Source organism: Clostridium coskatii (genome assembly GCF_001675205.1).
GTDB lineage: Bacteria > Bacillota > Clostridia > Clostridiales > Clostridiaceae > Clostridium_B > Clostridium_B ljungdahlii.
Genome location: NZ_LROR01000082.1, coordinates 1 through 57671, shown reverse-complemented (window position 1 = coordinate 57671; position 57671 = coordinate 1). Strand labels below are relative to the sequence as shown.

Genomic DNA, 57671 nt, shown 5'->3' with positions numbered 1-57671 from the left:
ATTTATTTTATGCACCTACTGTAGTATCTAAAGTTGCAAGTGCCTTTCCATTTAATACTTTTAATGTTGCTTCTGCAATTACTTGTCCTTTTACAGAGTCACCCGTTTTTGCAAGTATTTCACTGAATGGTGTTCTTAAAAATCCAAGACGTACATAACTAGGATCAAAAATTATTAATTTCTTTTCTGGTATATGTCTATTAAGCATTAAAGAAACTTGGCCATAGTTTGTATTTATTGTATTGGCCACAAGTCCAAACTGGCCTGTTGGTGCATTATATTGGTATTGTGTATTATAAAAATCATCAATTTTTTCTTTTAAATCTGCATTACATAAACAAATATAACCGTTTGAACCTAATCCGTTATCCCATAACTTTTTAGCAACGGATTTAAAAGAATCTACAGTTAAACTTCCAGTTACTTTGTTTCCTACATCAACAAAATTAAATATACCATCTAGGTGTCTTATAAATGGAGTAGCACTTCCATCATTTTTTACACCATTAATTAATTTATCTTCCATGTTAACTTTTAATTCAATCAATCTGTCAGCCATTTCACTAGCATACTGGTCACTAATTCCAGTTACACTACTTGCTTGTGCTGTTCCACTGACGGACACTGCTTTCTTAAATATTTCACAATAATTATTTTTTGGTACTCTACTTGAGGATTGAAATACAGTTGTTTCAGAACCTTCTACCTGTGAAATATCTGCTGTGGTATCTAAAGTTTTCTCCCTCCAATATACTAATGGTGCTGTCTCCTTATCGACTTGATTTCTACCCATTAATAAAGTAGTAAGTGGTGTATCTAAAGGTTGTGCAACCCCCATTTCTGCCATAAGGTCTATATTTTCCATACTTAAAAAATCTTTTGTCTGTATCATTTATACATTCTTCCTTCCTATTTTTAGATTTATTTATAAAAAAAAGTAATAGAATTTTTATCTACTACTAATTAATAACTTGATAATTTTATTTGAATAACTTGGACATTTTTGTTCTTAACATTGCTCCAACGTCTCCATTTTTTTGTGCTTCTGCATATGCTGTTTGTTCTGCTGTATGTTCACTTGGTTTATAACTATTATTAATATCAGATTTCTTTTTTATGTCTAATATCTTATTTATTTTTTTACTTGCAGTATCAACGTCTTTAGAATCTGCAACCAAATCAAACATATCCTCACTAAGTCCATTTTTTAGCATTTCAACCTTGATAGAATTTTCAAGATTACTTTTAGTAAGTGTCTCTAATTGTTTTGTTTGATTATCCATATCCTTCGCCTGAGCATCTGCTTCTTTAATTCTGGTCTCAAACTCAGCCATTTTAGTATCATATTCTTTTAATATTTCCTGCACCTCCTGTAGAGAATAATTTTCTTTATCTAGTTTCATATAAAAACCTCCTATAATTTTTATTATAAATAATTAACCTTTTTTAAAAGACTAACTAAATTATCAAAATTGATTTTCCTTAAGTTTCTGTCTCCATTAACAAAATGACTAATAGTACACTTACTCAAATGTAATGTCCTTGCAATGTGATTATATTTCACACCCCATTTAGTACAGTATCTAACTAATGTCCTCCTAACTACCTCCTGCTCATACATAATTAATCTCTCCTTTTACTCAAATTTTTAACAAAAGTTGCTATAAAAAAAAAGAATAGAAATTAATCTATTCTTGAATATACAAAAAAATAAATGCAACGTATTAACTCATTTTAACTATTTACTACTCATATTAGGAAAATTGCATTTTCCAATTTAAAAGTAGTCTTAGTCCTTGATATAAGCCAGTTCACAGAGTTTTCTATTTCGTGACATTCTTCATTTTTTCACGTTGTTTTTATATATCCCTTAAAGGAATTTTTAATCAATCCTTGTGAACCCTTGATATAAGTTAGTTTATAAGGTCTTTATATCAGTCGAGATTCTATTTATACTCTATATAACAAAATTATACGAATCCTTGTAAACCGTTGATATAACTTAATTTAGGGATTTTTCTATTTCAAACATTCATTTATACCCCTCCATATATCCCAAGATAGGTAACTCTGAAAGTCATTGATACTGCTAGTCTTACAGGTTTTTTTAAAATAAAATAACGACGGTAAAGTGCCACTTTTGCAATTTTTGTTGCTCATATACTATATACAAGGAATTAGCAAACATCCAAAATCCTTGATATTGTTAGGTTTAAGGTATCACAAGTAAATTTTGCCTTGCAATTTTTGTTACACTACCTATATACAAGGAATTAATTATTTTCTGAAATCCTTGATACATCTATATTTGAAGTACATCAAAATTATTTTATGTCCCCAAATTAAAAATTTTACTATTTACTTCCCATATTAGGGAATTTACATTTTTAAATTTTCACATGGTATTAGCCGTTGATATGAGCCATGTTAGAGGGTTTTCTACTTGTCTAGCAAATCAAACATTTTTATATTTTTTAGTTTTGTCCCTATTGTAGCATAATCGTTGACAAGTGTTGCTCCATTGATATTACTGCTTTATAGGTGTTTTATTATATATAGTTTTGCCCCCTCCTATAATCGCACTATTTTTATTTTTGGATATCTACTCTAAGCCTAGATATACCAACGCTTTTACGCTTTTAATAATTTTATATTTCACTAAAAATTCATTAAAAAATACTTATAATAATATTTAATTCTATTTATACTCTATATAACAAAATTATTTGAAAAGTTGTAAACCGTTGATATAAGCCAATTCACAAAGATTTTTATTGGTGGTTATTTTTCATTTCTCTCTTTATATACTCATATTAGGAAAATTGCATTTTTAAATTTGAACATAGTCTTATCCATTGATATAAGTCAATTTACAAGTGTTTCTACTTCGTCCGAATTAAATTATTTAACTCTTTTCCACTACTGATAAATATATACACTAAAAATGTACCTTAGCCATTGATACTAAGCCATTTATTAAAGATTTCTATTTTTCGGATTTTCGTTACATTGGTGGCTCTTTCCTTTAGAGACTCATTAACAAAATTGCCACCTAAGTTAGTTATATCAACGTCTAAGGTTATTTTGTTAAATAATACACAAAATCTAAATCTCTGTAAACCGTTGATATAAGCCAGTTCAGAAAGATTTCTATTTAGTCAACATTTTTCGTTTTTCTTACAATACTCATATACAAGGAATTAGTCAATTATTAGAACCCTTGATATGACTATGTTTGAAGTATTATAAATAAATTTTGCCTTGCAATATTTTTAGTTTTAACTCTTTATATACTCATATTAGAGAACTTACATTTTTTAATTCAAATCATTGTAATCCCTTGATATAAGCCAGTTTATAGAGTTTCCTATTTTTCTTCCTTTTTACGTTCTTCCCTATATTCTTGAACTCTTTTTCTTATATTTTCTTCTTTAATTTCTTTGGAACATTCTTTACAATACTTCGTTTTATTACTTTTAGATTTAATTCTTTCCCTTATTAAATCACCATACATACAAATTTCTTTTATAGAATCATTCATATATTTAATAAATTTGTCTTTTCTCATTTCTAACTGGCTAGATAGATAAATATAATTACAGTCATAAATTCCAAAGTAATATAATTTCATATCTTTAATAAATCCAAATATTTTATTCATATAACTAACAGAAATAGATTTAAAAATTCTTATAACTTCTGAATATACGAATGGACTTTCACAATAATATACTATTTCATATTGGAATATTACGGTATATTCATAATCTGAATTATTTTCACAATTGATTTTTCTATAACAATTCAAATTTATTCCTAAATTATTATTAAATCTAAAGAATATCACCATCATATCTTTATGGTATATTTTATGATCAACAACATATTCAAAAAATTCTTTTTCCAGTTTTTCTTGTAATTGAAACATAACTAATATTTCTATATCAGTATAATATAAAAATTTCTTTTTTCCATTTTCTGATTTTTTTATATGTTTATTAAATTTAACATTTTCTAGTAGTAAAATATCAATATTTTTGTATTTATTAATTTTATTTTTTATAGAATCATTCATCTTAGTACCTACTAATAAAACCTTTATTTTCTTAAAAGTTTTATATTCTTTTGAAATCTTTATTATTTTATATAGATCCTTCTTTTTTATAATCTGTACTTTTTCACGTTTTAATTCAACAAGAAAAATACAACTTTTATTTTTACCTATCAAATCAAATCTCTTTTTTATACCATTACAATATATATCCTCTTCTTCTCCAAGTACATCAAATCCTAAATGTGATTTTCCATTCAATATTAAAAACATCTGCAATTGTTTTTCCTGACGATACTCGAACATACATTTACACCTCAATACTATTATTCCAATATTGGTATAATCTATTAAATGTAAATTTTGTTATACTCTTGACTTTTGGTTCAAGCCTTATATACTTCTGGTTTGCTAAGCACGTTCAGGGTATAGTTTGCCCTAAAATCAGGGCAAAACAAAAAAAATACTTCTGTACGTGCTGAAGTATCCAGTTTATTACTACTATTGTAATGTATTTTTAATATTAAAATTAGTACCCTTCAATACTTGTCCACAGGTTGTGGATAATTAATACATTGCCGTCTTTCAACTACTAATCCACCCCATCTAATATTTTTACTGGTCAGATGTACCCAGTTGAGGGGCATTTTTATAATAGCAGAAATTATTATACGTCCCCATGAATTTTATAGCATCGGCTTCATGTAACCACTGGATATTTTATAGTTATTCCAGTGCATAGACAACTCACATATACCAGAAAAAAGAGTATAAGAAATACACCTTGCAAAACCTTAATTTTTTTGATAAAATCTATGTTAGTGGGATATAGATTTTCAATAATAGTTTTGGTTTTACAAGACATATTGTTGATATTAAATTGTAGTCACCTTTTGGGTGGCTTATTTCTTTTATATACCTTTACATGCTCCATAGAACCATTCTGAGAGAGTCCATTCTGTAGAATGTATATTTACTTGTCTGGATGGATTAAACGTCTTATATATGCCAATTCATGCAATCATTTCCTTTGCATTTTTATATAACCTTTTCTATTCTGCTCCATTTGGTCAAGTGGATTAAATTTATCAAATTCATTCGATAGATCTGTTTGAAACATATTTACATAATTTCTAACCATATCCATGGAACTATGACCTAATATTTTTTGTAATCTAAATATATCTCCATGATTTAAAATCCATTTTTTAGCGAACGTATGTCTCCACCTGTGTACCCCTGTAGTAGCAACCCCACGTTTACGATTGTAGTCAATTAAATTGTGGCTTAACCATTCTGTCTTTAGATATTCACCATAAGCATTTACAAATAAATAATCATCTTCCTGACCTTTCCTGTATTCTAAATATTCAAGTAAAATATTCCTTAATGCAGAAGACATTGGTATTATCTGTTGTCTTCTATTTTTTGTAAATCTATAAGTTATTAAATTATTTTCAAAATCAAGATCTTTAATCTTTAAATTTACAAGTGTTCTTGCACGACAACCTGTTCCAAGTAAGAAATTGCAAATTACCCAATTACGATATTCTAAAAACTTACATTTTTTAAGGTCTGGTTTTTTTAGAAGTATTTTTATTTCTGCATCTGAATAAGTATTTATAATATCTTTATCTACTTTTAATTTACTAATTTTAAAAGTTGGTACATAATCATATCGCATTAAATAGTAGATAAAAACTCTCAAATTCATTAAAGTTGAGTTTATACTTACGTCCTTTTCTTTCCTATTCTCCTGCATATAAATAACAAATCTATCTATAATCTCTTTTGTTATTTCAGAACATAATGTTTTCTTTGGTATAAATTTAAAAAATACTCCTACAATATCTTTATAATGCTTTATTGTACTTGGTCGTAAATTTTTAACTTTACAACTTACAATAAATTTTTTAAATCCTTGCTCTAAAGTTAAATTTTTTTCTTGAATTTCTTGTAATTCAATTTTTTTTCTCATAATTTCACCCCTAATAATGTGTACGTTATATAAAAACACACATAAAAAATCCCCCAACAAATTATAAATATCTGTATATATAATCTGTTGAGGGATTTCCCTCTATTATTTCTTATTAAGTTATAGAGTTTATATCTAAACCGTTGATTTTACTTGACTTTGGTGCGGATAACAGGACTTGAACCTGCATGAAGTTTCCCTCACTAGAACCTGAATCTAGCGCGTCTGCCAGTTCCGCCATATCCGCACAAATTACTTACCTATTATAACATACTTTTTTAATTAAGTTAATACATAACTTTTATTTTGATACCGAAGAATTGGAATATAAATTAAATACTATGTTACCACCTGAAGTATAACCTTGTATGTATATAGGATATTTAAAATCATTTCTAAATTTATAATCTATGTTTCCGTAATCTACCGTAGCATCCATTCCTTCAGGGACATAATGAACAGGCATAGTATGATGAGTCCTTTCCGTAGATGTAAGTCCTGCTTTAGCAACTGCATTATAAAGCGTAGTAGATACCTGGCATATTCCCCCGCCAAGTCCTGACTCCACCTTATCTCCAATAATAACAGGAGCTGCCTCATATCCTTTGGCTGCAGTTCTCTGACCTACAACATCATTGAAGCTAAAAGTATCTCCTGGCATTACTACATGTCCATTTATGCTGCTAGTAGCAAGTGATATGTTATTTGCTCTTTCACCAGAAGATATGCCGCCATAGGCTGTACTAAAACTAGATATTAATGTGTCCACAGGTTTAAGATCATCTTCCTTTATTTTAGCTTTAGTAGTTTTGAGTACCGCTTTTACAGTTAAATCCTGATCTGAATTATTATCTATTTTAGATTCAATATCTTTTTTCAAAGCTTCTTTATCTACTTTAACCCCATCTTTCTGTGGTATTACTGAAAACTTCACTCCTCCCATTTCAAGAGATGCATTCACAGGTTCTGTATCAACTTCACTTGCAATTTTATCTACCATATTATCTATAACTTTGGTATTATAAGAAAATTTCAAATTATAGTTTACATTTTTAGGATTCTTTAATAATTCATATTTTTTAAATATATTGCTGCTTTTTCCATAAGAATAGGCCAACTTTATCGTATCATCCAAGTTGTACGTAAAACTTAAACTCGAATAAGGTAACTCATAACTTTTATTTCCTGCAGTTATAGTGATTTGTTTCTGTTGAAATTTGTTTAAATATTCGCTGCTCATTATACTTTTAGCCTGATCTTTAGTTTTTTCAGAAAGATCCGTATTATTTATAGAAACTCTAGGATAAATTAAGTTATCCCAGTATTTTACATCATTATAATGGTAAACTATAAATCCGCAGCTTATACTCAAAAAAATAGTTAAAGCAGCTAAACCTAGTATTTTTAATGTTCCGCCTGACTTTCTCTTTGACTTCCTAGTCTTTCTTTTTCCACTCATCATTATCACCTCTTCACTTTCACATAGTTATTATACTATAGAGTAATAGCTTTTATATATAAAAATTATTAATTTAATTATTACTAATTTGTAACAAACAAACATAACTTTTATGCTATCATGAAAGTATGTTTGTTTTTCAAATATACTTAAATATGGAGGAGTACATAAATGAAAGCTAAGATATTATGCGTTGGTACAGAGATTTTACTTGGAGATATAGTAAATACAAATGCACAATTTATTTCCAAAGGATTAGCTGATCTTGGTATAGAAGTGTATCACCAATCTGTTGTGGGAGATAATCCTCAGAGACTTTTAGATGAGTTTAGGAAATCTTTTGAAAGAACTGACATCATAATTACAACTGGAGGACTTGGACCTACACAAGATGATCTAACTAAAGAAACTGGTGCTGAATACTTTAACAGGGAAATGATTTTAGATAAAAATTCACTTACCCAATTAGAATCTTATTTTAAGAAGATGGGGAAATCAAATTTGGAAGGCAATAATATAAAGCAAGCTTACTTTCCTGAAGGTGCTTCTATATTTCCTAATCCACATGGTACGGCTCCTGGATGTTGTATGGAGCAAAATGGCAAAATTTTAATAATACTTCCCGGTCCTCCAAAAGAGGCAAAGCCTATGTTTGAAAATTATGTAGTACCATTTTTAAAAAAATACAGTAATGGAGTAATAAAATCTAAAACACTGAGAGTTTGTGGTATAGGCGAAAGTTCTATGGCTGAGAGTGTCTCAGATCTTATAAACAATAGTGTAAATCCCACTGTAGCTCCTTACGCAAAAGAAAATGATACAATACTTAGAATTACTGCAAGGGCAAATACAGAAGAAGAAGCTGTAGAGCTTATAAAACCTATAGAATCTAAAATTAGAGAAAAACTAGGGATAAATATATATGGTGAAGATGATGACACTATGGAAGAGGTTATAGGGAAATTATTGATAAATAAAGAATTAACTATATCTTCTGCAGAATCATGTACTGGTGGACTAATAGCAGCAAGACTTGTAAATTATCCTGGCATATCTGCTGTATTTAAAGAAGGTGCTGTCACTTATACCAACGAGGCCAAAATGAAAAGACTAGGAGTAAAAAAGGATACCCTGGACAAATTTACTGCTGTTAGTTCTGAAACTGCAAAAGAAATGGCAGAAGGTATAGCTAAAACAGCAAATACCGATATAGGCATAGCTACTACAGGAGTTGCAGGTCCTGGCGGCGGTACTTACGAAAAACCTGTAGGTCTAGTATATATAGGACTTTATATAAATGGAGAGACTTATGTTAAGAAGTGCCAATACTCTGGCAGCAGAGATGTAGTAAGACAAAGAGCTACTATGACCGCCCTCGATTTGATAAGAAGACATCTTATAAACTCATAAAGTTTCTAAACGAAAAATCAACTTATGCTCCGAATATTTTTACAACCACAAGTACGTTAAATATTTTGATAAGTCTAACCAGAAAATTTACAAAAATCTAAGACCTTTTGAAAACTCGTACCTCAAACAATTCAAAAGGTCTAAGTTTTTTTGTAAATTTTCCACTAAGACTTATATACAAAATATTTAAATGTACTTGCTTATTGTAAAAATATGCCTACACATAAGCTGATTTTTTAGTTAGAACCACTATAGATTGTAAATCTTGGTTGTATTTATAACTTTAGCATTTAAATCAACCGGTAGCTTGGATAAGTTTAATTGTAGAGTTAACTATCTATATGTATAAATTCTAACTAAAAGTTAAAATATACTTGATGATATGACAACAAAATTGAAATCACACTTAAAAACTTTTCTTATAAGTCTTAGAGTCGTATTTTTTGAAAATCTTAGAAGCTTAGATATGTCTGAGGTACGAGTTTATCTAAGCTTCTTTAGATTTTCAAAATACGAACTATAGACTTATCAAAAGTTTTTATGGTGATGAGATTTGTCAGCATATCCTCTGTATATTCAACTTTTACTTAGAAACTCTATGTAAGTTTTAAACTTCAAGACTTAGTTTCCTCTGGATGATTGAAGTATTCACAATAAGGGGCTAGAGGACAATGTTCACAATCAGGTTTTCTTGACTTACATATGCGCCTTCCGTGCCATATTAAGTAATGATGTGAATCACTCCACATACTTTTGGGTATATTTTTCATAAGTTCCATTTCTACCTTGTGAGGAGTAGTTCCTTTTGCAATTCCAAGTCTATTTGATACTCTAAATACATGAGTATCCACCGCAATTGCTGGAACTCCAAAGGCGTTTGACAAAACAACATCCGCAGTTTTTCTGCCTACTCCTGGAAGTTCTATCAATTGTTCCATAGTATGTGGCACCTCTCCACCGTACTTTTCAACAAGTTCTCTGCTAGTTGAAAGTATATTCTTGCTTTTATTTCTAAAAAAGCCGCAACTTTTTATCTTTTCTCCTAATTCTTCCTCTGTTAGAGATATGATTTTTTCTGGAGTATTATATTGTTTATACAATTCTGATGTAACTTTATTCACTCTTACATCAGTACATTGAGCTGAAAGCATAGTGGACACTAACAATTCATAAGGAGACCCAAAATTCAATGCACATTTTGCTTCTGGATAGGTTTCTTTCAGTACTTTCAATATATTATCTATATTTTGTTTATCCAACTTTCATCACCTTCATTAAGACTTGTATATTCCTCTATATTGTTCAGGCAAGAGCTCTGCTATTTTTTTCATAAATAAATCAGATATTCTGTCTTCATATACATGTTTGTTTTCGCCTTTATCTTGGGGTGGTATATCTATCTGCTTTCCTATGTTTACATTTACCTCTGCATTATGAAAACTTTCTAGAGCCATATCCTTGTCACTTATAGGTAAAAGTTTTTCAGTACCAGAGATACCGATAGGAAGAATTGCAGCCTTAGTTAACTTCTGTATTAAAACTACCCCTTTTCTCCCTTTTGCTAAGCTTGCCGTTCTACTTCTCGTTCCCTCAGGGAATATAAGTATATTATTCCCGTTCTTTACAGTTTTTATAATTTTAGATATGGCATCCTTGTCCGCACTATTTGGGTTTATGTCAATAGTTTTTGTAATACACATGCCAAGCTGCGTTAAAGAATTTTGATTCAATTTTTTACCTGCTACAAAAGTCAGGTTTTCTGATTTAAGTACTCTACTTAATACAAGAGCATCAGAATTGCTTAAATGATTGCAGATAAATATTACAGGTCTTTCCACTTCATTTAAATTTTCAATGCCTTTTACTTTTATATCTGCACATCTATTTAAGTAACCACTTAATATCTTTTTTGAAATATAAGCTAAAAGTCCTTTAGGGAGATGTCCCATTAGCTTGACCACCCATGGAGAAATCATAAATAAATCCACCCTTTCTTTTATATATGGTATACTTTTTTAAATGTACCTCTCTCATATAAATTATAATTTTAAAACCTGTAAAAGTCTATGATAATAATCTTTTACATAGGTAGACCTTATATTTTTATGTTCCAAATTAATACTTTTATTTAATGTAAGCATATTTATAATTGCATTTCTCTGAATAATATTTTTACCTCTCCATCCACAGGATGTGTTTTTGTATTTCTCTGTAAATTCTTTTTTATCCATATCTACAATTTCATTTAAATCAACTCTACTCATAAAATCAAAAGGTTTAAAATCCTGTATATTAGAAAAAGCAACCTTACTATTATACGGACATACTTTTTGGCAAGTGTCGCATCCAAATAATCTTCCTTGAAATTGTAAAAACCATTTATTATCTATATGTTTTTTTTGAGTTATATATGACATACATATATTAGAATTTTTATCTCCAAGCAAAGCGCCTGTAGGACACGATGTTTGGCATAAATTACAGCTGCCACACTTACTATCTAGTGGGATATCAGCTTCTACTTTTATATCAGTTATTATTTCTCCTAAAAAAACATAAGATCCATATTTCTCTGTAATAATCATATTGTTTTTTCCTATAAACCCTATTCCACACTGAAAAGCTATATATCTCTCAGGCAATGAATTGCTATCTACAAAGTACTCAGCTTTTCCCCCTAAACCTTTTATAAAATTACACACTTTTTGTAAATAATAACGTGCTACTACATGGTAATCTTTTCCTCTAGTATATAGAGAAAAGCTTACATTTTCCTCATCTTGCTTTTCAAATAAATAGGGAAAGGCAATGGATACTATTGTCTTTCCCCCATCCATATACACATATGGATTAACTCTATTTTCAATATTCTTTTCTTCGAATTCATTTTCAAGCAAATTTTCTTTTCTATATTTGAAACTATCTTTTAATTCGGTGAATATTCTGCATTTTGTAAATCCTACAGTATTCAATCCAATCTTATTACAGTAACTCAATATATCTTCCTTATAGTTCAAACCTTTCACCTGCTTATTATAGAAATTATATTATCATTTCATTATATATCTTTTTTCTTCTTCCTGCATAGTCTTTTATTTCTATAACAGTATTACTTTCAGCCTTAACTACTTTAGCTGGTATACCTACTACAGTACAATTTGCTGGTATATCTTTCAAAACTACTGAATTTGCACCTACTTTTACATTGTCACCTACAACTATTGGCCCTAAAAGTTTTGCTCCACTTCCTATAAATACGTTATTCCCTACTGTAGGATGCCTTTTTCCTGTATCCTTTCCTGTTCCTCCTAAAGTTACTCCATGGTAAAGCGTTACATTATCTCCAACCTCTGCAGTTTCACCTATAACAACACCCATGCCATGATCTATAAATAATCCCTTTCCTATTTTAGCCCCTGGGTGTATTTCTATTCCAGTTAAACCCCTAGCAATTTGTGATATTAACCTAGCAATAAAGAAACATTTCTTATTATAAAAAAAATGTGCTATTCTATACTGTATCAAAGCATGAATAAAAGGATATAATATAAAAACCTCTAACGGATTCCTAGCCGCTGGATCATTTTTCATAGCATTTTTAATATCATAAGCTAATAGCTTAAATGGGTTTCTCATTGTTTTCTCCTTTCAAATTTATTGCTCAAATTTTGACTTAACATAAAAATAATGCTAAGTAATCCATTCATAATGCACAATCCACAATTAAGATGATTTTTATGTTACCATAGAAAGTTTAAAAATTTAACGTCCATCCTACTTAGTTTTTAGATTCTTCATAACCCTAGCAGATAAAAATCCACCAAAATTGTGAACTGTGAATTTATTGAATTACATACTAATCATATAATCCCATGGATAGATATTTCTCTCCTCCATCTGGTGCTACAGTTACTACTTTTTTACCTTTTCCAAGTTTTTTTGCCACTTGAATTGCTGCAGCTATATTAGCTCCTGAGGATATACCAACTAGTATTCCCTCTTCTTTTCCCATAAGTTTAGCATATTTAAAAGCATCTTCATCTGTTACAGTTATGATCTCATCTACAATTTCTGATTTGTAGATATCAGGTACAAACCCTGCTCCTATACCTTGTATTTTGTGAGCACCAGTTTTACCTCCTGATAGAACTGGTGAACCTGCTGGCTCTACTGCAACTACCTTTACATCTTTATTGTGCTTTTTCAAGTTTTCTCCTACTCCTATTGCTGTTCCACCAGTACCAACACCAGCTACGAAAGCATCTACATCTTTTAAATCCTTTAAAATTTCCTCTGCTGTAGTTTCATAATGTTTTTTAGGATTAGCAGTATTTATAAATTGTTGTGGTATATAGTACCCCTCTTTATCTTTACCAATTTCATAGGATTTCTCTATAGCTCCTTTCATTCCTTTAGCTCCATCTGTCAAAACTAATTCTGCACCATAAGCCTTTATCATATTTCTTCTCTCTACACTCATAGTTTCTGGCATTACAATTGTAACTTTATATCCTTTTAATTTTCCTATCATTGCAAGAGCTATACCCATATTACCGCTAGTTGGCTCCACTATTGTGTCACCCTTTTTTAAAAGTCCTTCTCTTTCAGCTCTTTCAACCATACCAAGGGCAGCTCTGTCTTTAATACTTCCACCAGGATTAAATTTTTCAAGTTTAACATATATATCAGCTGCGTCCTCATTTTTAAAATTATCAAGTTTAAACAAAGGTGTATTACCTATCATATCTATAGCATTAGTAAATATCATTTTAATACCTCCCAAAATTTTATATAAAAATTAATATTTTAAGCATGAAATTTTACTTTGAAATTAAAAAAACTTCATCTCTATATGTTATATAGAGACGAAGTTTATACTCCGTGGTTCCACTCTAATTAGATTTTTAAAAAAATCCAACTCTTAATCGAACACAGCGCTATGTTCTATCACTATAACGGGTGAATCCGATGTAATCTACTATTAATTCGACCACATAACTCCAAAGGGCACTTCACTTAAACTTAATTTAGAAACTTTCACCAACCGTTTCTTCTCTGCAAAATTTAATTTAAGTTACTTTTCTTTTTCAAAGTATTCTTGAGTGTTTTACTATGATTTATATTTATATTATACAACTACCTAAATTTTTGTCAATAATATTTTTAATTTTATATAAATTTTTTTGTCCTATGGTTACCATTGCTAACACCACCATCTTCTATAAAGTTCAGCTAGAGAAAGTCATAACTATAAGAACTCCATCTAAACCTAAGAATCACTTGATACAGCTTTAGAAAATTTATACAAGCAAGTGTGCTAATGCACAAAAAACACAGCTAAAATCTATTTTTTTCTCTTTTAAATAATACTGAATTAAATTCTCCTCCTAAAATAGTTATTGTAGACAAAATAAAAAGCCAAGTTAAGAGGATTATTACAGCTCCTATACTTCCATAAATTTTAGAATAATTTCCAAAATTATTTACATAAAAGGCAAACCCCATAGAAGCTATTACGATACCTATAGTTGAAAAAACAGCACCAGGTAATACCTTTCTCCAAGTAAGCCTTACATTTGGGGTAGAAATATACACCGCTGCAAATATTAATATAGTTCCAAAAAATATAATCACATATCGTAATATATTCCATAAAAATCCAAATCCTTTGGAAAGCCCTAACCTAAAAGCTAAAAAACTTCCAAGCATTTGACCAAATACTAAAAACAATAAAGTACATAATATTATCAACGTTACCCCTAGTGTGCATAGTATAGATATAATATATATCTTAAATATGGATCTAGTTTCTCTTTGATCATATGCTTTATTTAATCCTTTTATAACAGCATGGAATCCTCCTGATAGCGCCCATAATGTAAGAATTAAACTTAAACATAAAAGTTCAATATTTTTGCTATTAGCAGTTTTAATTACCGTATTTTCTATTAATTCCAGTGCATTTTTAGGCAATACATTACTTAAAATTAGCAATATATCATTACTACTTATATCACTATACCCTATAAGGCTTATAAAAAACACCAAAAAAGGGAAAATAGAAAATAATAAACTATATGCAAGTTGTGAAGCCAGTGCTAATACATCATCCTGTATAAATCTAAAAATAAATTCCTTTAATTTACTAACTGCTCTTTCCTTCAAAGAAAATTCTCCTCTTTTAGGCATTTGAAAGAAAATAGACTAGCATACTGACCGGATGGCTATTTCTTTGCAAATGCCTTAAATTTAATCGTCTATACGCCTTCAGAATATTGTATATTATCTGCTATATAGACTATATATTAATATTATGCTATACTCTTATTTGTTATTATAATTTTTCCCTTTTACATGAAAAATTATAAGCAAGTATGCCTAATTCTATTGAACTTATCTAGAGACACAACCATTCTTTACCCCTTCTTGAAAAAAAGCAGAGAACTAAAGTCTATGATTTTGTGGAAATTTCTTTTATAAAGTGCGGTGGAGTAATGGGATAAAATTTAACCTAATAGATATGGCATATTTTTTACATAAATTAAAATCAAAATAGAAAGAAGCGATTAAAAAGTGAAGAAACTTATTAAAAACTTCGTATTATTTTGTGGAATTTATGCAATTGCTCAAGGCTCTCACTGTACAATTGCATTAGCTGCAAATAATATGGACAAGTCTTCTAACGTATCAACTGTTACCGCTTCAACTAGTTTAGATACTAACAAAGATATTTCTAATTCAAAAACTATTGATGGTAACACTAATAGCAGCAATGATAAAAGCACCAGTGAAAACAATACTCCAGAAAAGGCTAATTCAAATGTCAATCAAAGCACAAATTACGATACCATTGTAAAAGTTAGTATTCCTGTAAGCAAAAAGTGGAAGATAAGCTTTAACCAACCAGTAGATGTAAATTCCTTAAGTGGTAAAATAAGACTAGTTGACAATAATAATACTGAAGTTCCACTAACCTTTTCTTCAACAGATTGCGGAATGTCAGTTATCGTATCACCTACGAATGTTTGTAATCCAGACACAGACTATACCTTAACTATAAGTGGAAATATAGTATCCAGATACAACAGAAAGCTTAAAAATCCTACTGTAGTAGAATTTAAAACCGCACCAGTTATATCTTCTATAGATAACATAAGTGTAACTATAAATCAGCAAGATGATTACACCTTACCTACACAGGTAACTGCTAAAATGTCAAATAATACTACTACTTCTGTAAATGTATCTTGGGACAAGTCCGTAGACACGACAAGCATACCAGGTGTATATGCTTATACAGGTACTGTTGATGGATATAGTAAACCAGTAACATTAAATTTAACTATAAAAGCATTTGAACCTGTACCATCTATTATGAATGACTATAGAATTCAATCTCAAATTGGGACAAACCTTTATAATTATCTTATGAATTATGATAATAGACAATCTGTGCTAGACAGAGCTATCGAACTTCACGGCGGAGACACAAGTAATAACTGTGTGTTTTATGCAAGCGAAGCTCTTAGAAGAGCTGGAATGACTGATCTTCCAGAATCTGTAGCAAATACTAATCAACTTACATCTCAGCTTCAAAGCAGAGGATGGCAGACTTCTACAGATTTATCTAAGCTTTTACCAGGAGATATATGCTTTACCATTTCTTATGGGAATGGCCCTACTCATACATATACATTCATGAAGTGGGTAGATCCAAAAAGTTTTGATTATGCGTATATTTGTGATAATCAAGGTTATGACTACAACGGTGATGCCTACCATAAGAGAAATATAGATTTTCAAACTCCAACAAAAGATGCTATATCTTATTTTATGTATTTAGCATAGAGTATTAAAAGGGACTGATACACTAATTAATTAGTGTATCAGTCCTTTGCATTTACCCGATGACTACTGTTTATTTAAAGTATCTATTCAACAATCCCTGGAAAGCAGCTCCGTGTCTTGCTTCATCTTTACACATTTCATGCACTGTATCATGAATTGCATCATAGTTTAATTTTTTAGCTAAAGTAGCTAAATCCTTTTTACCTTTACAAGCACCTGTCTCTGCATCTACTCTCATCTGCAAATTTTTCTTTGTATCAGGTAATACTACTTCTCCCAATAATTCTGCAAATTTAGCTGCATGTTCTGCTTCTTCAAAAGCTATTCTCTTATATGCTTCTGCAACTTCTGGATAACCTTCTCTATCAGCTTGACGACTCATAGCAAGATACATTCCTACTTCAGAACATTCTCCAGTAAAGTTAGCTCTCAATTCTTCTAATACTTTTTCATCTACACCTTTAGCAACACCTACTTTATGTTCATCTGCCCAACTAATTTCGCCTTCTGCCTTTTCAACAAATTTATCTGATGGTGCACCACATACAGGACATTTTTCTGGTGGATTTTCACCTTCATAAACATATCCACAAACAGCACAAACAAATTTTTTCATTTAAAATTCCTCCTTAAAGTTATTTCATATAATTTTTATTTCCCTTGACATAAATTATTATATAATATTAATTATTCTTTTGCAATAGTTTTTATAAAATAATTTTCATTTTATATGAAATAAATACATTATAGGTACGCCCATAATGTATTTATTCTTACTTGATTAGAAGGCTCAATTTTAAAACCTTTAAACAAATTATTCATATATATTTTTATCCTAAATAACTCAAAAAATTTATTGGTTTTATTAATTTTTACTATCTATTTAAAAATTGTTCTAAATTAACCATTTGTTGTTCGTATATTCCAAAACCTACTTTACAATTTTTCTCATTGAAAGCTTCTACATTATAGCGTAATTTTTTACCTTCAATTGATATTAATGTTACTTTTATACTAACTTTCATATTCACAGGTATTGGTTTTATATGTTCAACATCAATTTTAGTTCCAACAGGTCTATAATTTTTAGGTATAACATTGTCTACTATATGTAAAGTTGTATATTCCATATACTTTATCATCGCAGGCGTAGATAACATAACAACACCGTTATTTCCAATAAAATTAGCTGTATCTTCAGGCTTTACTATATACTCACTAATACATGTACTTCCTATTTTAAATAGCTTGCTAAAATCCATTTGATCAACAACTCCTTATGTGAAAATTTTACCATTTACTGCTATCTTTAGATTGCTGCTTATTTTGCTTAAAGTAAATAGCTTTAAGCATCGGACAAAATCTTAAACTTCATCCGATGCTTATTAACAAATTTCTTAATACTTTTCTATTCCTTTAGATGAAATCATTATCAAAATAAATATTTCTAGGATAAACCTACTTTCTTTCAGCTATAGGTACAATAGGACGAACTGTACTTGTAAGTAATATAATAGCACCAAGTATAGATATTCCTGCACCTAAGTAAAGTGCACTTGTATATCCGTGAGCGTCAACCATAATTCCAGTAAGAAGTGGAGCTAATATACCTCCAATTGTAGCAAAAGTTGCATAAAGTCCAGTAATTTTACCTGCATTAGTTGAAGAGAAAATCATTGGCATTGAATAATATCCACCCATAGTAAGACATAATACTCCATTTGATATAGATATTAATGCTACTGCCGAAATAGCGCTAGAAGCCTTAGATCCTAGTATAAGCATAACACCTGCTCCAACCATACCAAGAAGAGGGAATAATTTTCGTCCCATATTATCTCCAAACTTTTTAGCTGCTTTATCAGCTAACCATCCACCAAATGGATATGTAAAAGTTGCAACAATATATGGCATCATTGTATAAATAGCACTTGTACCCATTGCAAATCCTCTACCCTTAACAAAATACGTAGGAAGCCATGTCATAAATAAGTAAAATAAATAGTTAGTACAGAAGAATGAAAGTGCACCTGTCCATACAGATGGAGTAGAAAATATGTCTTTTGAACTTAAAATAGTTCTTTTTCCTGAATTTTCTGATATATTATCGTCTACTCTTATATATTGCAATTCCTCTTTACTTACACTAGGATGATCTTCCGGTTTATCTTTTCCAAACTTCCACCAAATAATTACCCAAATAGGTGCAAGAAAAGCAAATGAGTGAAATACCATCTGCCAACTCCAAGTTTTTATAATCCAGGCAGAGATAGGCATAGCAAGAGCAATTCCCATAGAAACACCCATTATACTTATTCCCCATGCTAGTCCTGATTCTTTCTTTGGTACCCATTTTGCAATAATTGTAGACATGGCCGGTAAAGAAACTCCTTCTCCCATTCCCATAACAATACGAATTACTATCATAAGACCTAAGGTTGCTCCAAATGGAGTTAAGAAAACAAATACTGACCACCATATCGCACCAAACATTACAACTTTGCCTCCACCAAATTTGTCAGCTAACCATCCACCTAAAATTTGAGTACAAGCATAACCAATGAAGAAAGCTGTAGAAACCAATCCAAACTGACTTGCATTCCAATGAAAGTAATTCATCATAGAGGGGCCTGCCATTGACATACATGATCTGTCCATATATAAAATCAAGTAGCATAGAGTCAAAAGTAAAACAATCTCCCACCTCTTCTTACCAACGCTTTTACCGATGCTTTCAACTTCTGAAATCATATTCATTTCTCCCTTCTATTTAATCTATTAATTAGTTTTATTTTTTCCTGTTAAACTATACCATAATTGTGGAATATTTTATCGAAATATGCTAAAATATTAACAAATATGAGTATAAATTTACAGGGAGATACACTATGAACTTAAATCAATTATATTATTTTAAAAAATTATCTGAGATACAGCATTTTACTCAAGCTGCTAAAGAATTATATATAACACAACCTAGTCTAAGTGAAGCCATTTCATCCTTAGAAGAAGAAATTGGTCTAGAATTATTTCATAGACAAGGTCGAAAAATTAAACTTACGAAATACGGAAAAGTTTTTTACCAATACGTGTGCAATTCTTTAAGTGAATTAGAAAAAGGGATTGAATGCCTAAAAGAATCATCTGGTATTGTTGGAGGAATTATTGATATAGGATGTATTCCTACCTTATGCGGAAATTTTTTGCCAAATGCAATAAATAGGTATTTAAATACTGTAAATTCAAAGACTAAATTTAACATTTTCACTGGCATGACTTTAGATGTTATAGCTGGAATCAAGTCAGAAAAATATGATATCGGCTTCTGTTCCATTTTGGAAAATGAACCTAGCATTGAATTTATTCCAATTCTTGATCAAGAACTTGTCCTTGTTGTAAACGATAAACATCCATTGGCAAAAGAAAAAATCATTGATTTGCAAGATATTAGCGACTATCCATTAATCACATATCGACAAAGCTTGCCTATTGGTAAAACTATAATGGAACTTTTAAAACCTTATGGTCTTCATGTAAGTTATGATTTTGACGATGAAATAACTATTGGTGGAATGGTATGTTCAACAAATGTGGCTGCTATTACTGCACGTACTTCTTTTTTACTCCAATTTCATAAGTTAAAAATTATAAAACTAAATACACCAAACAATACACGTACAGTATATATGGCATATAATAAAAATAATTACCATACCATAGCTATGAAAATGTTTTCAGACTATATGATTAAAAAAAGCAAAAGCCATAAAATTAGGACTGCCAATTAGCATGCATTCTCTCTAAAGGGATTTTAACAATTGCTTTATCTTTTATATATGCATAAATTTCAAATCCCCTTTTACATCTAAAAGTGCATTCAAGGCACGGATCTTCGTCACAGTAAACATACGCATCTTCATCTGCCAAAGCAAATACAAAAGATGTCTTTTTAGGATTTGTCACATACTTTAACTGTCCACCTGTAAATGTCATAAGATAAATCCATTCAACAGAAATAGCTTCATTCCTTATTTTCCAAAAGACCTCTACCACATTTTCATTGTACCCACCTGCAATTTTGTAATCAATAATTATATCATCTGAAACTTCTAAAGGATTTTTGGTAGAAAGTATCTCCATTTTTTCATCACAACACATTGGAAATGTTCCCTTTCCCATGCTTGTTAACTGAAATACATTTCCACAATGTTTACAATGATAAAATATTAACTTGGGGCACACAACCCTTGGTTTTGTTGTTTCTCTTGATCTTCTTGGACCGAATTCTCGCTCTTCCAACTTGACTCCTCCTGTCTACTCATTCGAACTTTCAAATCCTTTGCCAATAAATTTTTTTTCACCTTTCCACTGTCGGTTCTGGGAATCTTATCTATAATCTCCAGGTGCTCCGGCCAATACCTTTTAGGAATTTTTTCCTTTTCCATGTACTCTAAAAGTTCTTCTAATTTCAGAGAATTAACTTCTTTTTTCAATACGACATAAGCACAAATTCGTTCACCAAGACGCTTATCAGGCATTCCAATAACTGCCTCATCTTTAACTAGTGGAAATTTTGAAATATACTGATTTATATGATTCGAGTTGAGATTTTCACCGCCTCTAACAATTATGTCTTTTTTTCTCCCAATGATATTAATATTGCCACTTATATCACTTACACATAAATCGCCACTATAAAACCATCCTTCATCATCCAGTACCTTATTTGTAGCTGATTTATCACCTATATATCCTACAAATACATTTGGACCTCTCGATACTTCTTCCCCTAGATTTCCAGGTAGTATCTCTTTTCTATTTTCATCTACAATTTTAACTTCTACGCCTTCCATAGCCCTTCCTGCAGTGCCAAATGTTAACTCAATATTTTCATCTGGTCTTACAAATACATGTGGAACACTTTCTGTAGATCCATAAACTTCACATAATTTTATTCCATATTCATAGGCTTGCCTTACCATTTCTTCTGGTACTACAGCTCCACCACAAAGATAAAATTTTAACGAACTAAGGTAAACTTCATCCTCTCTAATGTTTTTCAAAATATCATATATAAATGGTGTAGCTCCCATTGACCAGGTGCATTTTTCTCTATTCATAAGTTCTATTGCCTTTTTACTTTTAAACTTCTGCTGTAAAACCACTTTTGATCCAATAAGCATAGGTGCAATAATTCCATGATGAAAGCCAGTTGCATGATTTAAAGGTGCCGGCATAAACATAATATCATCTTTTGTAATGCCAAGTTCCTTATTAAAGTATTTTTCACTAAATATTATGTTATTATGAGTCAGCATGGCTCCCTTTGCACATCCAGTAGTACCGGATGTGCAAAGGACAGCTGCTACATCATTACTGTCAACCATTACCTCATCTTTTATGTTCAAGGAAAAGTATGATGATAATATATGTTTTAAAGTAATACTGTTACTTTCTTTTTCTTTAAGATTGTCAAGTAATACAATGTGTTTTAAACTTTTTACATCCTTTTTGACTGATAGAATCAATTTTTCATAATTTGTCTTATTGTACCATGTAGGGCAGAGAAAAACTTTACTTTTACATAAATTTAAAAGATATGAAACTTCCCGACCACTATAGCACATGCCAATTGGGTTAACAACAGCTCCCACCTTCATGCATGCAATACTAACAATTACAAATTCACTCCATATTGGTATTTGAAAAGAAATAACATCTAGAGGCTTTACTCCAATACTAAGAAAATAGGAAGCAACAATACCTGCTTTTTCATCCAATTGTCCATAGGTGTAACGATATCCTCTATCATCTACTACAAATTCCTTATCTCTATACTTTTTTACCGACGTATGCCAGTAATCTAAGAGTGTTTTTTTACCCCAATAGCCCATTTTTTCATACAATCTTTTTTGGCTATCATTTATTTTAATTTCATCCATCACGTCATATCTCCTTATAAAAAGAACACAATTAAAGATTTTTTACTGAACTAATTTCCTTTATAAGTGCTGGAACGACTTCAAATAGGTCTCCTACTATACAATAATCTGCTACTTCAAATATTGGTGCAGTTTCATCTCTATTAATTGCAATAATTGTATCTGAAGAGCTCATTCCAGCTAAATGCTGTACAGCACCGGAAATTCCACATGCAATATATACTTTTGGAGAAACTGTTTTACCTGTCTGCCCTACCTGCTTTGTCTGTGGAATCCATCCAGAATCTACAGCAGCTCTTGATGCTCCAATTGTTCCACCAAGTAAATCTGCAAGTTGTTGTAACATCTTAAAGTTTTCTCCATTTTTCATTCCTCTGCCGCCAGATACTATATACTCTGCCTCTTCAAGTTTGACTCCAGAATCTTCTTGGGCTTTAATAAAATCAACTACTTTTGTTAAAATAGAATCTTTGTCTATATTAATAGTCTCTTTAATAATTTCTGGACGGTTATTTTCATTTTCTTGTGGTTTCTTAAAGGCACCAGGCCTTACAGTTCCCATCTGTGGTCTAGTATCACTGCAAAGTATCTGTGCATAGAGATTGCCTCCAAAAGCAGGTCTTTCCCATACAACATTTCCAGTATCCTCTTCTACACTTAAAGCAGTACAATCTGCAGTAAGACCTGTTCTTAAGCTAACTGCAATTTTAGAACCAAGTTCTCTGCCCCTTATAGTGGCACCTATTAAAATGGTATTTGGGTTATACTTGTGACAGAGTTTTAAAAATGCATCTCCATATACATCTGAAGAATAATTTTTATATTCTTCTCCCTGCACAACATAAACTTTATCTGCTCCATGACTGCCTGCACCCTTAACTGCATCTTCTACGTCACTGCCTATTACTACGGCACATAATTTCTGCTTTAGGCTATCTGCTAAAATTCTACCTTGTCCCAGCAGTTCAAAACCAACGTTCTTTGGTTGTCCCTGAAAGCATTCTATAAATACCCATACGTCTTTATATTCATCGAAATTCATAACCAAAGCCTCCCCTTAAACTAATTTTGCTTCTAATAGCTTGCCAACTAACTCTTTTGCTGTTTTTTCAGGATTTACAACTTTCATTACCTCACCACTTGCCTGACGTTTTGGTGTAAAAGTTGCTTTTACTCTTGTTGGTGAACCTTTAAGACCTATTTTGGTAGTATCTATATCCTTAATATCATCTAAGTGAATTTCTCCTATTTCTGCTTTTAAAGAGTCAATTTTTCCCTTAATAGTTGCATATCTTGGTTTATTGCTTTCTTTTGTCAAAGTACATAAAACAGGAAGTTTTGTTTCAACTATTTCAGCCCCTTCTTCTACTTGACGCTTTACTACACACTTTTGACCTTCCATTTTAATATCAAGCACATAACTTAATCTGGAAATCTTCAAATGTTCTGCAATACTTGAACCTGTCTGTCCTGTATCTCCATCAATTGCCTGTTTACCTACAAGTACAAAATCAAATGGCCCTAGTTTTTCAATTGCTTTTGATAAAATATAACTAGTTGCATAGGTATCAGATCCTCCAAAAGCTCTGTCTGTAACTAAGTACGCTTTATCTGCACCCATGGAAAGAGCTTCCCTTAAAACTTCTTTTGCGTTATCAGGTCCCATGGAAATTGCAGTTACAGTAGCTCCATATTGATCTTTTAAACGAAGTGCCTGCTCTAATGCATTTTTGTCAAATGGATTTAGAATACTTGGAACGCCTTTTCGAATTAATGTATTTTTAACTGGATCAATTTTAATTTCTGTTGTATCAGGAACCTGTTTTATACAAACAACGATGTTCATTTCTCTTCCCCCCTACTTATATTCCTTTTCTAATGCACCGGCTATTGTCATTCTTTGAATCTGATTAGCTCCTTCAAAAATCTGGAACACCTTGCAATCTCTCATAAGCTTCTCAACTGGATATTCTTTGCTGTATCCATATCCACCGAAAATTTGAACTGCATTTGACGTAACTTCCTGTGCACAATCAGATACGAATGCTTTAGTAATTGCACCTTCTTTACGAACAAGATTTCCATTATCCATCAACTTCATAGTATTGTTTACAAGTGCTCTGGAAGCTTCTATCTTTATTGCCATATCTGCAAGCATCTGTTGTACCATTTGAAATTTAATTATAGGCTTGCCAAACTGCTTTCTTTCTTTTGCATACTTTACAGATTCATCCAAAGCCCTCTGCATAATACCTACTGCTAACGTAGCAACAAAGGCTCTAGATAAGTTAAGAGAATTTAATGCAAGTTTAAATCCTGATCCTTCCTCTCCAAGCATATTAGAAGCTGGAACTCTTACATTTTCAAAAGTAACATCTGTAGTATTTGATAAACGAAGACCCATTTTGTCTTCATGTTTTCCAATAGTAATTCCTGGTGTATTTGCATCTACTATAAAAGCTGAAATACCTTTATTGCCTGCTTCAGGGTTTGTTTTAAAAATTCCTACAAACACAGAAGCAAGTGCACCATTAGTGATAAACGTTTTTGTTGCGTTCAATATATATTCATCACCATCTTTTACAGCTGTTCCTCTCATTCCTGCAGGATCAGAACCTGCATTTGGCTCTGTAAGAGCGAAACCCGCAAAATTTCCTTTTCCAATTATATCTGCAAAATATTTGCCCTGCTCTTTGGTACCAGAAAGAATTACATTTCTCAAAGCAACAAATGTAGTAACAAGTGTAATTGCATATCCTGCATCTATCTTTGCAAGCTCTTCAAAAATCATGGCTGTAGTTTCGTAGCTCAGTCCTGTTCCACCATATTCTTCTGGAATCTCAAGCATATGAAGTCCCATATCAAAAGCATACTTAAACAATTCTCTTGGACATTCGCCTTTTTCATCCAGCTCCTGAACATGTGGTTTGATTTCATTTTCTGCCATTTCTTTTACAAGAGCAATTAATTCTTTTTGTTCCTTTGTATATAATAAGCTCATTAATTTTAACCCTCCCCATTATTTTTTAAGCAGTTTCAATCCAGCTACAGCTCCTTCGTTTATGTATTCTTCAACCTCACTGCTGCTGTAACCTAATTCTTTCATGATTTGCTCTGTATGTGCACCTTGAGGTTTACAAGTTTTTATTATAGGTTCTGACATAGAACCAAATAAAATTGGATTAGTAGGAACCATTCTTTTTCCTGAAGGGTAATCTACTTTAGTTAAAATATTGTTTGCCCAAACCTGCTCATCTTTATAAACATCCAAAGGCTCATTTGCTGCTTCACACGGCAGTTCATTGTCTTCAAGTATTTTAAGCAAATCATCCCTATTAATCTTGGAAATAGCCTCATCAAGTATATCTACTACTTCATGATTTAGCTTATCTGAATTTATCTTTGCACAATTATTGTATTTTTTATTTCCTACCATATGTTTAACATCTAATAAATTCATAATTTTATCGTAATCTCTATCATATTCAGGACAGCACATTACAACCCACTTATTATCTTTAGTGCGATAACAATTATTAAATGGATTTGGAACTTCTTTTCGACTCTTTGGATATTCATTTCCATATTGTGCTGAAATCATAGCAACACTTAACATAAATGATGCAGCATGCTGAAGACTTACAGTTATCTTATCTCCTTTTCCTGTCCTTTCTCTGTTAAACAAAGCTCCGCATATACCAGATAAAAGACATATTGAAACCTGAAAATCTCCATATCCATTAGGTGGATTCATTGGCGAACCACCTTTATCTACTGTTGTACCTAGAACGCCTCCCCTTGCCATATAGCAAGTAGCATCAAAACCCGGCCTATCCTTTGCAGGTCCATTTTCTCCATATCCTAAAACCTGTGCAAAAATAAGTTTGGGGAATTTTTCTTTCAAGGTATCATAATCCATACCTAATTTTACAAGTGATTTTGTTCTTGTATTTGTAATAAATACATCTGCCTCTTCTAATAATTTATAAGCAACTTCCCGTCCATGTTCTGTCTTCAAATTTATAGTGATAAATCTCTTATCCATATTTGCTACATCAAACGGCAAATTTTCTTCATCACTAAAAGGCATATTAAATACTGAACCCTGTCCTCTTGCTGGATCTCCTTTGGGGGCTTCGATTTTAATTAAGTCAGCGCCCCATTCTCCCATAATCCTAGCAGTAGTAGGAGCTGCTAAATATGTGGTTAAATCTACCACCTTAATCCCTTTTAAAGGTTCCATTTTTATCCTCCTGTTCTTATATTTTATTTATAGCCTTTTGAAAACTTCAAAAGGCTATAATATAAAATAGTAAATATTTCAAGTAAAAAATTATTCTTCTTCAGTATTGCCTCCATTAGCAATAAGTTTTCTTGAAGCTGTTAATCTTTGAACAGTTCTAGGTCCTTCCTCTAACCACATTGCACGACAATCACGATATAATCTTTCAACTGGACCATATTCGCATTCTTCAAAGTATCCAATTCCTCCAAATATCTCTAACATATAATCAGATACTAACTTAACAGTATTGATACTATGAAGTTTACACATAGCTGCTTTCATCTCAATTTCCTTACCAGCTTCATAATCTTTTGCAAAATCGTAAACCATTAATCTAAGTGCATGTATTTCAGTTCCCATATCAGCAATTGTCTGTTGAATTGCTTGTCTCTTAACAAGTGGTTTTCCAAATGTTACTCTGTCTTTTGCTCTCTTAATTGTCATCTCTAACATTCTCTGAGACATACCAAGATTACTTACTGCAATATGAGCTCTAGATACGGATAAAGAATGCATTGCAATCTTTAAGCCTTCGCCTTCTTTACCAAGTAAGTATTTCTTGTCAAGCTTCATGTTAGTGAATTTTAATCCTGCATGTCCAGCTCCACGGCAACCCATCATATGAGGCATTGGAACGATTTCATAACCAGGTGTATTAACTGGTACAAAGAATGCAGATAATCTCTTATCCTTTGGAGCATCTGGGTCAGTGACAGCGATTACATATGCAAACTCACAGCAGTCAGTATGGGAAATTAATGTTTTTTCACCATTCATGATGTAATAGTCTCCATCTTTCACAGCTCTTGTATGTAAATCTGCTCCTGTACCACCTGTTTCTTCAGTTAATGCAAAGCATGTGAAGATTGTTTTATCTTGAAATTTATCCATATATTCATCTTTTAATTCTTTACTTCCAAAGTCATCAAGAATTCTCCAGTTTAAATCCATTGCATAATGAAGATGCATACGCATTCCGCCTGGTCCTCTACTGAACTCTTCTTGTACCTGTAAAATCTGTGTCTCACTTAATCCCCATCCACCATATTGTTCTGGCAATGCGCATCTATATAAATTGTTTTCAATTGATAAGTCAAAAAACTTCTGAGGAAATTTATTAGTAACCTCAACTTCTTTTTGTATTTCTTCAAAAGGTCCTTCAGCTAAAGCCCTAATTTGTTTCAGATAATCCTGAAATTCTTTTTCATTTAATTTTGACATTTTATTTCCCCCTTGTGTATTTTATAACAATCTTTATGTTTTCATTATACTTAAATCTAAAATATATTACCAATAGTTACCACCAATGTTATCGTTATCTTTTATAGTTATTGCCTATACATAATACAGTAATTCTATAGATAAAATTTAAGGGAATTGTGTTATACAAAGGGTTGAGATACAATAATAAGGATTTGAATGAAATGCTTTACTAAAATATTTAGCTAGAAATTTAAAATTTTTTGAAAATAAGATATTTTCAATTTTTATGTATAAAAAAGAAGAAAGCTATTGTTAATAAAAAGATTTTTATTAACAATAGCTTAGTGAAAATTCTTAAAATTTTCTTATTTCATCTAATATACTATTTTCTACTTTATTACAATCTGGAACATAGCTTTTAAGCAACTTCATGTTACCTTTTAATCTATATTCTCCAAGAGAAGCTGGAATAAGCACACTGTCTCCTTTAAATATATCTTCAAAACCGCCGCTGTAAACTATCTTGCCCTTGCCATCAACACAGGTAAATATATAAAACCTTTCTCTATCACTTTTTTCTACTGCTTCAATTTGAATATCATATAATTCCAGAGAAATTTCTGTTGATAAACAAAGATAAGTTTTTTTATAACCATCCTTTTTTATACTAATACCTCTGCTCCTATTTCCTTTTAATTTTAGATTTACTACGTCTAAGGCTTTATTAATATGTAACTTCCTTCCCCTTCCATAGTCATATACTCTGTAAGTTATATCACTATTTTGTTGAATTTCTGCCAATATAACTCCTTCACATATTGCATGTACAAGACCGCTTTTTATAAAATACACATCACCTTTTTTAACAGGAATTCTGTTCATATACTTTTCCAAGTTTCCATCGTTTATAGCCTTTTTAAATTCGTCTATGCTGCATCCATCTTTAGTTCCAACTATCAAACTTGCCCCCTCAAATGCTTCAATAACATACCATACCTCTGTTTTTCCTGAATCATTTTCTACTTCTTTCGCATAGATATCATCTGGATGAACTTGTATTGAAAGTTTCTCCCTAGCATTTATTAGCTTTACAAGAAGGGGAAATCTATTACCTTTAATTTTTGTTCCCAATAGCTTATCTCCTTGAGCCTTAACAAGATCATCAAATCTAGTTCCTTTGAATTCCCCATTCTTTACTATGCCCATACCATTTTTATGACAGGCTATATCCCAGCTTTCTCCTATCTTACCTTCTGGAAGGTTACTCCTGAAAAGTTCTAAATCTCTACCTCCCCAAATTTTATCATAGTATAAGTTTTCAAATTTTATTGGATACACACCAAACATCTCCTTATATTCCAAACTTATACTTATATTATAAATCAATTTTAGATAAAATTTACATAAATGAAAAAAGTTTAATTCTAGATTAATAAATTACTTTTTTACAATATGGTAGTTTAATATATCAGTATATTGCATTAAAGTAACTTATTTATCCGATGACTACCTGCTCTAATACTCCCATTTCTCCAAATGGGAGTAAAAAGAGCAGTTACGTCCCTGGATAACGATTTCTAAGCATCAGGTGGAGTCAAAACTCCATCTGATGCCAAGAACTCTGTTTATCCTCATTCACTTTTTATAACTTCTATCATAAAATACTACTATAATTTATATTTTGGAGAGTTGAAAATGAAACATTATATGTGTCCCTTTACTCGCTGTGGTATGAACTTTCCTAACAATGTTTCTCAGATGGACTTGAATTTAGATGAATACACTTATCCAGACAACTTCAATTCTGCACTAAAGTTAATAGAAGAAGCTATCTCTGGAGAAAGAGAAGATGAACTTTTTTACGACTATTTAATAAAAAATGCTCCTGAAAATGAATCTAAAAAAATTATATCTGGTATCAGGGACAATGAAAAAAAGCATAACAAAATGTTTAGATTTATTTACTATGAATTAACGGGAAATATGATTCCTTCTCCTGAAAATGTAGAATTTAATACTCCCGATTCTTTCTGCAGCGGCATTAAACGTGCCTTAAATGGAGAACTAAATGCAGTTGTAAAATATAGAAAAATATTATTTGCGCTTAACAACAGAAAACACATAAACATGCTTATTGAAATAATAACAGATGAATTAAGACATGCTAGTCTATATAACTTTATATATACATCAAACTGTTCTAAGGAACAATTCTAACTTAACTACTATGTATATGTAAATTTTTTTCATTGATTTGTAACTATATAACTCACAATAACATACTATTTAATTAAGAGTAAAAAATAGGAGTTGTATACATGTACGATTATGATTACTTCAGATTTGATGATGAAGCTAGAGAAGATGATGAACCCGAAGAATTAGATTATTTAGATGATGATTTCGTATGTCCTTACCTACGATTTTCCTCAAACCATACCCCTATGTGTATGAGCAGACAGCGAGATAACTTTCCACCAGGTCCTCCTCCATCCAATATTCCTCAAGCACCTCAAAACTTAGCACCTGGTTCAAGTACAAAATTTGTAGATCCAGGTTCTATAAGACGATGCTTATTTAAGTTCGTTTATATTTGGCCAAATAGAGGCAATGGATTCTGGGCATGGTTAACTCATGTAGGAAGAAGATCTATTTCAGGTTATAGATGGCATAGAAATAGATGGGTTTATTTTGGAATGGATTTACGTCAAATAAGAAGTTTTATGTGCCGTTAATATTTATCCTAAAAATATAACTGACATAGTTACCAATTAAAAATAAGCTTATACTCAGAATATTTTTTATAACCTTCAGCTCGTTAAATATTTAAAAGAGCTTCATTATTGTAAAAATATACCTGTGTATAAGCTGACTTTTAAGTTAAAGAAACTATATAGTGATTCTAATTGAAATTCTATATAAAATATAATAACAAAATTGAAATCACACTTAGAAATTCTATACCATAAGAAACTTTTTAAACATTATGTGAAATAGTATTAGGAATATGAGAAAAAACGCTAATATCCTATGATCCATAAGCCATTTTCCCTTCATATTCCTACTTTTAAGTCCATATATTCCTAAACATGCTGTTACAATCATAACTACAGCTGCAGCAAGTCCCGGTATAGAAATTCCCTTATATTTATACATAAAATAACCATGACACACTACAGCTATAACTCCTATAATTCCAACCAACTTGTGATATTTTACAATGTACTTCATAAAGACTTTATATACACGCTCATACTGTTTTTTATCTTTGGGTAACTTCTTCATATACTTCCTATTTATGTACTTTATAAAGAAATTAAGGAGTAATATAAAATACGCCCAAAATCCAACCCAACCTAAAAGTTTCCCAAATTCTTTCATAATCTTACCCTCCCAACTATAATGTATTTTTAAAGCAATAACTAGTCAGCACGCTAGCCTATTTTCTTTCAAATGCCTAAATAATTTAGTGTGTCATTTATATTAATTTCATATAATATATATTAGAGGTGTGAATAAAATGTCTTGTTTAAACACAATATCCCCTACACAGCTTGCAGTACTTAGTACTTTTATAGCTATTGTTATAACTAAAGATAAAAGTGCAGATGAAATAAATGTTCTTGGAAACGTAATTGCATCAACTGGAGCTACTGTGCTTTCTATCGCAGCCCAGATGCAGTACCTCGAGTCAATTCAGAGTAAAAAAGATCAAATTCATGACTTAAAAAAGCAACTTAATGACCTAAAATAGCTGCATCAAGACATAATTTCCTAGGTCAAATTATCTTAGTTAAAGTGCAGTTTAGCAATATACAGCTTGTACATAAAACATTTATGCATAAGCTGTATATTATTAATTTTAGCATCTCAAATTCAATTCTAACTCGCCTTTACTTACTTAACAATTTAGCTATAACATCTCCCATTTCCCTAGTTCCAACAAGTTTCATTCCATCAGTCATCATATCTCTAGTTCTATAACCATTTTCAAGTGTCTCTGATACAGCTTTCTCAATAGCAGAAGCTTCTTCATTTAAATTAAATGAGTATCTAAGCATCATGGCAGAAGACATTATTACAGCTATAGGATTTGCCGTGTTTTTCCCAGCAATATCCTGCACGGAAGAATGTATTTGATTTGGCTCAAACATTCCCAAGCTTTTCTCCCCAAGGCTTGCAGCTGGCAAGGTTCCAATAGATCCAACTATTTGGCTAGCTTCGTCTGCTATAATATCCCCAAATGCATTTGATGCCAATACTACATCAAATGCACCAGGATTTTTTAAGATTTTCATTGAGGCACTATCTACATATATGTGTTCTAACTCAACTTCAGGGTAATTTTTTGCTACTTCATTTACAGTATTTCTCCAAAGCATGGAACTTTCTAAAACATTAGCTTTATCAATACTAGTTACCTTTTTTCTTCTTTTAAGTGCAATTTCAAAAGCCTTTGAAGCTATTCTTCTAACTGTATTTTCACTATAGCACTCAACATCATAAGCTTCTTTTCCATCTTTGCCCTGCCTTACTCCTTTCTCACCAGAATACATTCCTCCAGTTAATTCTCTTATTATAATCATATCAATACCATCTTTTACAAGTTCAGACTTTAAAGGGCAATCATTTTTTAATGATCTTTGCAGTACTGCAGGACGCAAGTTTGCATAAAGTCCTAATTCTTTTCTCAAAGTCAAAAGTGCTTTTTCTGGTTTTTTATTTAAAGGAAGATTGCTCCACTTATCTCCTCCTATTGCCCCAAGTAAAACTGCATCGCTTTTTTTACAAATATCTAAAGTTTCTTCTGGAAGGGGCTTATCATATTTATCAACAGCTGATCCTCCTGCATAAACTTTTGTGTATTTAAACTCATGTGAAAATATTTCTCCAACTTTATCTAATACTTTAACAGCTTGTTCAATAGCTTCAGGTCCAATTCCGTCTCCTGGTATTAGTGCTACATTGAATTTCATCTCATTTTCCTCCAAATGTTTATTAAAAATTTATACATAATTCATTTATACTACTCATCTGCAAGCCTGTAGCCTACTCCAACTTCTGTGTATATATACTCAGGCTGTGCAGGATCTTTTTCTATCTTTCGTCTTAAATTTGCCATAAACACCCTTAATGATTTAGTTTCACTTCCCAAGGATGAACCCCATATTTCACGAATAATAAAATTATGAGTCAGCACTTTTCCTGAATACTTACATAAAAGTGCCATTATTTTATATTCTATAGGAGTTAAATGTATCTCTTTACCTTCTACAGTTACACGTCTTTTATCGAAATCTATAGATAGCCTTTTTACCTTAAAATTATTCAATATTTCATGTTGATCTTTGTTTACAATAAGATGCCTTAAAGACACACGAATTCTAGCAAGCAATTCACTTATACTAAAAGGTTTAGTTAAATAGTCATCTGCGCCCTTATCAAGTGCTTCAACTTTCTGTCTTTCATTTCCTCTTGCAGATACAACTATAATGGGAATATTGGACCATCCTCTTACTTTTTCTATAACTTCAATTCCATCAATATCTGGAAGACCCAAATCTAATATTATAAGATCAGGATTGTGTGACATTACAAGAGAAATGCCTTCATTTCCCTTATCTGTTTCAATATATTTATATCCCTGGGAAGATAAAGCTGCTGTAATAAAATTTCTTATTGGTCTGTCGTCTTCAATTACAAGAATATAAGGCTTACTATCCATCAATCTTCCTCCTTACATTAACTCATTACTAGTACTTTCCCCTTTAGGAATGTTAAACCTAAAAATAGCCCCTCCTTCTTTTTTGTTTTCAGCTTCAATTGTACCACAATGGGCCTCAACTATGGACTTACAAATGGTAAGTCCAAGTCCCACACCACGTCTTGAATCTGCTATACTGCTGCCATTGGTAAAAAATCTATCAAATATATGTGGCAATATTTTATCTGATATTCCTATTCCATCATCTATGACTTCAAAAAATACATCGTCTACACTTTCATAAACTTTTATTTGTATAAACGATTGTTTTTTAGAAAATTTTGCAGCATTCTGAATTAAATTTATAAGTACTTGCTCAATTAAATTTCCATCCATAGGAACCATTATAAGTTTCTTTGGAACTTCTACCTTTATTTTATGGTCTTTAAAATATTTAGAACTTCTTTGAACTGCCTCTGATACTACTTCCTCCACCAATTCTAGGTTTTTATTGATTTTCATATTCCCCTCATCAAATTTAGTCATACTAAGAAGATTCTCTACAAGGCTTATAAGCCATTCTGTATCGTCATAAATCCCATTCAGCAAGTCTTCCTTAGTCTTTTCTGGTATAAATTTACCATTTTCTATAATAGTACTTACTGCTCCCTTAATTCCTGCAAGTGGACTTCTTAAATCATGAGAAATGGATCTTAAAAGATTGCTTCTAAGTCTTTCACGTTCAATCTCCACCTTAGATTTCTCCTGCTGTCCTACAAGTATTTCTCTATCAAGTGCAATAGCCATTTGGCCCGTTACAGTTTCTACAATAAATTTCTGATCATGGCTTAAAAAGTCTTTTTCACAGGAAACTCCAATAACTCCTAATATCTTATTTTGCACTTTTACTGGAATATAGTATCCCCTTGCCCCATAAAATGTATCTGTACCAGAACCAGCTTCCCTTCCTTTCAAAAAACTCCAGTAAGCCACAGCAGCCTCATCTTTATTTAAAATTAAGTCGTCCTTTTTTAATTCATCCAAATAATATACAAAAGGAGTTGAAAGTTTGTTATCTATAGACAGGTAACATACCACAGTTCTGTCCACAAGTCTTGATAGATATTTTATAGCTATGGAAACTACATCAGAATTTCCAACTGCACTTAAAAGTTTACTTGTGACCCTATACAATGTCTGTGTTCTTTTTTCCCTAGTATAGGACTCATCCGCATCCTGCTGAATCTTATTTGTCAAATTTCCTATTACAAATGCCTCAATAAGTATCATTATAAATGTAATCAAGTAATTTTTATCATAAAAGTGAAAAGATCTCTTAGGCGGAACAAATAAGTAATTAAATATAGATACACCCACTAAGGAAGATATTATACCCATTAAGTAACCCGTAGTCTGCATGTATACAATTATAACACCTAAAATAAAAATCATAATAACATTGGCTTCTGAAAAACCCACATAGTCAAAAATCATAGCAGCACAAGTTACTATTGATAAAATTAAGGCAGCTTTAATAGCTTCCTTTAAGGACAAACTAAATTCTTTACTAAATTTCTTAGTAATCTTGTCACTTTTCCTATCATATAGTGAATTTGGTATCACATAAACATCAATATAAGAATTAGAATCCATAAGTTTATCTACTACATCTTTTGCATAAAAATGAAATACCTTACTTGTTTTTTTGTTGTTCTTACCTATTATTATCTTAGTTATATTTCTAAATTTTGCATATTGTATAACCTGATCTGCTATGTCATCCCCATATATTGTAACTACTTCTCCACCTAGTTGCTCTCCTAAATTGAAATATGAATTAAGTCTTTTTCTATCTTCTTTACTTAATTTCTGAGATTTAGTAGTTTCTACATATACTACTATCCATTTTGAATGATAAACTTCTGCCATTCTCGCAGCTGTTCGTATAACCCGAAGAGATGAAGGTGATGAACTTATACATGCAAGTATTTGATCGGAAGCAGGTACTACAGTAATCTGACCTTTTGAAAGCCTTGCAGTTTCAATTTCATAGTTTACCCTGTCAGCCGTTTTCCTAAGGGCAATTTCCCTTAATGCATATAAATTGCTTTTAGTAAAGAAATTATGAAAGGCACTCTTTACTTGATCTCTCGCATATACTTTACCATCGCTAAACCGCTTTAAAAGTTCATCTGGCTCTATATCTATAATTTCAACTTTGTCTGCATTATCAAATACTTTATCTGGAATAGTTTCTCTTACGGAAATATGAGTTATACTTTCAACTACATCATTTAAACTTTCAATGTGCTGAACATTTAACGTAGTATATACATCAATTCCAGCTTCAAGAAGCTCCTCTATATCCTGCCATCTTTTTCTATGTCTTTTTCCCTTAGCATTGGTGTGGGCAAGTTCATCTACAAGTATTATCTCAGGCTTTCTTAAAAGAGCTGCATCCAAATCAAATTCTTTTAAAATTACCCCCCTGTAGTCGATAACTTTAGTATCTATACTCTCAATCCCTTTAGTCAAATCCATAGTCTCTAATCTTTCATGGGATTCAATATAACCTATCACTATATCTTTTCCCAAGTTTTTAATGTCATGGGCTTCTCTAAGCATGGAATAGGTTTTTCCAACCCCTGCAGCATATCCAAAAAATATTTTTAATTTTCCCCGCTTACTTTCACTATCTTCTTTTTCCACTTTGTTTAAAATACGATATGGATCAGGCCTTTCATTATAATCTATAATAATCACCTCCATATAGAACTTGTATCACATATTTATTTTCTCATTTTTCTAGATAAAATGTAACATGTTTTTCATAAAATTTATCGAATTCAATTCTATCCCCCTTAATTTTTCCTTCAATATATTCTTTTGGATAGGAAGCTGTCTCGCCTTTCTTTAACATTAATTTCATATTGTTATTCTCTATACTATACTTGCCTTTAGTATAAACAGCTTCTCTGTATAAATTGTTTATTATTGTATAGTTATTACTTTTATCAAGTATTAAAATTGTATTATTCTGGGGACACTGATATTTACCTATATAGGGATATTTATTATTATCCTTCTTTACAAAAACCACTATAAATACAACAATAATTATACATAATATTATAACACCCATCTTCTTCATGATACTATCACCTACTTTTCCAATTAAAATAAAACTTATTTATTTAAAATTGAGGCTATTTCAAGATTAACTTTTAGTACATTTACTCTAGGCTCGCCTAAAATTCCAAAAGTTTTATCTTCCGTATATTTACGGACTATCTTACGAATACTTTCTTCACTTATACCTGTTGCCTTTGATACAGCAGGTATCTGTACCTCTGCAGCTTTAGGACTTATATTTGGATCGAGGCCAGATCCAGAACTTGTAAGAAGATCTGTAGGTATATCCTCTTTCTTTACCCCTGGATGAGTTTTTAAGAAATCGCCTAAATCCTTTTTAACCCTATCCTGGAGTGCTTTATTTGACGGTGCCAAATTTTGAGATCCAGATGATACACCAGTGTAAGCTACTTTTCCACTCTTATCTGGTTTCAAATCTGCCTTTGTATAAGTGTTATAGTTCACAGCCGAAACCCTTCCTCTAAAAAACCTTGGATCTGTAAAATTCTGTCCTATTAGCTCAGAGCCTACCTCTTTGCCATTTACCGTTATAATACTTCCATTTGCCTGTTTATGAAAGAATACCTGACCTATACCTGTTATAAAAAGCGGATATATGATACCACAAATTATCATCAAAACAACAGTTAATCGAATAGATTTTTGAAGCATTTTCATATTAAAACCTTCCTTTCTCAAAATACCTAACCTAAATTAAGAATTCTAACTAATGGAGTTATCAGTAAATCTATAATTTTTATTCCTATAAATGGAGCAATAATTCCTCCAAATCCAAAAACAAGCATATTCCTCAAAAGCATTGTCTCTGATTTCATAGGTCTATATTTTACGCCTCTCATAGCAATAGGTATTAAAAGAGGTATTATTATGGCATTGAATATTAACGCAGATAGTATAGCACTATAAGGTGTTGCCAATTTCATAACATTCATTACCTGCATTTGAGGTATAGCTACTGCAAACATAGCAGGTATTACAGCAAAATATTTAGCTACATCGTTAGCTATGCTAAAAGTAGTAAGTGCTCCCCTTGTTATTAAAAGCTGCTTTCCTATTTCAACCACTTCTAGTATCTTGGTTGGATCTGAATCTAAATCCACCATGTTGGCAGCCTCTTTAGCTGAAGTGGTACCACTGTTCATAGCAAGTCCTACATCTGCCTGCGCTAATGCTGGAGCATCATTCGTTCCATCTCCTGTCATTGCTACAATTTTACCTTCTGATTGTTCTTTTTTTATAGCTTCTATTTTATCCTCTGGCTTGCATTCAGCAATAAAACTATCCACTCCTGCCTCTTTAGCAATAGTTGCTGCCGTAAGTGGGTTATCTCCGGTACACATTATAGTTTTGATTCCAATTTCACGAAGCCTTTGGAATCTTTCCACAAGACCTGGTTTTACGGTATCTTTAAGATATATAACTCCATAAATTTTATTATCCACACATACTACAAGTGGTGTTCCTCCCAAGCTTGCTACTTTGTTTACAATATCATCTAGTCCATCTGGAATATCCCCTTTTAATTTCTCCACTCTATCTTTTATAGCATCATAGGCCCCTTTTCTTATAGAAGTACCATCCTTTAAATTAACACCACTCATTCTAGTCTGTGCTGTAAATTCTTCAAATTCCATATCCTCATATTTAGATTTTTCCACTTTTGAACCCAATTTATATCCAAGTTCTACTGTAGATTTGCCCTCCGGCGTATCATCCTTTAAAGAACATAAAACAGCATAATCTATAAGCTCTTCTTTAGATACATGTTCTACAGGAATAAAATCTGCAGCTAGCCTATTTCCAAAAGTTATGGTACCAGTCTTGTCAAGTATCATGGTATCTACATCGCCACAGGATTCAACTGCTTTTCCTGACATAGCTATAACATTAAATCTTGTGACTCTATCCATGCCAGCTATCCCAATTGCAGATAACAGCCCTCCTATTGTAGTTGGTATAAGGCAAACTAAAAGAGCTATAAGAGTAGATATTGAAAGCTTTACCCCTGTATAAGAAGCCATAGGATAAAGTGCTACAAGTACTATAAGAAAAATAAGTGTTAAACTTACAAGCACAGTATTAAGAGCAATTTCATTAGGTGTTTTCTGCCTTGAAGCTCCTTCTACGAGACTTATCATTTTATCCAAGAAGGATTCTCCTGGAGTTGCCGTAATTCTCACCTTTAACCAATCACTTACAACCCTGGTTCCACCTGTAACTGAAGCAAAATCTCCTCCTGATTCTTTGACAACAGGTGCTGATTCACCGGTTATTGCAGATTCATCTACAGATGCTATACCACAAACAACCTCCCCATCATTTGGGATTATATCTCCATTTTGTACTAAAACTACATCACCTTTTTTAAGTTCACTTGCACTTATAACTTTTACATTGTCATTTAAATCAAGTAATTTTGCAGAAGTATCCTTACGGGTTTTCTTAAGCGTTTCTGCTTGAGCTTTTCCTCTTCCTTCAGCTATTGCTTCTGCAAAGTTCGCAAACAATATTGTTACAAACAAAATCAAAGCTACTAGAAAATCATAAATTCTCAAATTATTCCCCTTATCTCCGAATATACTAGGGAAAATTGTACTTATCAAAGATATTAAGAATCCAATTTCAACTACAAACATAACAGGATTTTTAATCATATATCTAGGATTTAATTTTTTTAAAGCTTCTACAATTGCGTCTTTCATTATGCTCTTTGTAATAAACTTAGATTTTTTAATTTTATTTTTCATAATCACACCATTCCCTTTTTATATTCATAATGTAAGCTGTTCTGCAATAGGTCCAAGAGACAATGCTGGGAAAAACGTAAGTGCACCAATTATCAAGACAATAAATACTAAAGTTATAGTAAATACCCCATTGTCTGTTTTAAATGTACCTGCAGTTACAGGTATTGCCTTCTTTGAAGCTAAAGATGCTGATACAGCAAGCAGTATTATCATAGACAAATATCTTCCAAAAAACATTACTATGCCTGCCGTCGTATTCCAAAACATAGTGTTATCTGAAAGTCCCTCAAATCCGGAACCATTGTTTGCAGCTGAACTTGAAAATTGATATAATATCTGTGTAAGTCCATGAAATCCTGGATTTGATATGCCTGCAATTCCCTGAGGTACAACAAGTGCTAAAGCTGAAAACATTAATATCAAAAATGGATGTATAATAATAGCAAGTGCTATTAATTTAATTTCTTTTCCCTCAATTTTTTTTGAAAGAAATTCAGGAGTTCTTCCTACCATAAGTCCACACAAAAAAACAGTAAGTATCGCATACATGATCATATTCATAAACCCTACACCTTTTCCACCAAATATTACATTGAGCATCATGTTTACAAGTGCCACAAGTCCACCTATAGGTGTCAGTGAATCATGCATATTATTAACAGCACCACAGGATGTAGCCGTAGTAGCTGTAGTAAAAAGCGCAGACATAGGTATTCCAAATCTAACTTCCTTGCCTTCCATATTACCCATAATTTGATTAAGTCCTAAATGTCCAAGTATAGGATTACCTGCTTTTTCAGCTGCATAACATATTACAATGCCAATTACAAATAACACACTCATAGCTAAAAATATAGATATAGCCTGTTTCTTCTTTTTAAGCATATGTCCAAAACATACCACAGTTGCTCCTGCAAAAAGAAGAAATGAAATTATCTCAAAAGCATTTGTAAGTGGCGTTGGATTTTCAAATGGATGAGCTGAATTGGCACCAAAGAATCCACCTCCATTAGTTCCAAATAGTTTTACTGATTCCAAACTTGCTACAGGCCCCATTGGTATGTCCTGGAGCTTTCCCTCTATAGTAGTAATTGTTTTATTAGCTGATAATGTCTGTGGGACACCCTGTTGAATATAAAATATAGACACTACAATACACACAGGAAGAAGTATTCTTGTTATAATCCTTACATAATCTACATAAAAATTTCCCAGTGTTTTTTTCTTTCCTGCAAGTCCTCTCATAAATGCCAGTGCTATAGAAAGCCCTGTTGATGCTGCAAGAAACATAAAAAATGTAATTACTATCATCTGACTAAAGTAAGAGAGCCCTGATTCCCCACTGTAATCTTGAAGGTTAGTATTTGTTAAAAAACTTATTACAGTATTAAATGTAAGTACCTGTTCCATGCCTCCTATATGATTAGGATTTAAAACATGTATAAACTGTATTCTCAAAATTATATATGCTAAAACAGCTGGAACAGCATTACATAAAAGCAAAGCCAAAATATATTGTTTCCATGTCATTTCTTCCTTTGTTATTCCTGAAATTTTATAAATAAAATTATCAACTTTATCAAGTACAGGATCTAAAAATGTTTTTTCATGTTCTGCAACTTTATAGATGTATTTACCTGTTGGAATACAGAGCAGAACAAAAATAACAAGTATAATTCCAATTTGCAATATTTCCATATTATTAACCTCCACATCCTATAGTTAAAATTTCTCTGGATTAAATAATGCATAGCACAAATATCCAAACAATAAAATAATGACAATTACTAAAAAGATCATAAATATCCCCCCAACTTATTGTTTTTTACTTATTTGGTTTTCACACCAGGTTGTAAAATATTTTAGTAGAAAAAACCCTAATAAAATCAAAATTATAAATATAATATCCAGCATCTTTATCCCTCCTCCATATTTCTTAGCCATAATACTATCACCTAATGTATAAAATTAGAGTTAAGATAAACCCTACCTATGTAAAAATTCCATAAATGTTTTATTTCCAAAAAAAAAGAAATTCACAAAATGTGAATTTCTTTTTTTAACATTATTTAATTTTCATCTATTATATAAGGCACTGTAACTATTGCTATATTTCTTCTTTTAAGAAGAATAGTTTTAATCAACAATGCAGTTTGATTGTGCAAAATATTTCCCCACCATTTAGTAACTACAAATTGCGGAAGAACAACAGTTATTGTATCATTAGGCCCTGCAGCATACTCTTCAGAATCTATAAACTTTGCAAGAGGCTTTATAATGCTTCTATAAGGAGATTTTTTCACTATTATAGGTATACCTATATTATATTCATTCCATTTCTTTAAAAGCTTATTAGTGACCTCATCATCTACAGAAACATGAAATATTATTATATTCTGAGATATAGTTCTAGCATAATTTAAAGCTTTCAGGAAAGATTTATTTAAGGTATCTATAGGTACTATTACATACCTCTTTTGACCCTCAAAACTTACTTTCTCATATTTTCTCAGTTCATCCATGGAAAGCCGCAGCTGCTCTGCAACTTTTAAGTAATGTCTTTTTATCTTTTCCATAGTATATACAATTATAGGTATAAGTATGAAAACTACCCAAGCACCACGAGTAAACCTAGTAACTCCTATAATAATAGTTGTAACAAAAGTTAACACTCCACCTAATCCATTTATAAATGCCTTGTGTTTCCATCCGTTTATTTTAATTTTAGTCCATCTTTTGAACATACCGCACTGAGATAAAGTAAATGATATAAACACCCCTACCGCATAGAGTCCTAGCAAGTAGTGAGTATCTCCTTTAAATATTATAACTAATATAGCAGTTAGCAAACCAAGCATTATTATACCGTTGGAATAATTAAGCCTTTTACCACGTTTTGCAAACTGTCTTGGGGCATATCCATCTTTAGCCATAAGCGCAAGTAACAGCGGCAGTCCTGCAAAAGCAGTATTACACGCCATAACAAGTATAATGGCTGTAGCTGCCTGAATTATATAAAATAAAATTCCTCCATTAAATACCTGCCATGAAATCTGAGCGACTACAGTTACATTAGAATTTGGAACAGCATGATAAAGTGTAGCCAAATAGGAAATTCCTCCAAACATTAAAAGTACTATAAAAGCTAAAAGCATTAACACAATCTTAGCATTTTTCTGTGACGGTTCCCTAAAGTTTGGAACCCCATTACTTACAGCTTCCACACCTGTTAAAGCCGTACACCCTGCTGCAAAGGCCTTTAAAAATAGAAATATAGTTATGGTTCCAGAAACATCAGGTATCTTGTAATTAGATTTAGGTACATATCCCATAAAATTTATTTTTATTATTCCCCATATAAGCATAACTAATATTAAAAATATAAATACATAGGTTGGAACTCCAAATACCTTTGAAGATTCTCTTATTCCTTTTAAATTTCCAATTACTAAAAGTGTTATAAGTGCTAAAGTAATAGTAACTGTATGCGGAAGCAAAGATGGTATGGCTGAAGTTATAGCAGCAGTTCCTGCTGAAGCACTTACTGCTACAGTCAATATATAATCAATAATTAAAGAAGCACCTGCTACAAGACCAGCGGTTGTCCCTAAATTATCCGTTGCTACAATATAAGAACCTCCTCCACCTGGATAGGCATCTATAGTTTGTCTATATGAAAATATAAGCATAAACAGCAAAAATATAATGCATAGTGAAGCATAGAGCATATATCTATAGGATAAAAGGCCCATAACCGGCATAAGTATCAATAATATTTCTTCTCCAGCATAAGCTACAGAGGAGATGGCATCACTTGACATTATTGGCAATCCCCAAAATACATTGAACTTTTCACCTTTTAACTCTTCAGTTTTTAAACTTCTACCTATAAGAGCATTTGAGACATTTCCTAAATTTAAATTCATTTTTAACACCTCCTAAATACAAATTAGATATCTCAGCTTTCGCACATACGAAATTAACTTAATATAAAAAATTGCGAAAGTTAAGTTAAATATATTAATAAACCCCTTGTCAAAAGTTGATTTCCTAATTTTGATTTTACTATATTACCACCTTAAACATAAATTTTGAGTTAAGATTGTACTTGCCTGTATAAAGATTCTATAAAGATTTTATTTAAAAATGTACCGTTACATTTTGCAAATACTCAATTACGAATATAATATATAAATAATAAAGCTTTATTTCATTCATTTATTATAGACTCCATTAATACTAGTTCATGGAGATTTTATAACTTAATCAATAAATCTTTAGATAATATAGGAGGATAATAATATGGGACAATATGAAATAAATAAAAATTTAGCCCAGATGTTAAAAGGTGGAGTAATAATGGACGTAGTAAATAAAGAGCAAGCCATTATTGCTGAAAAAGCTGGAGCCTGTGCGGTTATGGCTTTAGAAAGAGTTCCCTCTGATATAAGAAAAGAGGGAGGGGTAGCCAGAATGTCTGATCCTAGAATGATAAAAGAAATACAAGAAGCTGTATCCATACCTGTTATGGCAAAAGTTAGAATAGGTCATTTTGTTGAAGCTCAGGTGCTTCAGCAGTTGAATATAGATTTTATAGATGAAAGTGAAGTTTTAACTCCTGCAGATAACTCTTACCATATAAATAAATGGGACTTCAAAGTACCTTTTGTATGCGGAGCTAGAAATTTAGGTGAAGCCCTGAGAAGAATCGGTGAAGGAGCCGCAATGATAAGAACAAAAGGTGAAGCTGGAACTGGAAATGTTGTTGAAGCTGTAACTCATATGAGAACTATGGTAGATGGTATATCAAAAGTTAAAAGTGCAAAAAAGGAAGAGCTTATGACACTTGCAAAAGAATTTGAAGCACCTTATGATTTAATAAGATATGTATGGGAAAACGGAAAGCTACCAGTAGTAAACTTTGCAGCAGGTGGCATCGCAACTCCAGCAGATGCTGCACTTATGATGCAGCTTGGAGCTGAGGGGATATTTGTAGGTTCTGGAATATTTAAATCTGAAAATCCGCAAAAAAGAGCCACCGCTATAGTACTTGCTACAACTTATTACAATGATCCTAAAAAAATTGAAGAAGTTTCAGAAGACCTAGGAGAAGCAATGCCCGGACTTGAAATTGATAATTTAGATCAAAAATATGCACAGCGAGGATGGTAAATCATGAAAATCGGAGTATTATCATTTCAAGGTGGAGTAGCAGAACATATTCACCATGTTAAAATGCTTAAATCTGCTGCTGTAGAAATAAAAAATTCATATCAGCTGAATGACATTGATGGTATCATACTTCCTGGCGGAGAAAGTACCACAATAGGGAAACTTTTAATAGACACAAATATGATGGAACCCTTGCGAAAAAAAATATTAAATGGATTGCCTACTTGGGGAACCTGTGCAGGGATGATATTACTTGCAAATTCTATAGAAGATTCAAATGAAGGCTATCTAAAAGTTATGGATATTAAGGTGAAAAGAAATGCATATGGAAGTCAAATCAATAGTTTTAGTACAGAAGCTTTAATTCCCCAGGTATCTTCTTCTAAAATACCTTTAGTTTTTATAAGAGCCCCTTTTATTACTGCCATAGGCAGTAATGTTAAAAACTTATGTAGCATAGGTAAGCATGTAGTTGCAGCAAAATATAAGAACATTTTAGCAACCTCATTCCATCCCGAGCTTACAGAAGACTTAAACTTCCACAAATATTTTCTATCCATGTGTAGGTAAAAATAAAAACTTAGGATTTCAATTTAAATCCTAAGTTTTTACCATTTTAAATAATTATCTTTCTTCCCTTGAATATGAAATGCCCAAAGCTTTAGGCATAGCTGAAGGTCTACTTTTAGTTTCTCTAGTTGTAAAAATTAGAACTACAAAAGTAAAAATATACGGAAGCATTTGTAGTATATATGTAGGAATAACAAAGCCAAAAGCCTGCAGATGAAGACCCAGTGAACTTATAATTCCAAAAATATAAGCTCCTACCACAGCATGAATTGGATCCCATAATGCAAATATCACAAGGGCTATGGCAATCCACCCCCGTCCTGCTGTCATATTTTCACTCCATGAAGGAGAATACGCAAGAGATATATAAGCACCCCCTGCCCCAGACAGCATACCACCTAAAATTACACATACATATCTTACTAAAAAAACATTTATTCCTGCAGCATCTGCAGCACCAGGATTTTCTCCAGCAGCTCTCAGTATGAGTCCAGATTTAGTTTTATAAAGCACAAACCAGATTACAAAAACCAGTATAAAACTCAAATACACCAAAAGATCATTTTTGAAAAGTATTGTCCCTATCACTGGTATTTTACTTAAGAGTGGAATATCTATAGCTTTAAATGAGGCAGCTGGAAGAGTTCCTATGTAGGATTTTCCAAGGTAGGCACTAAGTCCCGTTCCAAATATAGTAAGTGCCACACCACTGGCTACCTGATTAGCTTTTAACTTTATAGTGAGAATAGCATGAAAAAATGCTAAAGCCGCACCAGCAGCAATCCCTGCTATAAACCCAAACCATTGATTTTTAGTATGAATGCTAACTATAAATCCTGTTACAGCACCTACAAGCATCATGCCTTCTACACCTAAATTCATTACTCCTGCTCTCTCTGTCAAAAGTTCTCCAAGACAAGCATATAATAAAGGCGTTCCTGCAACAACTCCCGCTGCAAACACTGAAATTATAAAAGTACTATTCATGTTATCGAGCTTCCTTTCTCACTAATTTATACTTGAGTAATATTTCGCTCCCCAGTACGAAAAGTAATATGGCACCTTGAAACATTAAAACCATACTTAATGAAAAGCCTGATGTTTGCAAATTATATCCACCTACAAAAAGACCTCCCATAAAGAAAGAAACTATAACTATTCCCAAAGGACTAAGTCTTGCCAGAAGTGCAATTATAACTGCTGTATATCCATATCCAGGTGATATATTCTGTTGAAGTTTATGAATAGCTCCTGATACCTCTACCATTCCTGCAATTCCTGCAATTCCTCCACTTATAAACATAACAATTAAAATATTTCTGACATAATTCATACCTGCATAGATTGCGGTGCTTTTATTACCGCCGCTTACCCGTATCTCATAACCCCATCTAGAATATTTCAAAACAATAAACATCAACACTGCTATTCCTATTCCAATAAATAGACCTATATTTATATCTGTATTTCCAAAAGAAGTTAAAGTTGCACTTTCAGAAAAGGTGGCACTTACAGGAAAATTTTTGCCCTTTGGATCTTTCCAAGGGCCAAATACCAGATATTGAACCCATAATATAGCTATATAATTGAGAAGTAATGTAGTTATAGTTTCATTTATATTTAAAAATGCCTTTGGAATCGCTGCAACCATTGACCATAATCCACCTGCTATAAAACCTGCTATCATCATAAGTGGCAGCAATTCATAGGCGGGCATATTTGGAAAAGATAGTGCAGCCCAAGAAGCCCCAAAAGCTCCCATGAAAAACTGACCTTCAGCACCTATATTCCAGAGCTGCATACGAAAAGCCAGTGATACTCCAAGAGAAGTAAGCATAAGTGGTATAGATTTCGCTACAGTTTCTGAAAGTCCATAGGTTGAACCAAAAGCACCAGAAAATATTTGGGAACATACATCTATAGGATCATTTCCAGTAATAGCAATGATAATAGCTGAAAATACAATTCCACCAATTACAGATATAATAGAAACCATTACCTTTTTCATCATAGAACAGGAGTCCGTTTTTTTTAGTTTCCACCCTTTAAACACGTCAATCACTGTAATTCTCCTTTCTACTTCCAGACATCATTAGTCCAATAGATTCCATAGTAACCTCAGATGAATCTACTATTCCCATAATAGAGCCTTCATGCAAAACACATATTCTATCTGAAAGCTGTATTAAATCTTCCAGTTCTTCAGAAATAAGAAGAATTGCTCTACCTTTATTTCTTTCATCTATTAAAAGTTTTTTTATGTATTCTGAGGCACCTATATCAAGTCCTCTGAAAGGATATGCCAAAACAATAAGATTTGGATCTGACTGTATTTCTCTAGCTAAAAGAAGCTTTTGCATATTTCCCCCTGACATAGTTTTCACAGGGGTATTCAAAGAAGCTATCTTGATATGAAACTTTTCTATTATATTAACTGTGTTATCATACACTTTTCTCCAGTTAATATGATATCCCGGCATCCTTCGATAATTTTCAAGTATCATGTTTTCGCAAGCATTCATATCAGCTACAAGACCTACCGTCATCCTATCTTCTGGTACATAACTTATTCCCTTATCTATAAACTTTCTTCTGCTTTCATTTATACAATTTGCTTCATTTAAAAATATATTTCCTTTTTTTATTGGTGCCAAACCTGAAATAACTTCTGCCAGTTCCTTCTGTCCATTGTCATCAATACCTGCAATTCCAAATATTTCTCCTTCATGTATGCTAAATGATATATTTTTTAGTTTTACAGATCCACTTTTGTCCTCTGAACACACATCTTTTAATTCCAAAATTTTCTTTCCACTTGATACTGTTTTTTTACTGGAAACATGTACTATATTTCCGTCCACCATCATTTTCGCCATATCTTTTTCTTTAACATCTTTTGTGTTAAAAGTACCCATGGATTTTCCATCACGCAGTACTGTAATTCTATTAGTATTTTCCATTACTTCTCTCATTTTATGTGATATTACTATAATGGATTTTCCCTTTTTAGCTAAAATACCCAGTGTTTTGTAAAGTGATTCCCCTTCCTTAGGGGTAAGTACTGCTGTAGGTTCATCCATTATAAGTATTTTTGCACCATGCATAAGTGCTTTTACAATCTCAACCTTTTGTTGTTCTCCTACTGTAAGTTGCCATATTTTGGCTTTAGGATTTACATAAAGTCCATATTCTTGAGCATTTTTTTCAATTTCATCTTCAATATACTTCTTGTTGTAAATTTCTTTTAAATTTCTAAGTCCTAACATTATGTTTTCTGCCACAGTAAAAGCTCTTACTAACTTAAAATGCTGATGCACCATACCTATGCCACAAGCTATGGCATCTTTAGGAGAGTTGAATTCAACATTTTTCCCATTTATCTTTATTTCACCGCTATCTGATTTATATAGACCTGTTAATATATTCATAAGTGTACTTTTACCTGCTCCATTCTCACCTAAAAGAGCATGGATTTCTCCAGCATTTAATGAGAATGAGATTTTATCATTAACTGCTATTCCTGAAAATTCTTTTGAAATATTAGTCATTTCAACTATAGGTTGTTTCTCCATATTATCACTCCCAACCTTTAAAGTTTACATACCGACCCATTTAGAAGCCGGTATGTAAAAATAATATATTCTATTTAGAGATTGTTCCTTCAACGCCTTTTACAAACCAATTAATAGAAAGCATTTGTTCATCCGTAAGTTTTTGTCCTTTAGCAACCTTTAAGTTACCAGCTTGATCATATATTGGCCCTTCAAATACATTTAACTTATTATCTATAATGCTCTGCCTCTGTTTTGAAATAAGTGTTTTTACATCATTTGTTACCATTGGACCAAAAGAACCTATATCAACTATTGAATCATCTTTAATTCCACCCCAGTATTGTCCAGATTTCCAGGTACCATTAGCTACAGCTTTAACAGTCTTGACATAATAAGGTCCCCAATTCCATATTGATCCTCCAAGCACTGCCTTTGGAGCTTTTGACCTCATATCAGAACTAAAACCAATTCCATATACCCCTCTTTCCTGGGCAGCCTGCATTACAGTAGTAGAATCAAGATGCATTGCAAGTACATCAGCCCCCGCATCTATTAAACTATTAGTTGCAGTTTTTTCAGTAGCAGGATCACTCCATGAATTAGTATAAACTACTTTAACTTTTACATTTGGATTTACTGATTGTGCTCCCAAAGTAAAGGCATCAATATTTCTTACAATTTCAGGTATTGAAAACGGAGCCACAAATCCAATTATATTACTCTTTGTATTCTTACCTGCCAAAATACCTGAAAGATATCTTCCTTCATAATCACGTCCAGCATATGTTCCTAGATTGTTTGACGTTTTGTATCCAGTACAATGCATGAAAATTACATTTGGAAATTTTTTTGCTACATTAACCATATAATCCATGTACCCATAAGTTGTTCCAAATATAACCTTATTGCCTTTTTGAGCAAGCTGTGTGAATACTTTCTCCGAGTCTGCTGTTTCAGGGACATTGTCCACATATGTTACTTCTGCATTTGGCATATTAGCAGCTAAATACTTTCGTCCTTGATCCTGGGCATAATTCCATCCCGTATCTCCTATAGGCCCCTCATAGACAAAAGCTACTTTGATTTTTTTATTGTCAGAAGTTGTTTTTTTCTGGTCCTGACATCCTACAATCAAGGTAGATAGTACAAGAATAGCACATAATAAAATTAAACTTCCCTTTCTTATTTTCTTCATAACACTTTCCCCCTATTTTAATTTGTTAGTGTAAATGTTTTTACACTATTTAACCTCTATATTTTTCATACCCTTAAAAATATAGATTATAACCTTTATTTAATATGAAAATAAGGCCAAGCTTTATTTAATTTAATAAAGATTGACCTTATTTTCATATACTCAGTCAATTAGTATCTTCTTTTTTATAAAAAGTGGATACATTTACATGACTTTATGATATTCTTTTTTAGCTTTTTCGTCAATATATAGACAGAAGGTCAACTTCAAAAGTTGAATTAATTAATAAAGTAGCTAAGAATTTTAGAAAGAAAATATGATCAATTTGTGGTAAAATAATTGTGTAAATCATAATTTTATATAAATATAATAGGAGGTAATAAGTATGAATTTATTTATAGATACCGCTAATGTAGAAGAAATAAGAAAAGCTAATGAAATGGGAGTAATTTGTGGAGTTACTACTAATCCTTCTTTAATCGCAAAAGAAGGCAGAGATTTTAAGGAAGTAGTAAAAGAAATAACTACTATTGTAGACGGGCCAATAAGCGCTGAAGTAATAAGCTTAGAATCTGAAGGAATGGTAAAAGAAGCCAAAGAACTTGCAAAAATACATAAAAATATAATAATAAAAATTCCTATGACTGTAGAAGGATTAAAAGCTGTAAAAATTCTTTCAAAAGAAAATATAAAAACCAATGTAACATTAATATTTTCTCCAGCACAAGCACTTTTAGCTGCAAGAGCTGGTGCAACTTACGTAAGTCCTTTCTTAGGAAGACTAGATGATATTGGAATGAACGGAATTGAATTAGTTGAACAAATATCTGATATTTTTAAAATTCATGACATAAAAACAGAAATTATAGCAGCCAGCATTAGAAATCCTCTTCACGTTATAAATGCTGCTAAAGCAGGATCAGACATTGCCACTGTTCCATATAAAATATTAATACAAATGACTAAACACCCACTAACAGATATAGGAATACAGAGATTTTTAGATGACTGGAAAACAGTACCTAATAAATAAGATAGATTATATAATTTGACATCAACAAAAATGCATATATTATAATTATTAATGTAATTTACAAATATTTAGAATTTATATAAAACAAGGGGTGAAAATTATGAATGATGCGTCACAATTTCATAAAGAGGGATTTAATTGTGCAGAATCTATAATTAAAGCTTTTAACAGAGACAACAATTTAAATATTCCTGTCTCAATTGCAAGTCCATTTGGTCTTGGTATGGCCGTACAAAGTACTTGCGGTGCTGTTACTGGAGCACTTATGGCTATGGGCTCCGTAAAAGGAAGAAACGAGGCTTCTGTACAAAATGAATCTAGAAAAATTGCAAAAGAAATAATGAACAAAGTAACAGAAAAGTATGGCACTTTTGAATGCTCTAAATTAAAACAAAAAGGTATATCTTGTGATGAGATAATAGATTATACTTATGAGATTCTTAAAGATTATGCAAAATAATAGTAATCGATAACCACTATAATATATTATGACTTATTAAAGCTTGTACTATCAGTAAAAATGTATACTGATAGTACAAACTTTTAGTTATGCTTAATAACTGCTTTAACTCATATTAATAAATTTTCACTTTATTAATGAACGCTTTATATTCACAAAAAACCACTATATTTCTACTTTGATTTTGATCTTATTTTCTACTCTTATGTAAAGGGTTCTCAGCAATATGTTATTTACTAACAATTCTTTACCATATCAGCAATGGAGTAACTTGGCGAGCTTGTGATTGCCTTCACATTTCTTTGAAATCGTTCATATCTAAAACAGCAATAATCAAGAAAATCATCTCCACTGTAATGTCTAATCATAGCCCATACCATCCAAAGTAAATCTTGTGCTACCATATAACTTTTTATCTTTACTATTTCTTCAGGTGTCGGAAGTTGTCCATAGTAGTCAACAAGAAGATATTGAATTGCTTCCTCGGTTAATTTAGATTCAAGAATATATGAAGCTACATCCCAGCTTGGATCATTCATTCCGGAATATTCCCAATCTATAAGGTAGGTCTTTCCATTACTATCAACAATAAAATTTTCAGGAACCGTGTCATTATGGCACGGAACAGAAATTGTTTTTTTAATATTCTTTTCCATAAAATCAAGCAATTGTTTTTTTAATGTAGCGTAGTCAAAGAAAAAATCACCATTAAGTTTTTGAATTATATGTTCATATTTATTTAACTCCATCCGCCAATTAAATGAATTAGAAAAACACTTTTTGCTAGAGTGAGTTTTTTTCATGAGATCAGAAACAGATCTAAGCGTTATAGGAGAACATGGATCAACTTGAGCAATATTTTTGCTGTTTTCAATATATACGCTAATTTTTATTCCACTATCCTCATCAAAATAAATACATTCAGAATTCAAACCAAGCTCTGCTGCTATTTTATCATTAAAGCTTTCAATTTTACGATCAATCATCAGATTGGTCATGGCACCCGGTTGTCGGACAACATACTGTTTTCCATTGATATTCATAATATAGTTATAATTGGTAAGTCCACCTGCAAAACGAGATTTATCAAACATTATACTGTCATCGTTAAAAGCAAGACACAGTTTTTTTTGTACTAATTCTTCCATTTTCATAAATAATCCACCACACATATTTCAATCTTTTGTTTTGTCAATAAAAAACACAAGTAACCACCTAACACCGGTTTGTAACTTTCTGATCATACCCACTATTAGCTTAATTATAACAATAATAGTCCCAAAAATCAACATATCGCTTTCTATTAGAGCCTTTATTAAATATTTCATACCTTTTTTATAGATTATATATATTCTAATAGCAGTATTAATTGTAACTTCAAAAAAATGCAATAACAAATCATGTTTTGAAGTAGATATTGTTCAATAAAAGCAATATTGTACCATATAAATTTCTAACTAGATACAATAGTGCTAAAACTATATATTCTATTTACAATAAACTAGCCACTTTGTATGCTACCATGTAAAGTGATAATTGCGAAAGCATTTATTAAAAAAATAACAAAGTTTATTAAAAATCTGTAAAAAGTAACTGTAGAAAGAATAGGAGGGAAAATCATGGAAGACAAGTTTGAAAATTTTAATTTGAAATCCAAGATTTATTTTAATAGGGAATCTATTCAACTTTTAGAGCAAGTCACTGGTTCTCGAGCATTTATTGTTGCAGATGCTATTATGGGAAAACTTGGATATCTTCAAAAAGTAATAGATTACCTAAGCAAAGCTGGAATAAGTTCCGTTGTTTTTACAGGGGTACACCCTGATCCAGACGTCAATGTAATTGCAGATGCAATGAAATTGTACAAAAAAAGCGACGCAGATGTTCTCGTAGCACTAGGTGGAGGATCCAGTATTGATACCGCTAAGGGAATAATGTATTTTGCATGTAATTTAGGAAAAGCAATGGGCCAAGAAATGAAAAAACCTCTATTTATTGCAATTCCATCAACAAGTGGTACAGGCTCTGAAGTAACAAACTTTACTGTTATTACTTCTCAGAAAGAAAAGGTATGCATTATAGATGATTTTATTGCACCAGATGTTGCAATACTTGACTCAAGTTGTATTGATGGTCTGCCTCAGCGTATTGTAGCAGATACTGGTATAGATGTTCTAGTTCATTCTATTGAAGCCTATGTTTCCAAAAAAGCAACTGACTTTACAGACGCTCTTGCTGAAAAAGCAGTTAAATTAATTTTTGAGAATCTTCCAAAAATTTATAACGATAGTAAGGATTCCGAAGCTCGGGATCATGTTCAAAACGCTTCCTGTATAGCAGGAATAGCATTTACAAATGCTGGTCTTGGAATTAATCACAGCTTGGCTCATGCTATGGGTGGATCTTTCCACATTCCTCACGGCCGATCCAATGCACTTCTACTTAATGCAGTAATGGAATACAACGCTAGCTTGGTTGGAAATGCAAGCGAACATGCTATGGAAAAATACGCAAAACTAGCATCGATTCTACACCTTCCAGCTCGAACAACTCGCGAAGGCGCTGTAAGTTTTATTGAAGCTGTAGATAAATTAATAAAATCCCTAGGTGTTGAAGATAATATTCGAGCTCTTGGGATTAAAGAAGATGAGTTTCAAAGTGCTCTAAATCATATGGCAGAAACAGCAATGCAAGATAGATGCACTCCAACTAATCCTAGAAAACCTTCTAAAGAAGAACTTATACATATTTATCAAAAATGTTATTAATAAGTATCTCAACTTTTTCAATTTAGTTGAAAGTTGATAATTGATAGTGGACAGTGAAGGTGGATTTTTTGTGATAACTAGAAATCATCCTTCACTATTAATTTTTCATTATTAATTCTTAACTTGCGAAGCTTTGCTTTGCATTATTTTTAAATTATGTCTTAGTGCTTATAGTAAAAATTAATTTATTACTTAAAATTAGGAAAAATTAGAATCTAAATGTTTTATATTTACCCTCTTTTTTTGACAATATATGACAAGAAACTGTGGGAAAGTATAAAATATTGTTTACTTTTATATTTTTATATAATATAATATAAAAAAAGAACGTACTAGAATCTAATTAATTTCTTTTTTTGAGTATAAACTATAGGTCAGGAGACGGGTGTTATAAGGATGAATAAAACTGATAATCCACTTAAAAAATTTATAACCTCAAAGTTATATAGCCGCTATAGTGGTATTTTATCCCTATCAGATGTACCTTTATTTTTGGTAGATACAAATGGGGATATTTTACTTGAATTTATTCCCTCCCCAGATTTTTGTACTCATGTATGTCAGGAAAGAGAGTCTCATGTATGTCCTGACTATCAATGTCGATTACAATCTGGCAAGGAAGGTAGATTTGTATGCCGATATGGTCTTGAAAATATGATTTTTCCGATCATAGTAGACAATAAAACTGTAGGTTATATGGCTGGTATACAAGTATATTTGAAAGATAACGAATACAAAAAGTATATGATTGATGTCCAATCTCACAAAGATACTAAGACTGAGGAGCTAGAGTTTATCGCTAAATCGATTTTCTCACTAAAATCCGTAGAATCAAATAAAATTAAAGTATACGAGCGATTATGTTGCGAAATTGCTAAAAATATTTCTCTTGATTTATCAGAAAGCACTAAGCTGTCCCATCAGGATGTGAAAAGGTTGTCAATTGAAAAGGAAATACTGGAAAAAAAGATCATTGATCTAGAATCAAAAAATATGTCTCTAGTTGTTAATCCTCATTTTTTGTTTAACACTTTAAATTGTATTGCCCGTGTGGCTTATTTTGAACATTCTCACGAAACAGAAGAGCTTATTTATTGCCTTTCTGATTTGCTGCGGTATAATTTAAAGCAAGGTAACCAGCTTCACACCATTGGTGCTGAAATTAACAATATTGAGAAGTATTTATATATTCAAAAAGTAAGATTTAAAACCCGTCTGGAATATGATATCAACATTTCGGAAGATCTTAAGTCTTATAGAATTCTCAATATGATTATCCAACCTATTGTTGAAAACTCTGTAATTCATGGAATAACCCCAAGGCGAGATGGAGGCAAAATAAGTATCTATGCAGAAAAATATAAAGATGAAATTGTTATTTCCATTATGGATAATGGAAATGGTTTCCCAAAGGATGTTTTGCTTGACATACAACAATGTAAAAATAGATCTGGCCTAGGTTTTCAAAGTACAGACAAACGTTTAAAGCGATATTACGGAGAACAATATGGATTGAAAATTTTAAAATCTGATTACAGTGGAAGCACCGTTACCATCACAATTCCTGCAGAACCTATTGTGAGGTGATAATAATGAGTATAGTATTGATTGTAGAAGATGAAATACTTGAACAAGAATTTCTCAAATCAATTGTACTTGAAGAACTTTTTCCAGAAGATGTATTACTGACCTGTGAAAGTGGAGTTCAGGCTATTAAACTAGCCAAACAATACAAGCCAAATATTATCATGATGGATGTAATGATTCCCGAATTGGACGGTCTTAGTACTATTGAAGAAATCAGAAAATTTCTCCCCAACGTGCTTATTACAATTTTATCTGCTCACTCGGACTTTTCCTATGCACAGAAAGCAATTAGTCTCCGGGTTTTTGAATACCTATTAAAACCTGTAAAGCCTAACATTATCAAACAAGTTTTTCGGAAGATGTTAGACTCCGCAGCTGATTGTAATATAGTACTAGATAAGAGCTCTGAAGAAAAGAACCCCGAATCCAAAGAATCTCAGCAATACTTTATTGAAAAGTCTATAAAATATATTAAAGAGCATTTTAGGGAAAAAATAACTTTACAAATAGTTGCCTCTACAGTATTTTTGAATCCAAAATATTTTAGTCGTGTCTTTAAAAAGGAACTAGGTGTCTCATTTTCAAAGTATGTAATTAATCTGAGAATTCAATATGCCTGCAGATTATTAAAAACAACTAATTATCGTGCTTATCGAATTTCATCAGAATGTGGCTTTTCAGATCCATCTTATTTTAACAGGGTATTTTGTGCGGAGATGAATATGACTCCTCAAGCCTATAGAAAACATGCGCTTATGTCAATGGAAGATGACTAAATTGTGTGTAGTTAATTTCATAGGAAAGATTGATATTTGAACTGTTCCCTGTTAAATGCACAGTTATATATAATTAAAGCGCCAATTATACAATTGGCGCTTTAATTATATTTTCCGATAACATTTTTCTAAAGATCAAATAAGGAACGTATCTTGATTTAATTTACACAATCTAGATACGTTCCTTATATAAACTATTACTTTTAACTATCTACCATGTCACATCATATCTGACTTATTTCAAAGTCATCTCTGCATATGCATTTAGGCATTTTCAAAGAAATAACTAGTCAGTATGCTAGCCTATTTTTTATCATACTGCGTCGGTAGAACCCTTAGATAGGATTCACTATCTAAGGGACCTGCCTCCTTGTCTGATAAAAAATATTCGTCGCATCTTTGACTTGTTATTTTCTTTCAAATGCCTTAAACGGTAAACTGTAATCTACTTTTCATCTTCCTTTAAATTAGTTTTAGGAAGGATAGTTTCAACTTCAACGTGTGGACGAGGAATAACATGAACAGAAACTAATTCTCCAACACGTTGTGCTGCTGCAGCACCAGCATCAGTAGCTGCCTTTACTGCTCCTACGTCTCCTCTTACCATTACTGTTACAAGACCGCCGCCAACATGTTCTTTTCCTATTAGATAAACATTAGCTGCCTTTACCATTGCATCTGCAGCTTCAATTGAACCTACTAAACCTTTTGTTTCAATCATTCCTAATGCATCATATTTCATTTTTATTTCCTCCTAGTTTATAATTTATTTTTTT

51 protein-coding genes, 1 tRNA gene and 1 other annotated feature are annotated in these 57671 nt (G+C 31.8%); of the genes, 13 read left to right on the top strand and 39 right to left on the bottom strand.

Annotated elements, in window-relative coordinates:
- Window positions 1-7: 7 nt before the first annotated feature.
- The 6 genes from CLCOS_RS18010 to CLCOS_RS17980 all read right to left on the bottom strand — a co-directional run bounded on the left by CLCOS_RS18010 (window position 8) and on the right by CLCOS_RS17980 (window position 7488).
- The gene (locus CLCOS_RS18010; RefSeq protein WP_063602076.1) at window positions 8-892 is read right to left on the bottom strand and encodes a DUF5309 domain-containing protein; all 885 of its coding nucleotides are present in this window, start codon (window positions 890-892) and stop codon (window positions 8-10) included.
- 88 nt (window positions 893-980) lie between these two features.
- Window positions 981-1403, bottom strand: coding sequence for a hypothetical protein (locus CLCOS_RS18005; RefSeq protein ID WP_063602077.1), 423 nt, complete (start codon window positions 1401-1403; stop codon window positions 981-983).
- Window positions 1404-3367: 1964 nt separating this feature from the next.
- Window positions 3368-4357 (bottom strand): hypothetical protein, encoded by a 990-nt coding sequence (locus CLCOS_RS17995; protein ID WP_065080055.1) that lies wholly within the window; start codon window positions 4355-4357, stop codon window positions 3368-3370.
- Between the two features lie 715 nt (window positions 4358-5072).
- Window positions 5073-6029: a tyrosine-type recombinase/integrase gene (locus CLCOS_RS17990; protein ID WP_063602080.1), complete on the bottom strand. Its 957-nt coding sequence runs from the start codon at window positions 6027-6029 to the stop codon at window positions 5073-5075.
- Between the two features lie 160 nt (window positions 6030-6189).
- Window positions 6190-6276: transfer RNA gene (locus CLCOS_RS17985), tRNA-Leu, on the bottom strand.
- 54 nt (window positions 6277-6330) lie between these two features.
- Window positions 6331-7488, bottom strand: a complete 1158-nt coding sequence (locus CLCOS_RS17980; RefSeq protein ID WP_063602081.1) for a VanW family protein — start codon at window positions 7486-7488, stop codon at window positions 6331-6333.
- Window positions 7489-7659: 171 nt separating this feature from the next.
- Between CLCOS_RS17980 and CLCOS_RS17975 the strand changes: the two genes are divergently transcribed.
- Window positions 7660-8898: a competence/damage-inducible protein A gene (locus CLCOS_RS17975; protein ID WP_063602082.1), complete on the top strand. Its 1239-nt coding sequence runs from the start codon at window positions 7660-7662 to the stop codon at window positions 8896-8898.
- Between the two features lie 614 nt (window positions 8899-9512).
- Here CLCOS_RS17975 and nth read toward each other — a convergent pair.
- From nth to CLCOS_RS17945, 6 genes are all read right to left on the bottom strand, one after another.
- A complete protein-coding gene (nth, locus tag CLCOS_RS17970) occupies window positions 9513-10157 on the bottom strand; it encodes an endonuclease III (RefSeq protein ID WP_063602083.1) in 645 nt (214 codons plus the stop codon).
- A 15-nt stretch (window positions 10158-10172) separates the two neighbouring features.
- Window positions 10173-10874, bottom strand: coding sequence for a lysophospholipid acyltransferase family protein (locus CLCOS_RS17965; RefSeq protein ID WP_063602084.1), 702 nt, complete (start codon window positions 10872-10874; stop codon window positions 10173-10175).
- 63 nt (window positions 10875-10937) lie between these two features.
- Window positions 10938-11915: a tRNA epoxyqueuosine(34) reductase QueG gene (gene queG / locus CLCOS_RS17960; protein WP_063602085.1), complete on the bottom strand. Its 978-nt coding sequence runs from the start codon at window positions 11913-11915 to the stop codon at window positions 10938-10940.
- Between the two features lie 25 nt (window positions 11916-11940).
- Window positions 11941-12534, bottom strand: coding sequence for a serine O-acetyltransferase EpsC (gene epsC, locus CLCOS_RS17955; RefSeq protein ID WP_013240527.1), 594 nt, complete (start codon window positions 12532-12534; stop codon window positions 11941-11943).
- Between the two features lie 220 nt (window positions 12535-12754).
- Complete coding sequence (gene cysK / locus CLCOS_RS17950) at window positions 12755-13666, bottom strand: cysteine synthase A (RefSeq protein WP_013240528.1); 912 nt, start codon at window positions 13664-13666, stop codon at window positions 12755-12757.
- A 90-nt stretch (window positions 13667-13756) separates the two neighbouring features.
- Window positions 13757-13998, bottom strand: a binding site (T-box leader).
- Window positions 13999-14235: 237 nt separating this feature from the next.
- Window positions 14236-15063, bottom strand: coding sequence for a YihY/virulence factor BrkB family protein (locus CLCOS_RS17945; protein ID WP_063602086.1), 828 nt, complete (start codon window positions 15061-15063; stop codon window positions 14236-14238).
- A gap of 408 nt (window positions 15064-15471) precedes the next feature.
- On the opposite strand from CLCOS_RS17945, the gene CLCOS_RS17940 reads away from it, so the two are divergent.
- Window positions 15472-16746 (top strand): Ig-like domain-containing protein, encoded by a 1275-nt coding sequence (locus tag CLCOS_RS17940; protein ID WP_063602087.1) that lies wholly within the window; start codon window positions 15472-15474, stop codon window positions 16744-16746.
- Window positions 16747-16816: 70 nt separating this feature from the next.
- Here CLCOS_RS17940 and CLCOS_RS17935 read toward each other — a convergent pair whose 3' ends face one another.
- From CLCOS_RS17935 to CLCOS_RS17925, 3 genes are all read right to left on the bottom strand, one after another.
- Entirely contained in the window at window positions 16817-17362 is a 546-nt protein-coding gene (locus tag CLCOS_RS17935; RefSeq protein ID WP_023162461.1) for an NADH peroxidase, read from the bottom strand.
- Window positions 17363-17621: 259 nt separating this feature from the next.
- The gene (locus CLCOS_RS17930; RefSeq protein ID WP_063602088.1) at window positions 17622-18008 is read right to left on the bottom strand and encodes a thioesterase family protein; all 387 of its coding nucleotides are present in this window, start codon (window positions 18006-18008) and stop codon (window positions 17622-17624) included.
- A 196-nt stretch (window positions 18009-18204) separates the two neighbouring features.
- Window positions 18205-19497, bottom strand: a complete 1293-nt coding sequence (locus CLCOS_RS17925) for an MFS transporter (RefSeq protein WP_063602089.1) — start codon at window positions 19495-19497, stop codon at window positions 18205-18207.
- 137 nt (window positions 19498-19634) lie between these two features.
- Here CLCOS_RS17925 and CLCOS_RS17920 point away from each other — a divergent pair, with 137 nt between their 5' ends.
- The gene (locus CLCOS_RS17920) at window positions 19635-20534 is read left to right on the top strand and encodes a LysR family transcriptional regulator (RefSeq protein ID WP_063602090.1); all 900 of its coding nucleotides are present in this window, start codon (window positions 19635-19637) and stop codon (window positions 20532-20534) included.
- Here CLCOS_RS17920 and CLCOS_RS17915 read toward each other — a convergent pair.
- The 8 genes from CLCOS_RS17915 to CLCOS_RS17880 all read right to left on the bottom strand — a co-directional run bounded on the left by CLCOS_RS17915 (window position 20518) and on the right by CLCOS_RS17880 (window position 29514).
- Window positions 20518-21045 (bottom strand): hypothetical protein, encoded by a 528-nt coding sequence (locus CLCOS_RS17915; RefSeq protein WP_063602091.1) that lies wholly within the window; start codon window positions 21043-21045, stop codon window positions 20518-20520. The genes CLCOS_RS17920 and CLCOS_RS17915 overlap by 17 nt on opposite strands.
- Window positions 20973-22688, bottom strand: a complete 1716-nt coding sequence (fadK, locus tag CLCOS_RS17910; RefSeq protein WP_063602092.1) for a medium-chain fatty-acid--CoA ligase — start codon at window positions 22686-22688, stop codon at window positions 20973-20975. Before fadK ends, CLCOS_RS17915 begins: the two co-directional genes overlap by 73 nt.
- 31 nt (window positions 22689-22719) lie before the next feature.
- Window positions 22720-23730 carry an electron transfer flavoprotein subunit alpha/FixB family protein gene (locus CLCOS_RS17905; RefSeq protein ID WP_013240537.1) on the bottom strand — a complete coding sequence of 337 codons (1011 nt, stop codon included), beginning with the start codon at window positions 23728-23730 and terminating at the stop codon, window positions 22720-22722.
- A gap of 15 nt (window positions 23731-23745) precedes the next feature.
- Entirely contained in the window at window positions 23746-24534 is a 789-nt protein-coding gene (locus CLCOS_RS17900) for an electron transfer flavoprotein subunit beta/FixA family protein (protein WP_013240538.1), read from the bottom strand.
- Between the two features lie 12 nt (window positions 24535-24546).
- Complete coding sequence (locus tag CLCOS_RS17895) at window positions 24547-25689, bottom strand: acyl-CoA dehydrogenase family protein (protein WP_063602093.1); 1143 nt, start codon at window positions 25687-25689, stop codon at window positions 24547-24549.
- Between the two features lie 18 nt (window positions 25690-25707).
- Complete coding sequence (locus CLCOS_RS17890; RefSeq protein ID WP_063602094.1) at window positions 25708-26931, bottom strand: CaiB/BaiF CoA transferase family protein; 1224 nt, start codon at window positions 26929-26931, stop codon at window positions 25708-25710.
- A 90-nt stretch (window positions 26932-27021) separates the two neighbouring features.
- Entirely contained in the window at window positions 27022-28194 is a 1173-nt protein-coding gene (locus tag CLCOS_RS17885) for an acyl-CoA dehydrogenase family protein (RefSeq protein ID WP_013240541.1), read from the bottom strand.
- A gap of 336 nt (window positions 28195-28530) precedes the next feature.
- Entirely contained in the window at window positions 28531-29514 is a 984-nt protein-coding gene (locus CLCOS_RS17880; RefSeq protein ID WP_063602095.1) for a type I phosphomannose isomerase catalytic subunit, read from the bottom strand.
- A 357-nt stretch (window positions 29515-29871) separates the two neighbouring features.
- Here CLCOS_RS17880 and CLCOS_RS17875 point away from each other — a divergent pair, with 357 nt between their 5' ends.
- Both CLCOS_RS17875 and CLCOS_RS17870 read left to right on the top strand, forming a co-directional pair.
- Entirely contained in the window at window positions 29872-30393 is a 522-nt protein-coding gene (locus CLCOS_RS17875; protein ID WP_013240543.1) for a ferritin family protein, read from the top strand.
- 101 nt (window positions 30394-30494) lie between these two features.
- Window positions 30495-30911: a hypothetical protein gene (locus tag CLCOS_RS17870; protein ID WP_013240544.1), complete on the top strand. Its 417-nt coding sequence runs from the start codon at window positions 30495-30497 to the stop codon at window positions 30909-30911.
- A gap of 223 nt (window positions 30912-31134) precedes the next feature.
- On the opposite strand, the gene CLCOS_RS17865 is transcribed toward CLCOS_RS17870, so the two are convergent.
- On the bottom strand, window positions 31135-31557 hold the full coding sequence (locus CLCOS_RS17865) for a hypothetical protein (RefSeq protein WP_013240545.1): 423 nt from the start codon (window positions 31555-31557) through the stop codon (window positions 31135-31137).
- Window positions 31558-31696: 139 nt separating this feature from the next.
- Here CLCOS_RS17865 and CLCOS_RS17860 point away from each other — a divergent pair, with 139 nt between their 5' ends.
- Window positions 31697-31930, top strand: coding sequence for a hypothetical protein (locus tag CLCOS_RS17860; protein ID WP_013240546.1), 234 nt, complete (start codon window positions 31697-31699; stop codon window positions 31928-31930).
- A gap of 139 nt (window positions 31931-32069) precedes the next feature.
- Here CLCOS_RS17860 and leuB read toward each other — a convergent pair whose 3' ends face one another.
- The 9 genes from leuB to CLCOS_RS17820 form a co-directional block, all read right to left on the bottom strand.
- On the bottom strand, window positions 32070-33152 hold the full coding sequence (gene leuB, locus CLCOS_RS17855; RefSeq protein WP_063602096.1) for a 3-isopropylmalate dehydrogenase: 1083 nt from the start codon (window positions 33150-33152) through the stop codon (window positions 32070-32072).
- A 50-nt stretch (window positions 33153-33202) separates the two neighbouring features.
- Complete coding sequence (locus CLCOS_RS17850; RefSeq protein WP_013240548.1) at window positions 33203-33901, bottom strand: response regulator; 699 nt, start codon at window positions 33899-33901, stop codon at window positions 33203-33205.
- Between the two features lie 12 nt (window positions 33902-33913).
- A complete protein-coding gene (locus CLCOS_RS17845) occupies window positions 33914-36634 on the bottom strand; it encodes a sensor histidine kinase (protein ID WP_063602113.1) in 2721 nt (906 codons plus the stop codon).
- Window positions 36635-36677: 43 nt separating this feature from the next.
- Window positions 36678-37031: a hypothetical protein gene (locus CLCOS_RS17840; RefSeq protein ID WP_063602097.1), complete on the bottom strand. Its 354-nt coding sequence runs from the start codon at window positions 37029-37031 to the stop codon at window positions 36678-36680.
- 35 nt (window positions 37032-37066) lie between these two features.
- Window positions 37067-37690, bottom strand: a complete 624-nt coding sequence (locus CLCOS_RS17835) for a K(+)-transporting ATPase subunit C (RefSeq protein WP_063602098.1) — start codon at window positions 37688-37690, stop codon at window positions 37067-37069.
- 26 nt (window positions 37691-37716) lie between these two features.
- Complete coding sequence (gene kdpB / locus CLCOS_RS17830; protein WP_063602099.1) at window positions 37717-39780, bottom strand: potassium-transporting ATPase subunit KdpB; 2064 nt, start codon at window positions 39778-39780, stop codon at window positions 37717-37719.
- 24 nt (window positions 39781-39804) lie between these two features.
- On the bottom strand, window positions 39805-41478 hold the full coding sequence (gene kdpA, locus CLCOS_RS17825) for a potassium-transporting ATPase subunit KdpA (protein ID WP_063602100.1): 1674 nt from the start codon (window positions 41476-41478) through the stop codon (window positions 39805-39807).
- Between the two features lie 24 nt (window positions 41479-41502).
- Window positions 41503-41580 (bottom strand): K(+)-transporting ATPase subunit F, encoded by a 78-nt coding sequence (gene kdpF, locus CLCOS_RS23225; RefSeq protein WP_082853604.1) that lies wholly within the window; start codon window positions 41578-41580, stop codon window positions 41503-41505.
- Between the two features lie 269 nt (window positions 41581-41849).
- Window positions 41850-43706, bottom strand: coding sequence for an APC family permease (locus CLCOS_RS17820; protein ID WP_063602101.1), 1857 nt, complete (start codon window positions 43704-43706; stop codon window positions 41850-41852).
- 376 nt (window positions 43707-44082) lie between these two features.
- Here CLCOS_RS17820 and pdxS point away from each other — a divergent pair, with 376 nt between their 5' ends.
- Together pdxS and pdxT are read left to right on the top strand one after the other, a co-directional pair.
- Window positions 44083-44952, top strand: a complete 870-nt coding sequence (gene pdxS, locus CLCOS_RS17815; RefSeq protein WP_063602102.1) for a pyridoxal 5'-phosphate synthase lyase subunit PdxS — start codon at window positions 44083-44085, stop codon at window positions 44950-44952.
- A gap of 3 nt (window positions 44953-44955) precedes the next feature.
- Window positions 44956-45522, top strand: coding sequence for a pyridoxal 5'-phosphate synthase glutaminase subunit PdxT (pdxT, locus tag CLCOS_RS17810; RefSeq protein ID WP_063602103.1), 567 nt, complete (start codon window positions 44956-44958; stop codon window positions 45520-45522).
- Window positions 45523-45576: 54 nt separating this feature from the next.
- On the opposite strand, the gene CLCOS_RS17805 is transcribed toward pdxT, so the two are convergent.
- The 4 genes from CLCOS_RS17805 to CLCOS_RS17790 all read right to left on the bottom strand — a co-directional run bounded on the left by CLCOS_RS17805 (window position 45577) and on the right by CLCOS_RS17790 (window position 50271).
- Window positions 45577-46509: an ABC transporter permease gene (locus CLCOS_RS17805; RefSeq protein ID WP_063602104.1), complete on the bottom strand. Its 933-nt coding sequence runs from the start codon at window positions 46507-46509 to the stop codon at window positions 45577-45579.
- Between the two features lies 1 nt (window position 46510).
- Complete coding sequence (locus CLCOS_RS17800) at window positions 46511-47584, bottom strand: ABC transporter permease (RefSeq protein WP_082853603.1); 1074 nt, start codon at window positions 47582-47584, stop codon at window positions 46511-46513.
- The gene (locus CLCOS_RS17795) at window positions 47577-49094 is read right to left on the bottom strand and encodes an ABC transporter ATP-binding protein (protein ID WP_063602105.1); all 1518 of its coding nucleotides are present in this window, start codon (window positions 49092-49094) and stop codon (window positions 47577-47579) included. Before CLCOS_RS17795 ends, CLCOS_RS17800 begins: the two co-directional genes overlap by 8 nt.
- A 70-nt stretch (window positions 49095-49164) precedes the next feature.
- Window positions 49165-50271 (bottom strand): BMP family ABC transporter substrate-binding protein, encoded by a 1107-nt coding sequence (locus CLCOS_RS17790; protein ID WP_063602106.1) that lies wholly within the window; start codon window positions 50269-50271, stop codon window positions 49165-49167.
- Window positions 50272-50656: 385 nt separating this feature from the next.
- On the opposite strand from CLCOS_RS17790, the gene fsa reads away from it, so the two are divergent.
- A complete protein-coding gene (gene fsa / locus CLCOS_RS17785; protein ID WP_063602107.1) occupies window positions 50657-51304 on the top strand; it encodes a fructose-6-phosphate aldolase in 648 nt (215 codons plus the stop codon).
- 100 nt (window positions 51305-51404) lie between these two features.
- Window positions 51405-51764 (top strand): C-GCAxxG-C-C family (seleno)protein, encoded by a 360-nt coding sequence (locus tag CLCOS_RS17780; RefSeq protein WP_063602108.1) that lies wholly within the window; start codon window positions 51405-51407, stop codon window positions 51762-51764.
- Window positions 51765-52000: 236 nt separating this feature from the next.
- Here the strand turns inward: CLCOS_RS17780 and CLCOS_RS17775 are convergent, their stop codons facing one another.
- The gene (locus tag CLCOS_RS17775; RefSeq protein WP_023162466.1) at window positions 52001-52918 is read right to left on the bottom strand and encodes a choline kinase family protein; all 918 of its coding nucleotides are present in this window, start codon (window positions 52916-52918) and stop codon (window positions 52001-52003) included.
- 465 nt (window positions 52919-53383) lie between these two features.
- Between CLCOS_RS17775 and CLCOS_RS17765 the strand changes: the two genes are divergently transcribed.
- The 3 genes from CLCOS_RS17765 (at window position 53384) to CLCOS_RS17755 (ending at window position 56895) form a co-directional block, all read left to right on the top strand.
- Complete coding sequence (locus tag CLCOS_RS17765; RefSeq protein ID WP_153042961.1) at window positions 53384-54532, top strand: 1-propanol dehydrogenase PduQ; 1149 nt, start codon at window positions 53384-53386, stop codon at window positions 54530-54532.
- 396 nt (window positions 54533-54928) lie between these two features.
- Window positions 54929-56119, top strand: a complete 1191-nt coding sequence (locus tag CLCOS_RS17760; protein ID WP_063602111.1) for a histidine kinase — start codon at window positions 54929-54931, stop codon at window positions 56117-56119.
- A 5-nt stretch (window positions 56120-56124) separates the two neighbouring features.
- The gene (locus CLCOS_RS17755) at window positions 56125-56895 is read left to right on the top strand and encodes a response regulator transcription factor (protein ID WP_023162467.1); all 771 of its coding nucleotides are present in this window, start codon (window positions 56125-56127) and stop codon (window positions 56893-56895) included.
- A gap of 445 nt (window positions 56896-57340) precedes the next feature.
- Here CLCOS_RS17755 and eutM read toward each other — a convergent pair whose 3' ends face one another.
- Entirely contained in the window at window positions 57341-57637 is a 297-nt protein-coding gene (gene eutM / locus CLCOS_RS17750) for an ethanolamine utilization microcompartment protein EutM (protein ID WP_013237864.1), read from the bottom strand.
- Between the last annotated feature and the right edge of the window lie 34 nt (window positions 57638-57671).

Excerpts from the sequence above, each read along its gene's own strand:
- CLCOS_RS18010 (WP_063602076.1), bottom strand. The coding sequence starts at position 892 with ATGATACAGACAAAAGATTTTTTAAGTATGGAAAATATAGACCTTATG.
- CLCOS_RS18005 (WP_063602077.1), bottom strand. The coding sequence starts at position 1,403 with ATGAAACTAGATAAAGAAAATTATTCTCTACAGGAGGTGCAGGAAATA.
- CLCOS_RS17995 (WP_065080055.1), bottom strand. The coding sequence starts at position 4,357 with ATGTTCGAGTATCGTCAGGAAAAACAATTGCAGATGTTTTTAATATTG.
- CLCOS_RS17990 (WP_063602080.1), bottom strand. The coding sequence starts at position 6,029 with ATGAGAAAAAAAATTGAATTACAAGAAATTCAAGAAAAAAATTTAACT.
- CLCOS_RS17980 (WP_063602081.1), bottom strand. The coding sequence starts at position 7,488 with ATGAGTGGAAAAAGAAAGACTAGGAAGTCAAAGAGAAAGTCAGGCGGA.
- CLCOS_RS17975 (WP_063602082.1), top strand. The coding sequence starts at position 7,660 with ATGAAAGCTAAGATATTATGCGTTGGTACAGAGATTTTACTTGGAGAT.
- CLCOS_RS17965 (WP_063602084.1), bottom strand. The coding sequence starts at position 10,874 with ATGATTTCTCCATGGGTGGTCAAGCTAATGGGACATCTCCCTAAAGGA.
- epsC (WP_013240527.1), bottom strand. The coding sequence starts at position 12,534 with ATGAGAAACCCATTTAAGCTATTAGCTTATGATATTAAAAATGCTATG.
- cysK (WP_013240528.1), bottom strand. The coding sequence starts at position 13,666 with ATGATATTTACTAATGCTATAGATATGATAGGTAATACACCTTTGTTT.
- CLCOS_RS17935 (WP_023162461.1), bottom strand. The coding sequence starts at position 17,362 with ATGAAAAAATTTGTTTGTGCTGTTTGTGGATATGTTTATGAAGGTGAA.
- CLCOS_RS17930 (WP_063602088.1), bottom strand. The coding sequence starts at position 18,008 with ATGGATTTTAGCAAGCTATTTAAAATAGGAAGTACATGTATTAGTGAG.
- CLCOS_RS17925 (WP_063602089.1), bottom strand. The coding sequence starts at position 19,497 with ATGATTTCAGAAGTTGAAAGCATCGGTAAAAGCGTTGGTAAGAAGAGG.
- CLCOS_RS17920 (WP_063602090.1), top strand. The coding sequence starts at position 19,635 with ATGAACTTAAATCAATTATATTATTTTAAAAAATTATCTGAGATACAG.
- fadK (WP_063602092.1), bottom strand. The coding sequence starts at position 22,688 with ATGGATGAAATTAAAATAAATGATAGCCAAAAAAGATTGTATGAAAAA.
- CLCOS_RS17905 (WP_013240537.1), bottom strand. The coding sequence starts at position 23,730 with ATGAATTTCGATGAATATAAAGACGTATGGGTATTTATAGAATGCTTT.
- CLCOS_RS17900 (WP_013240538.1), bottom strand. The coding sequence starts at position 24,534 with ATGAACATCGTTGTTTGTATAAAACAGGTTCCTGATACAACAGAAATT.
- CLCOS_RS17895 (WP_063602093.1), bottom strand. The coding sequence starts at position 25,689 with ATGAGCTTATTATATACAAAGGAACAAAAAGAATTAATTGCTCTTGTA.
- CLCOS_RS17890 (WP_063602094.1), bottom strand. The coding sequence starts at position 26,931 with ATGGAACCTTTAAAAGGGATTAAGGTGGTAGATTTAACCACATATTTA.
- CLCOS_RS17885 (WP_013240541.1), bottom strand. The coding sequence starts at position 28,194 with ATGTCAAAATTAAATGAAAAAGAATTTCAGGATTATCTGAAACAAATT.
- CLCOS_RS17875 (WP_013240543.1), top strand. The coding sequence starts at position 29,872 with ATGAAACATTATATGTGTCCCTTTACTCGCTGTGGTATGAACTTTCCT.
- CLCOS_RS17870 (WP_013240544.1), top strand. The coding sequence starts at position 30,495 with ATGTACGATTATGATTACTTCAGATTTGATGATGAAGCTAGAGAAGAT.
- CLCOS_RS17865 (WP_013240545.1), bottom strand. The coding sequence starts at position 31,557 with ATGAAAGAATTTGGGAAACTTTTAGGTTGGGTTGGATTTTGGGCGTAT.
- CLCOS_RS17860 (WP_013240546.1), top strand. The coding sequence starts at position 31,697 with ATGTCTTGTTTAAACACAATATCCCCTACACAGCTTGCAGTACTTAGT.
- leuB (WP_063602096.1), bottom strand. The coding sequence starts at position 33,152 with ATGAAATTCAATGTAGCACTAATACCAGGAGACGGAATTGGACCTGAA.
- CLCOS_RS17850 (WP_013240548.1), bottom strand. The coding sequence starts at position 33,901 with ATGGATAGTAAGCCTTATATTCTTGTAATTGAAGACGACAGACCAATA.
- CLCOS_RS17840 (WP_063602097.1), bottom strand. The coding sequence starts at position 37,031 with ATGAAGAAGATGGGTGTTATAATATTATGTATAATTATTGTTGTATTT.
- CLCOS_RS17835 (WP_063602098.1), bottom strand. The coding sequence starts at position 37,690 with ATGAAAATGCTTCAAAAATCTATTCGATTAACTGTTGTTTTGATGATA.
- kdpB (WP_063602099.1), bottom strand. The coding sequence starts at position 39,780 with ATGAAAAATAAAATTAAAAAATCTAAGTTTATTACAAAGAGCATAATG.
- kdpA (WP_063602100.1), bottom strand. The coding sequence starts at position 41,478 with ATGGAAATATTGCAAATTGGAATTATACTTGTTATTTTTGTTCTGCTC.
- kdpF (WP_082853604.1), bottom strand. The coding sequence starts at position 41,580 with ATGATCTTTTTAGTAATTGTCATTATTTTATTGTTTGGATATTTGTGC.
- CLCOS_RS17820 (WP_063602101.1), bottom strand. The coding sequence starts at position 43,706 with ATGAATTTAAATTTAGGAAATGTCTCAAATGCTCTTATAGGTAGAAGT.
- pdxS (WP_063602102.1), top strand. The coding sequence starts at position 44,083 with ATGGGACAATATGAAATAAATAAAAATTTAGCCCAGATGTTAAAAGGT.
- pdxT (WP_063602103.1), top strand. The coding sequence starts at position 44,956 with ATGAAAATCGGAGTATTATCATTTCAAGGTGGAGTAGCAGAACATATT.
- CLCOS_RS17805 (WP_063602104.1), bottom strand. The coding sequence starts at position 46,509 with ATGAATAGTACTTTTATAATTTCAGTGTTTGCAGCGGGAGTTGTTGCA.
- CLCOS_RS17795 (WP_063602105.1), bottom strand. The coding sequence starts at position 49,094 with ATGGAGAAACAACCTATAGTTGAAATGACTAATATTTCAAAAGAATTT.
- CLCOS_RS17790 (WP_063602106.1), bottom strand. The coding sequence starts at position 50,271 with ATGAAGAAAATAAGAAAGGGAAGTTTAATTTTATTATGTGCTATTCTT.
- fsa (WP_063602107.1), top strand. The coding sequence starts at position 50,657 with ATGAATTTATTTATAGATACCGCTAATGTAGAAGAAATAAGAAAAGCT.
- CLCOS_RS17780 (WP_063602108.1), top strand. The coding sequence starts at position 51,405 with ATGAATGATGCGTCACAATTTCATAAAGAGGGATTTAATTGTGCAGAA.
- CLCOS_RS17775 (WP_023162466.1), bottom strand. The coding sequence starts at position 52,918 with ATGAAAATGGAAGAATTAGTACAAAAAAAACTGTGTCTTGCTTTTAAC.
- CLCOS_RS17765 (WP_153042961.1), top strand. The coding sequence starts at position 53,384 with ATGGAAGACAAGTTTGAAAATTTTAATTTGAAATCCAAGATTTATTTT.
- CLCOS_RS17760 (WP_063602111.1), top strand. The coding sequence starts at position 54,929 with ATGAATAAAACTGATAATCCACTTAAAAAATTTATAACCTCAAAGTTA.
- CLCOS_RS17755 (WP_023162467.1), top strand. The coding sequence starts at position 56,125 with ATGAGTATAGTATTGATTGTAGAAGATGAAATACTTGAACAAGAATTT.
- eutM (WP_013237864.1), bottom strand. The coding sequence starts at position 57,637 with ATGAAATATGATGCATTAGGAATGATTGAAACAAAAGGTTTAGTAGGT.